This is a genomic window from Streptosporangium lutulentum (genome assembly GCF_030811455.1).
Lineage (GTDB): Bacteria > Actinomycetota > Actinomycetes > Streptosporangiales > Streptosporangiaceae > Streptosporangium > Streptosporangium lutulentum.
On sequence record NZ_JAUSQU010000001.1, the window covers coordinates 4983436 to 5040353 of the forward strand.

Here is a 56918-nt window from a genome sequence, read left to right on the forward strand (position 1 = left end):
CGGGTAACCAGAAGGTCAAGATCGCCATTGAAAACCCGAGGACAGGTCGAGGTTGACGATATGTCATCAACCCCGGTTGATTCCTTCCAGCTTGCACATAGTGGCTGCTCTCCGGGGAACGCAGAGTGAAAAGTGACGCAGTCGCGCAACCTGGAGGAGCCGTGAAGATCTCAGTTCCCCGCGAGGTCAAGAATCGTGAATACCGTGTGGCCCTGACCCCCGCCGGAGCCCACGAGTTCGTCAGGCACGGTCACCAGGTCTTCATCGAGAAGAACGCCGGCGCGGGATCCTCGATCCCCGACGCCGACTTCCTCAGCGTGGGCGCGATCATCCTCGACTCCGCGGACGACGTGTGGGCCGAGGGCGACCTGGTCCTGAAGGTGAAGGAACCGGTCGCCGAGGAGTACCACCGGATGCGCAAGGGGCAGGTGTTGTTCACCTACCTGCACCTGGCCGCGTCGGAGGCGTGCACCCGTGCCATGCTCGAATCCGGCGTCACCGGCATCGCCTACGAGACCGTGCAGAACCCGAACGGATTCCTGCCGCTGCTGGCCCCGATGTCGGAGGTGGCGGGACGACTCGCCCCGCAGGTGGGGGCGTACCACCTGATGCGCCAGGGCGGCGGGCGAGGCGTGCTGATGGGCGGGGTGTCGGGCGTGCACGCGGCCAACGTGGTCGTGATCGGCGCCGGGGTCTCCGGCATGAACGCCGCGGCCATCGCGCTGGGCATGCAGGCGGAGGTGCTGCTGCTGGACCGGAACATCGACAGGCTCCGCCAGGCGGACCTGATCTACCAGGGTCACTGCATGACGGTCGCCTCGAACGCCTACGAGGTCGAGCGCGCGGTCCTGGCCGCGGACCTGGTCATCGGCGCCGTCCTGGTACCGGGCGCGAAGGCTCCCCGGCTGGTCGGCAACGAGCTGGTCGCGCGGATGAAGCCCGGTTCGGTCCTGGTGGACATCTCCATCGACCAGGGCGGCTGCTTCGAGGACTCCCGTCCCACCACCCATGACAACCCGATCTACCAGGTGCACGACTCGGTGTTCTACTGCGTGGCCAACATGCCGGGCGCGGTCCCGCACACCTCGACGTACGCGCTGACCAACGTGACCGTGCCCTATGCCCTCGCGATCGCCGACCTGGGCTGGCGGGACGCCCTGCGGAGCGATCCCACGCTGGCCCTCGGGCTGAACACCCACGAAGGACATCTGACCAACCTGCCCGTGGCCGAGGCCCACAGGCAGGAGTGGGTGTCCCCGGGGCGGGTTCTCGGCACGACCGAAACCTGAGGCCGTACCCGGCACATAGTGATCCAATCCGTGAAATAGCTCACACCGCTCAAGATCTTGACTCTCCGCTTTTCATGTGTAAAAAATATAGTCATCTTGAATTTCACCCCTGCACAAATTTGCGCTTCGTGGCTTGGTCCGAGTCGCCGCGGCAGTGAAATCCGACCCATTCATCACCCACAAACGCACGATCGGGGAAGGCCGTCCAAGGCACCGTCGGGCGCACGGCGCGCACGTAATCGACGGAGCGGAGAACACGGCACATCGGCGACCGGTCCATCCTGGGCCACGGCATTGTCGCCGCGTGAGGCCGGCCGCGTTCTCGGACGGCGAGGCGGCCTGTGTCCCGCGGGACACAGGCCGGCCGCGGAGGCCCGCCACCGACCACCGGCATAGGCGAAGGCCCGACGGAGTGGATGACCCCAGGTCATACCACCCGTGAAGTAGCGCGGCCCGTAGTCCGCATCGACCCACGCCATCATCACGGCGGCCCGCCGGCCCGGCGACCACCCCGTACGCCCGGCCGCCGAAAGCCATTCCCGAATTACGGGGAAAAAACCCATGAAAGAATTCCCCGTAAAACAGATTGGTAAACGAACAAAATCGAATCGCAATTCGAATCACATAAGGCATTGCTTCAATTAGCTTTCTCTCATATCGTGTGAAACGCGTCGCCCCGGACGTTCATTCCGGCCGTACGTGAATCCCTCGCATGCGGAAACGGCGATCCGAATGAGGAAAGGGAACGAAATGCTCAGCAAACTGGAAACGCTCGGCGACCGGTTACTGAACCGGTTCGTGCCCAACACGACGGCGGCGGCGAGCTGCCCGTGTGGCGCCTATCCCTACACCGGCCCGTGCTGGTACTACCCCGCCTGCGCCGGAGGCCTGCACAAAGACTGTTACTGCACGGACAGCGCGCGTTACATCTCCTGCAGTACCTGCCACTAACACCCACTGAGGCCCACCGACATGGCATACGTCGTACTGGCTTGCCAGGTGCTTGTGGCAGTCGTCTTCGCGGCAGCGGTAATCAGCAAATGGTCTGGTAAGGCGTTTGCCGAGTTCACGGCCTCGACCGGCCGGCTGCTGCCGCCCCGCCTCGCGGGGTGGCGGCAGCCGGCCGCCCGGGGGGTGTTCGCCGCCGAGCTGGCCGCCGTGGTCCTGCTGGCCGTTCCCACCACCGCCGTCATCGGGTTCGCCCTCTCAGCCGTGCTGCTGACCGGGTTCGCGGCCGGGATCGCCGGAGCACTGCGCCGGGGTGAACGCACCCCGTGCCGCTGCTTCGGGGCCGCGGGCACACGACTCGGACCGGCGCACCTGGTGCGCAACCTGGTGCTGGCCGTCATCGCGGCCGTCGGGCTGGCGGTGTCGCTGTCGGCGCCGGCCGCGCCGGTGCAGCCGGCGCCCGCCGCGGTCCTGGTCGTCGCCTCCCTCGCGGGCGCCGCTCTCGTGATCCGAATGGACGATCTCATCACCCTGTTCGCTCCCCCCTCCGTATCGTCGAAATAGAACGGAAGTAGCCAACATGCTCGTTGTCACGGCCACTCTCCTGTGTGTCGCCATGACCGCCCTGAACCTGGTCCTCAGCCTCGGCGTGGTCCGCCGGCTGCGGGACCACAACGACCGCCTCACCGCTCTGGAAAAGGCCGAGTCAAGACCCGACCCCATGATCGGTCCGGGAACCCGCCCCGCCGCTTTCGCCGCCACCACGGTGGACGCCGAGCCGATCACCGAAGCGGGCCTCGCCGGTGGCGGGCTGGTGGGATTCTTCTCCCCCACCTGCGGTTCGTGCGAGGAGTGGCTGCCGCAGTTCGCCGCGGCGGCCGGCGCGCTGCCGGGCGGCCCGCGTCAGGCGCTGGCCGTGGTCGTGGCGGAGACGGAGACGGAGGCGGCCGACATGGTGTCGAGGCTCCGCGACGTCGCCATGGTCGTGGTCGAGAAGGACGGCGGGCCGCTGTCCACCGCGTTCAAGATCTCCGGTTACCCCGCCATGTGCCGCCTGAACGACGACGGATCCGTGGCCACCTTCAAACCCGCGGACGTGGTCACCGTGCCGGTGGTGGCGTGAGTGAAACCCCGGCGACGATCCGGCTCACCCCTCGGACGGCTCTGAGCCACGCCCGCACGGCCGCCCGGCTGACGCTGAAGGCGGCACCGTGGAGCCTGGCGCTGCTCGCGGTGCTGGCGGTCGCCGCCGGACTGGCGCCGGTGGCGACCGCGTGGCTCAGCAGATTGGTGCTGGACGGCCTGGTCGACGGTATGGGCGGTCCGGCACTGGTCTGGCTGGCCGTCACGCTGGCCCTCGTCGGGATCGCCACGGTGATCCTGCCCAGGCTGTCCCAGTACGCCGAGGCGGAGCTCGGGCGGCGGGTGAGAGTGATCGCGGTGGACCGGCTCTACACCGCGATGAATCAGCGGTTGCGGGGGCTCACCACGCTGGAGGACCCGCGCTTCCACGACCGGATCCGGCTGGCGCAGCAGGGCGGCAGTGTCGCGCCGGGTGACCTGGTGAACAGCGCGACCGGGATCGGCAGGGGTGCGCTGACCCTGACCGGTTTCCTGGTCACCCTGTTGCTGGTCAATCCCTGGCTGGTGCTGGCCGTGGCGGTCGCCTCGATCCCGACCGTGCGCGCGGAGATCCTCATGGGCCGGCGCCGGATGCAGGCGATGTGGCGGATCGGCCACGCCGAGCGGCGCCAGTATTTCTACGCGAACCTGCTCAGCTCCCCGCGGGAGGCCAAGGAGATCCGTCTCTTCGGCCTGGGGACCTTCTTCCGGGACCGGATGCTGGGCGAGCTGAGGTCCGCCAACGCCGCCAACCACTCCCTGGACCGGCGGGAACTGGGAACGCAGATCCTGCTCGGTGTCCTGGGGGCCGTGGTCGCCGGAGGCGGACTGGTCTGGGCGATCCAGGCCGCCCGGTCCGGGCGGTTGACCGTGGGGGACGTGACGGTGTTCGTGGCCGCGATCGCCGGGGTCCAGGGCGCCATCTCCGGAATCGTGGGACAGCTGGGAAGCGCCCACCAGGCGCTGCTCATGCTGGACCACTACCACGTGGCGACCACGGTGGAACCCGACCTGCCGGTTCCGGCGGCACCCGCCCCGGTGCCGGCGCTGACGGACAAGATCGAGCTCCGGGACGTCTGGTTCCGGTACGGTCCGGATCTGCCATGGGTGCTCCGCGGGGTGAATCTCACCATCCCCGCCGGCCGGGCCACCGCGCTGGTCGGGCTCAACGGGACCGGGAAGAGCACGCTCGTGAAGCTGCTCTGCCGGCTCTACGACCCCACCCGCGGTCAGATCCGCTGGGACGGGGTCGATCTGAAGGAGACCGATCCCGCCGAGCTGCGGGAGCGGATCGGCACGGTGTTCCAGGACTACGTGGAGTACGAGCTGTCCGCGGCGGAGAACATCGGCCTGGGTGACCTGGCCCGCATCCAGGACCGGGACCGGATCGAGGCCGCCGCCCGCCAGGCCGGGGTTCACCAGGCGCTGGCCTCACTGCCGAAGGGTTACGACACCATGCTGACGCGGATGTTCCTGGAGGGCGTCGACGACCCGGAGTCCGGGGTGCTCCTCTCCGGCGGGCAGGGGCAGCGGCTGGCTCTGGCCCGGGCGCTGCTACGGGACGAGCGGGATCTCCTCATCCTCGACGAACCCAGCTCCGGCCTGGACGCCGAGGCCGAGGCCGAGATCCACACCCGGCTGCGGGAGCACCGCGCCAGCCGCACCAGTCTGCTGATCTCCCACCGCCTGAACACGATTCGCGACGCGGACCGGATCGCGGTTCTTTCCGACGGGGAGATCGCCGAGTACGGAGACCACGACCAGTTGATCACCGAGAACGGCGTCTACGCCCGGCTCTTCGCCCTGCAGGCCCGCGGCTACGCCGAAACGACGCCCCGATGATCTGGCTGCCACTGGCCGCGACGGCGGTGGCCGCGGCGTGGCTGGAGTGGCTGCGACGGCGGCACCTGGTGGTCGCCGTACGAGGTCCCAGCATGGCCCCCACCTACCACCACGGCGACCGGGTGCTGGTGCGACGTCGTTCGGGACGCCGGCTGCGGACCGGCCAGGTGGCCGTGGTCGACCTGCCCGAGCGGTTACGGCCCATGCCGGACGGCGTCAGCCTGGAGGAGTCCCTGCGCAACCGGCGGGTCATCAAACGCGTCGCGGCGGTCCCCGGTGACCGGGTGCCCTTCCCCATCGAGGGACCTGGGCCGGTGGTGCCCTCCGGCTGTCTGGTGCTTCTCGGAGACAACCCCGACGGCAGCGGAGACTCCCGGCAGTACGGTTACGTCCCCGTCGACGCCGTGGTGGGCGTGGTGGTCCGCCCCTTGCGGACGCGGTCGTGAGGTCCTTCGAAACAGGGCGGCGCCGACATCGCCCGCACCGGCGCCGCTCCTGTCGTCTTCCAGATCAGCTCAGGGGGTCGCCTGTTCCGCCGGTGCACGCCGCGCCGACCTCAGGGGCGTCGGGACCGTTCTTGAACTTGGAGATGAACCTCGCCAGTCGAGGATCTCCCGCATCCGTGATGCCCGTGAGTTGCTTACTCCACGAACTGATGACAATCGGCGACGGAATCCCCTGATAGGGACTGAGGAGAACGTAGTCCTGCTGCTTGCGGACGAGTTCGCGAAGCTGCTCGACCTGAGCCTGGGGCAGATCCGGGCGGTAGGTGATCCACACGGTTCCGTGCTCCAGCGAGTGGACCGCCTTCTCGTTGGCGACCGGCTGGTCGTAGATTCCGCAGTTCTGCCAATCCGGCGGCGGGGCGTGCGGTCCCCCGACCGGCGGGACCTCCTTGTAGGTGACCGGATCGGTGGTGTGTTCGCTTCCGAGGTATTGGAAGGACTTCACCGCATCCAATGAGCTGGCCGACCGCTCGTTGACGATGTAGAACCCGACCAGTCCGACGAGCAGCACGATGACGGCACCTCCGGAGCCCCACATCAGGAACGCGGTCCGGCGTTCCTTACGTTTCTGCTCCGCACGCATGCGGTCAAGATGATCTCGCCGCGCCTGTGTCTTTTCCTTCGTCATCGCCCCTCCAGTCGACGCCCAATTTTCGGATCACACTATGCCCTGGCGGTGTATATAGAGAATAAACGGATCGCAATGCAGCATGCAGCAGTGATTCACGACAGGGGTACCCTGGGTGGGCAATGGAAGATTCTACCGAAGGTCAACTGAAGCCCAAGCGCCGCGTGCTGCTCGGCCTGCTGCTCGGCTGTCTGGTCGTGGCGGCCGTCCTACTGCTGATCGTCGGCAGGAGCACGGACCCGACCGACGCTTCGGCCGAAGCGGGTTTCGCTCGCGACATGGCCGTCCACCATGCCCAAGCCGTCGAGATGTCCTTCATCGCCAGGGATGGAAGTAAGGACGAGACACTCCGGGGGCTGACCTACGACATCATCATCACGCAGACCGCCCAGCGCGGAATCTTCATGGGATGGCTTCAACAGTGGGGGCTGAACCAGGCCAGTGAGCGGCCGACGATGGCGTGGATGGCCGGTCACGGCCATGGCGGCACGGCGGTGGCCTCCACGACGATGCCCGGCATGGCCAGCATGGACGAGCTCAAAAAGCTCCGCGAGGCCACCGGCGAGGATCAGGAGATCCTCTTTCTGCAGCTCATGATCCGCCATCACGAGGGCGGCGTGCAGATGGCCCAGGCCCTGCTGAAATTGTCGAACCGTAACGATGTGACCACGGCGGCGAGACACATCGTCCAAAGTCAGACCGGTGAGATCAAACTGATGACCGACATGCTGAGGCAGCGTGGCGCCCAACCGCTGCCTTCCATCCTTAAGTAGCGTCGGCGCGTCCCTGTGCGGCCGGTTTCCGGCCAGGGCAGCATGGAGCCAACCTGGCCGGAGGAAAAAATGGTGAACGACGAGCCGGAGAACCGCCTGGAGGTGAGCATCTCCGCCGAGGTCGAATCAGGGCAATACGCCAACTTCGCCTCCGTATGGCACACCCAGGATGGCTTCGTCCTGGACTTCGCGGTGATCACCAGACCACCCCAGCTGGCCAACGACCCCTCTTCCGGCCAGCACTTCGTCAGCGTGCCCACCCGGATCGTCAGCCGGATCCGCATCCCTCCGAGCCAGGTGTTCGAGCTGATGAAGGCCCTCGAACAGCAGCTCACCGCCTACGAGCACGAAACCGGCCACAAGGCCTGACCTGCCCCGGCCTCGGAGCATGGTGACGTCCCGCCCGACGGGCGGGACGTCACCGGCCCGGACCGTGTCTCACGCCGACGCGTTCATCTCCTCCGCCAGCGCGGCGGCGAAGGCGTCCACGTCGGCCTCGGTGGTGTCGAACGCGGTCATCCAGCGGACCTCGCCGGTGGCCTCGTTCCAGACGTAGAAGCGGAAGCGCTTCTGCAGGCGCTCGGTCACATCGCGGGGCAGGATCGCGAAGACCGCGTTGGCCTGCACCGGGCGCGGAACCTCCACGCCGGGGATGTCCCTGACGGCGGCGGCGAGCCGCTGGGCCATGGCGTTGGCGTTACGGGCGTTGCGCAACCACAGGTCTCCCGCCAGCAGCGCCTCGAACTGAACCGAGACGAACCGCATCTTGGAGGCGAGTTGCATGGCGCTCTTGCGCAGGTAGCGCAGGCCGTGGACGGCGCCGGGGTTCAGCACCACGACGGCCTCGCCGAACATCAGCCCGGCCTTGGTGCCGCCGAAGGACAGCACGTCCACCCCCACGTCGGTCGTGAACGCGCGCAGTGGCACGTCCAGGGCGGCGGCGGCGTTGGTGGCGCGGGAACCGTCGAGGTGGACGACCATGCCGAGCTCGTGGGCGTGGTCGCAGACCGCCTTGATCTCGGCGGGCGTGTAGAGCGTGCCCAGCTCGGTGGTCTGGGTGATCGAGACGACCTTGGGCTGGGCCCGGTGCTCGTCGCCGAACCCCCACGCCTGCCTGTCGATCAGCTCGGGGGTGAGCTTGCCGTCCGGGGTGGCCACCGGCAGCAGCTTGAGGCCCGCGGACCGCTCGGGCGCACCGCCCTCGTCGGTGTGGATGTGCGCCGAGTCCGCGCAGACCACCGCCTCCCAATGGGAGGTCATCGCGCGGAGCGCGACCACGTTGGCGCCGGTTCCGTTGAACATCGGCCAGGCCACGGCCTCCGGCCCGAAGTGCGCGCGGAAGGTCTCCTGCAGCGCCTCGGTGTAGACGTCGTCGCCGTAGGCGATCTGATGCCCCTCGTTGGCGAGTGCCAGGGCCTGGAGGATCTCCGGGTGGACCCCTGCGTAGTTGTCACTGGCGAAGCCCTTCACCAGCGGGTCGTGCCTGCGAATCGCGTCCGTCACTTCTTCCCCTCAGCGAGGCGGTCCGGCGGTGCGTGGACGGCCGGCCGCCGTTGTGCCTGTCTCCCCACTCGCGAACGAGGTCCGATCGGGCGCTCACTCGCGTGCGAGGTCCGACCCGGTACTCACATCCGGGTGAGATCCAACCTGTTCACTCCCGGGTGAGATCCACCCGGGTGCCGTTGGCGTCGGTGTCCCAGAGGCCGGCGATCGCCTCGGCGAGACGGTCGACGTCGGTGAAGCCGGGGAACTTCTTCTCCGGACTCGCCGCGCGCATGCCCTCGTCCACCAGCGCCTTGACGACCAGGATATTCGCGGTGGAGGCCGTGCCCTCCAGCGCGTCGGCGAAGGCCAGGGTCCAGGCCTCGGAGGCCGCCTTGGCCGCGCCGTACGCCGCGCCGCCCTGGGTGGGGCGCTCGGCCGCCTTCGCCGAGACGATGGCGAACCGGCCGCGCTCGCTGGCTTTGAGCAGCGGCTCGAAGGCCAGCGTGACGTGCTGGAGGGTACGGATCAGCAGGTCGTGAAGGGTGTCCCAGTCTTCCAGACCGGTCTCGGCGAAGGTCTTGGACCCGCGCCAGCCGCCGACCAGGTGCACGATCCCGTCCACCCGGCCGTGCTCGGCCTCGACGGCCGCCGCGAGGACCTTCACCGCGTCGAAGTCGAGCAGGTCGACCTGCCTGTGATCATGCTTTCCCGGCTGCTCCGCGGGCGTCCCGGGGCCGGCGGACCTGCTCACCCCGACGACCGTGTGCCCCTCGCCCGTGAATCGGCGGACGACGGCCTGGCCCGCGGGTCCGGACGCGCCGGTAACAAGGATGATCATGCTCGGATGCCCTTCGTGGAGTCGATGACATCGCCGAGCTTACGGCGCAGGGCCTCGTAGAACATGCTCAGGGGGAACTCGTCGGGCAGCACCGCGTCCACCACCGCCTTGGTGCTGGTGCTCGCCTCGGTCGCCCGGGGGTCCGGGGCCGGCAGCGCGTCCACGCCGCGGGCCCAGACGGAGGCGGGGTGCGGCTCCACGTAGGCCGCGACGAGCTGGTGCGCGGCCAGCCAGTGGGCGAGCTTGGCGCGGTCGATGCCGTCGCGGTAGAGCTTCTCGATCTCGCCGCGCAGGTCGGCGACGCCGTCGGCGAGCCGGTCCCAGTCGACGCTCAGCCGGTTGTCGGTCCACCTGACGACCCCGTTGCGGTGCAGGTAGGAGAAGAGCAGCTGGCCGCCGAGCCCGTCGTAGTTGCGGACCCGGGCCCCGGTGATCGGGAAACGGAACAGCCTGTCGAACAGGATCGCGAGCTGGACGTAGCGGGCGTGCGGCACGCCCTCCCCCTCCAGCTTCACGGCCTCGCCGAACGCGGTCAGGTCGCAGCGGAGCTCCTCCAGGGAGTACAGCCAGTACGGCATGCGCTGCTTGATCATGAACGGGTCGAACGGCAGGTCGCCGTGGCTGTGCGTACGGTCGTGGACCAGGTCCCAGAGCACGAAGGTGTCCTGGGCCAGGTCCTGCGACTCGATCAGCCGGGCCGCGTCCGGCGGCAGCGCCAGCTTGAGCGTGGCCGCGGCGGCCCTGCTCACCGCGCGGAACCGGGCGGCCTCGCGGTCCGCGAAGATGCCGCCCCAGGTGAAGCGGGGCGGGGTCTCGCGGACGGCGACGGTCTCGGGGAAGAGCACCGCGGAGTTGGTGTCGTACCCGGAGGTGAAGTCCTCGAAGGCGATCGGCACGAACAGCGGGTTGTCGTAACGGGTGCGCTCCAGCTCGGCCAGCCACTCGGGCCAGATCGTACGGATCCAGACGGCCTCGATGTAGCGGAAGGTGGTGCCGTTCTGCGTGTACATCGGGAAGACGACCAGGTGCTCCAGGCCGTCCACCCGCTGGGCGTCGGGGTGGAAGGCGTTGAGCGAGTCCAGGAAGTCGGGCACGCCGAGGCCCTGCCCGACCCACTTGCGGAAGTCGGCGACGACGGCGGTCAGGTAGACCTCGTCGTGGGGGAAGCGGGGCGCGAGCCGCGCGACGTGGTCGACGATCTCGGAGATCAGCTCCACCGCCCGGTCGCGATCGCCCTCGATGGAGCCGTCCTTGGCCTGTAGCGGCTTGATCGCCTCCACGGCCTCCTTGAGCCCCTTGAAGGCGGCCTCGGCCTCCGACTCCCTGGTCGCCGCCGGGGCGGGGACTCGCGCGACCCAGGTGACGAGGTTGCCCCAGAGCGCGGCGTGGTCGTAGTCGCCGATCGAGTCGTCGCCGAACAGGTCGGAGTCGGCGACCACCACGACGCGGCCCCTGCCGTGCCGTACGGCCACGGCGAGGGGTTCGCCGGCGGGGTCGGCGGTGGACGACGTCCGGAACAGCACCGTCGCGTGTTCGGGGGCGGTGAGCACGCCGGCCCGGTAGAAGCAGGCGCGGCGGGCCCCCGCGAGGAGGTCCTGGCCGGCCGCGTCGCCGTCGCCGGCCGTGTCGGCGGGGATGCCGAGAACCCAGGAGGCCACGCCGTTGTGGGCGCTCCTGGGATCCCGGACGAGGGTGTGCTCGACCCCGACGCCGAACCGGGCGAGCAGCTCGGTGAGGTTGCTGCCGTACTTCTCCTGCTCGTACTCGGCCAGCACGACCAGGCCGCCGCCGCCCGCGACGTACTCCTCGATCGCGTCGAGCTCCTCGACGGGCAGGACGGGGCTGCCCAGGCCGGTGGTGCGCTCCCAGCGCTCGGCGGACGGATGAGCGATCACGAAGACGTCCTGCGCGCTCAGCAGGGCCGGGGTGATCGAGCCCTCCGTGTGCGCGGCGACGGTGTGCCCGAGATCGTGCAAAAGTTCCGCGGCGCGGGCGTAGCTGCTGTCGTCGGGGTGTCCCGGATTCATCGTCTCGGCCATGTCCCGCCGGATGGTCCATGACTCGCTGTGTGCCTCGTCGAACAGCACCCGCGGGAAAGCTCGCACGATAAATCCTCCCTCATATGAGACGTAATGACGGAAAATATACACAATACGAACGAATATTGACACATCCCTTATGGTCCGGCCGGTGGGGCCGGGCAGGGGAAGGCGCTCGGACGCGCGGCGCTCACGGCCTCGCGGCGCCCGGACCGATCACCGAGGTAGGCGTCCCCGGACTCCGGGGAAATCGGCCAGCGCCCCGCGCGGGACCCGCCGGTACGGGATCCGCCCGCGCGGGTCCTGCCCGCGCGGGATCCGCCCGCGCGAGAGACGCTCGCGCGGGATCCGTCCGCGTGAGAGGCGTCCGTGTGAGGTTCACACCTCGGCGGGGTCCGCGCTCCGTGCGGGTTCCAGAATCGACCGGTACAGCTCCGGACGGCGGTCGGCGTGCACGTCGTTGTGCGCGCCGACGCGCTTGCTCCGGGCGTCGCCGAGCCGGCACTCGGCGATCACCAGTCCCTCGTCGTAGGCGGGCCGGGGTCCGGCGAGGAGGAACCCGTCGGGGTCGGCGACGACCGAGCCGCCGACCCAGGCCACGCCGCGCTCGGGTCCGGCCCGATCGCAGGCGGCGACGAACATGCGGTTCACCGAGGCGCTCGCCTGCACCCGCGTCACCTCGGCGGGTCGCTCCCCCGCGGGACGCGGGGACAGCGGCCAGTTCGTGGGAACGCAGAGCAGGTCGGCGCCGCGGAGCCCCACCGTGCGGACCCACTCCGGGAACTTCAGGTCGTAGCAGACCAGAAGGCCGATCCGGCCGACCGCCGTGTCGACGACCGGTGGAAGCTCGTCGCCGGGGGTGAAGACGGTCTTCTCCAGGTCCCACAGATGCGTCTTGCGGTACACGGCGCGCACGCCGCCCGCGTCGACGAGGACGGCGGAGTTTCGTATGAGCCCGTCCTCGTCACGCTCGCACAGCCCGCCCACCAGGATGAGGCCGTGCCGTCGCGCGGAGGCGATCCAGCCTTCCACGGTGGGGCCGTCCAGCGGCTCGGCGAGCCCGGCCGCCTCGGCCCGATCGCGGAACACGTATCCACTGTTGGTCAGTTCGGGGAGGATCACGACCCGGGCTCCGGCCGCCGCCGCGCGTTCGACGGCCCGCCGGGCGACGGCACGGTTGCCGTCCGGATCTCCCACCGCGAGGGCGAGCTGGCAGCAGGCGACAGAGGTCAAGGACATCTGGCTCATGCCGCCGACGCCGCGAACGACTCATGGCCGGTCGGAGACTCACGACGCTCCGGCTCACGGTCGCTCGCGGTGATCGCCACCCTCCCGGCCTCCGGGCCGGCCCCCCGGGTGAGCGCGAAGCGCGGCGGGCCGGACACCGGCGGGCCCACCGTGAAGGAGACGCCGGCGCCGTCCGGCGCATCGGCCACCGGGCATGGACGGAAAGGGGTCATAGCGGACATGCCCACAAGGTAGGCGGTCGGCCCGCGCCGTGACCAGAGCCCGTGGACGCCGCGCGGGTTGAAGATCACGATGATGGCGTGGCGCTCGCGGAGGTGGGCGTCCCGCCGTACGCGTTGACGGTCACGACACCGATCAAGAAGACACGCCCACGCCACCCGAGCGTTTCCGCGCGTCCGCGGTCCCGGTGGACCGGGTCACCTCGTCCGCCTCCGCGGCGGGTCTCAGGGCCTGTTCGAACCGGTCGCGGTCGGCGCTCTGCCGCTCCATCGCCGCCCAGAACCCCGCCCGCGAGACGATGCCGTCGCGGCCGGTGTCAGCCTGCCGGATCAGCGACTCCCACAAGGTGTTGTAGACGTCGACCAGGTGACGGATCGCGGTCGACTCCGACGCGCACTCGGGCTGCTCGAAGGCCTGCCGGCCCGGCGCGCGCGGGTCCGGGCGCGCGATCCCGCCGTCACGGCCGGCGTCCCACGCGTCGAACCAGAGGTCATGCTTGCGGTTGAGTGCGTTCATGGCCGCGTCTCCATTCATTACTCCAGGTAGCTGCATCGTAACTATATGTTCACGAGCGTGTACAGCCGGTGCCGCCCCCACCCCGCGAGCCACCTCGATCCACGGGTCGCGACGGGGTCGGGCGGGCGGCCGAGGACCCTCCGGAACCAATCTCATCGAAGTGTATTGTCACGCAAAGTAATCGTCATATAACTTGCCGTGAAGACACTCGACCGGCCCCACCCAAGGAGATCCCCATGTCCCCCACCATCCGGCACGCCGCCCTGGCCGCGGCGGCGGTCGCCGCGACCTTCGCTCTCACGCCCACCGCTCACGCCACCGCGTCCCCTTCCCGATACACCTGCGCGAACGGCCCGTTCGAAAGCGAGAACGAAGGCGACGCCATCGGAACCGATTGCGGCGTCGACGACACAGGCGCCCCGAACCAGATCCATTTCTCCACGTATGGAAGCACCTACGTCTGCGAAGCGGTCGAGCCCCAGCCCCCCGCCGAAGACGGGTCGATCGCGGTGATCGGCTCGGGCTGCGAGGAGGAGTGACACCCCCGGGCGCGGAATCCGCGGACCCGAAGGCACGAGGCCGACGGGCGAAGCCGTTCCACGCCACTCCCTCCAGGCCCCCCGGAGGACCGCTGACTTCACTTAATGTGTCCAATCAACTACGAAGGGTACGGCAGTGAGGAAAGGCGCGAATCGCAACGCCTGACGTTCTCCGGGGGGAAGAATGCCTGTACGGGGTGTCCGGTCCGCTGCCGTCCCGGCAGCGGCCTTGCTGGCGGTGACACTGCTCGGCGGTTGCGGCGACACGCCGTCCACCGTGAATCCCGAAGCCGTGGTGACCGCGAACTCGGCGCCCGCCGCCGCCCTGCCGGATCCCGGCGTCCCACCCGCCGCGAACGCCCCACCGGCGATGGAAACCGACCAGGAGTACGACGCGGAGTGTCCGGCCACGAGTAACGCCAGGCCGTTCGCCAAGACCCGCTTCGCGTTGCACGCGGGCCTCGCCCTGGGCGCCTTCTACCGCTACATCTACCGGCCGCTGCGAAGCGGCGGTTTCGAACGCGGAGCGGAGAGACGCAAGCGGACCTTTCTGAAGGCGGCCGTGGCCGGCGCCTTCACCCTTCACGAACTGAAAGTCGCCAGGCGCTTCGCCATGGCCAACCCGACATTGTGCAAGGGGACCAAGGCGGTCAGCGACGGTTTCACCGGCCTGCTCACCAAACTGAAGAACGGCACCGCCACACAGGCCGACCTCGACGCCGGCATGAACTCCTTCAACGCCCTGCGGGAGAGCGCCTCGAAGAACGGCTACGACTTCAAGGAGCGGAACGTCACCGTCCCCGGCGCCGCCTGAGCGGGGCCCCCGGCACCGGTCCGGCGGGCCGTCCGGATCATTCGGCGCCCCCGCGACAGGCCCGCGGCCTGCGGCGATCATGGGATCGCCGCAGTCGGCCCCGGGTCATTCCGTCTGGTGAAAGTGTCGGGCTCCTCATTTTTCCACCGCCTCGGGCGACGGAAGCCAAGGCCTCATATTTTTCCGGACAAAACACCATATATATGTTTATTTAAATATTTTTGCGACATAACTAATTAAATGGGATAAAGCTACTGTCGTTGCCCTGACCTGCAGTGTCAGGAGGTGCAGTGAACGACTATCCACCTCAGCCGAGCAGGCGTGACGTTCTTCGTGGCGCCCTGGCCACCGGCGCCTCCCTGTCCCTGGCGGGGGGCCTGAGTTCCTGCGGCTCCCGCGGTGACGTGGCACGAGTCGCCGGCGGTGACGAGTGGCGGCAGTTCAAGGGCGCCACCCTGAACTTCATCTCGGAGAACACCGCTCCCACCGCGGCCATCGCCGCGAACCTCCGCCCGTTCACCGATCTGACGGGTATCAACGTCAACATCGTGACGCTGGAGCTGACCGCGCTGGTCCAGCGGGTCGCCCTGGACCTGGCCTCGGGCCGGGCCCAGTACCAGGTGATCTACGCCGATCCCTACCAGGTGCTCGCGCCGTACCAGCGAGGACTGGTGGACCTGCGTTCGCTGCAGGCCGATCCGAACCTGCCGGACCTGCCCGTCGGCCTCGGAGACTTCATCCCCACCCAGCTTGACGCCGCCGGCCGGTTCGTCGAGTCCGCGCCCGTCTACGCCCTGCCGTACGACGCGCCGACGATGATCTGGCAGTACCGGCAGGACCTGTTCGACAAGTATCGCGACCGCATGGCGGACGACCTCGGCTTCGACCCGCGCCCCGGCGGCGACCGGACGTGGGAGGAGTACTTCGGGATCGCCCGGTGGTTCAACAAGAACGCGACGTCGGAGGTCGCGTACGGCACCGGGCATCAGGGCCGCCAGCACGACTCCCTGATGAACGACTTCAGCAACGTGCTCTGGTCCTACGGGGGCGACTACTTCGACAACGGCCGGGAAGTCGGGCGCATGGGGTCGCGGAACCCCGGCCCGTGCCGGATCGACTCCGGCGCCGCGATCGCGGGCGCGGAGTTCTACAACCGGCTGCTCGGCATCGCCGACCCCGCCTCGAAGACGTGGGACTGGGACGGCCTGGGCGCCGCGTTCCGCGCGGGCCGGCTGGCGATGTGCCCGAACTGGCACGAGTACGCGGCCAGCAACGAGGAGGTGCTACCCGGCAAGGTCGGCTACTCGCCGCTGCCCAGGGGCCCGGGCGGGACCGCCAACATGTACGGGGGCACGGGGGTCGCGATCAGCGGGAACACGCTCCCCAACGAGCGCGGCGCGGCCTGGCTGTTCATCGTGTGGGCCACCTCTCCCGAGACCCAGCTCGCCAACCTCAGGAGCAAGGCCGGCGGGGGCACTCCCACCCGCACCTCCGTGTACGAACTGCCGGAGGTGCGCGCGGCCGAGAAGCGGCCCACGTCGATGCCCAACATGCTCACGGCCGCGGCGGTACGGCAGGCCTGGCAGCCCGGCAAGATCGGACTCCGGCCCAAGATCCCGATGTGGAACGAGTGCAACACCGCGATCTTCACGCAGCTGTCCCGGATGCTCACCGGGTCGACGTCGCCCGAGGAGGCGATGCGTTCCATCACCTCGCGGGTGGACCAGATCGTGGAACGGGGGTGGGTGGCCTGATGGCACACGTCGCGGACTCCTCACCGGCGCTCAGCCGATCCGCCCCGACGCGGAGCACCGCTCCCAAGGAGCCGCGCGTCGGCTTCGAGGGCAGGATGATGACCCCCGGCCTGATCCTGCTGGCCGCGCTGTCGATCCTGCCCTTCCTCGCCCTGATCGCGATGAGCTTCTCCCGCGTCCGGCTGCTGGGCGGGGTCCGTCTCGAACTGGTGGCCCTCACCAACTGGATTCGCTTCCTCACCGACGCCGACATGTGGATGTCGTGGCTTCGCACGATCATCTACTTCGTGCTCACCGTCGGGCTGGAGATGGCGCTGGGGGTGGGCATCGCGCTGTGCCTGTACCGGGTGCTGCGCGGCCGTAACGTCCTGCTCAGCCTGCTGCTGCTGCCGATGTTCGCCGCGCCCGTGATCGTCGGCCTGCTGGGCCGCTACCTCACCGACTCCACCTTCGGGCTCTACGCGTGGGTGCTGCGCTCCCTCGGCTACACCGGCGACATCCTCGGCAGCCCCGCCACCGCCTTCGCCGCCGTCGTGCTGATGGACGTGTGGGAGTGGACCCCGCTGATCGCCCTGATCACCCTGGCCGGGCTGTCCAGCGTGCCCCAGTCGGTGAGGGAGGCCGCCGCCGTCGACGGGGCCCCGGCCTGGATGACGCTGCGGTACATCATCTTCCCCGCGATCGCCAACGTGCTGCTGGTCGCGCTGCTCATCCGCTCGATGGACGCCATCCGCTACTTCGACATCATCTGGGTCACCACCAACGGCGGCCCGGCGGACGCGACCAAGATCGTCCCCATCCGGCTGTACGAGACCGCGTTCCGCTTCTTCGACCTCGGCTACGCCGCCGCCATCGGCCTGGCGATGCTGGCCTTCTCGATCTTCATCGCCCGCACCTTCGTCCGGCTGCTGGACACCAGGGGGTTGACCCGATGAGCACCTTCACGACGTCGCGGTCATCCGTACCCCGGCGGGCCGCAGGGGAAGGGGGGCCGACCCGATGAGCACCTCGATGACGCCGCGGTCGTCCGTACCCCAGCAGACCCGCCCCGATCAGGCCGTACGGGGAAACGGGCACGGGGTCGTCGCCGCCCCGCCGGGAGTGCCGCAGTCCCCGCTTGAGGCGAGCAGCCGGCGCTCACGGTGGGTGGTGGCGCTCCTCCTCGCCGCGGCCCTGCTCTGGACGCTGGTTCCCCTGATCTGGATGCTGCTGTCGTCGTTCAAGAACCGCGCCGACGTGACCTCGGCCACGCCGCAGGTCCTGTTCGCCCCGACCCTGGACAACTACCGCAACCTGTTCACCGGCTCGAACAACCTCGGGCCCTACATCTGGCACAGCGTGCTCGCCGCCGGGATCTCCGCGCTGCTCGCGGTCTGCCTGGGCGCGCTCGCCGGCTACGGCCTGGCGCGGACCCAGATGCGCGGGAAGAAGCACCTGGCCTTCTGGATCATCTCGACCCGCATGGCGCCCATCGCGGCCGTCGTGGTCCCGCTGTTCCTCATCTTCCGCGGGATCGGCCTGATCGACTCGATCCCCGGCCTGGTGCTGGCCTACCTGACCTTCAACCTGCCCTTCGCCATCTGGTTGATGAGCGCGTTCTTCGCCGAGGTGCCGGCCTCCCTGGAGGAGTCCGCGCTCGTCGCCGGCTGCACCCGCTGGCAGGCCTTCCGTACGGTCATCCTCCCGCTGACCAAGTCGGGGCTGGTCACCACCTTCGTGCTGTGCCTCGTCTTCGCCTGGAACGACTACGCGTTCGCCGTGGTCTTCTCCGGGCCGAACTCCCAGACACTGCCCATCGCCGCCTCCCAGCTGGTCACCCAGACGGGCATCGACTGGGGTCAGCTCACCGCCATCGGCACGATCGTGGTCGTGCCGATGATGCTCGCGGGGCTCGCCGTGCGCCGCTGGCTGGTCACCGGGCTCACCCTCGGCGCCGTCACCGGAGAGTAGGAGCGAAAGGCCATGACCTCCCACAGCGTTCATCCCCGGTCCCGCCACCGGAAAGGAGGGGAGCCGAAGACCACGCGCGAGCCCACCATGCGCGCGGCCGTACTGCAGGGAGCGGGAAAGATCACGCTGGAGGAACGGCCCCGGCCCACGCCCGGCCCCCGGGACGTGCTCGTGCGGGTCTCCTCTGTCGGGACGTGCGGCTCCGACGTGCACTACTACGAGCACGGGCGGATCGGTGACTTCGTGGTGGAGTCTCCGCTGGTGCTCGGCCACGAGCCCTCCGGGACCGTGGTCGCCGCCGGGCCCGGGGCCGGCCGTCACCGCCCGGGGCAACGTGTCTCGCTGGAGCCGGGAGTGCCCGACTTCACCTGCCCGCAGTGCCGGGCCGGCCGCTACAACCTCTGCCCGCGGATGCGTTTTTTCGGCACCCCTCCGATCGACGGGGCCTTCTGCGAGTACGTCGTCGTGCGCGAGGAGTTCGCCCATCCTGTACCGGACACGCTGTCCGATGACGCCGCCGCCCTGATCGAGCCGCTGTCGGTGGGCGTGTGGGCCTGCCGGAAGGCCCGGGTCGGGCCCGGCGCCCGCGTGCTCGTCACCGGCGCGGGCCCGGTCGGGCTGCTCTGCCTGCAGGCCGCGCGGGCCTTCGGCGCCGCCGAGGTCATGATCACGGATGTCAATCCCGTCCGGCTGGGGCTGGCCCGCGACCTGGGTGCGAGCGTGGCCCTCGACGTGCGCGAGAACCGTCTGGCCGACGCCGCGTTCGAGCCCGACGTGCTGCTCGAATGCTCGGGTCGTCCCGCCGCCGTCGGGGAGGCCGTCCGCTCGGTGGGGCGGGCCGGACGGGTCGTCCTCGTCGGCATGGGCGGGGACGAGATCCCGCTGCCGCTGACGCACGTGCAGACGCGTGAGCTTGAGGTGACGGGCACGTTCCGCTACGCGAACACCTGGCCGACGGCCATCGAGCTGGCCACCTCGGGACGCGTCCGGCTGGACGCCCTGGTCACCGGCCACTACGGCCTGGCCGGGGTCGAGCAGGCGCTGACGGCGGGCGCCCGCGATCCCGGCCTGGTCAAGGCAGTCGTACAACCGCAGGAGTGATGACATGGCCAGAGTTCTCTACGAGCAGGCGACCCGCGTCTATCCGGGGTCCACGCAGCCCGCGGTGGACGCCCTCGACCTCGATATCGCCGACGGCGAGTTCCTGGTCCTCGTCGGCCCGTCCGGCTGCGGGAAGTCCACCTCCCTGCGCATGCTCGCCGGGCTGGAGAGGGTCGACGGCGGGCGCATCGCCATCGGCGAGCGTGATGTCACCCACCTGCCGCCGCGCGACCGGGACATCGCGATGGTGTTCCAGAACTACGCGCTCTACCCGCACATGTCGGTGGCCGACAACATGGGCTTCGCCCTGCGAGTGATCAAGGTTCCCAAGCAGGAGCGCGACCGCCGGGTCCTTGAGGCCGCCCGCCTGCTGGACCTGGAGGAGTTCCTCGACCGCAAGCCCAAGGCGCTCTCCGGCGGCCAGCGGCAACGCGTGGCCATGGGCCGGGCGATCGTGCGCGAACCGAAGGTGTTCCTCATGGACGAGCCGCTGTCCAATCTGGACGCCAAGCTGCGCGTGCAGACCCGCACCCAGGTCGCCGCCCTGCAACGCCGGCTCGGGACGACGACCGTCTACGTGACCCACGACCAGGTCGAGGCCATGACGATGGGCGACCGGGTCGCCGTCCTCAAGGACGGGCTCCTGCAGCAGGTCGACACGCCGCTGCGCCTCTACCAGCGGCCGGCCAACGTCTTCGTGGCCGGGTTCATCGGCTCCCCGTCGATGAACCTGGGCGAGTACCGCGTCGAGGGCGAGGAGGCGATCCTCGCCGGCGGGACGCGGGTGCGGCTGACCCACGAGACGCTCAAGGCGCTCAAGGACGAGGGCGGCGACCGCGTCATCCTGGGTTTCCGGCCAGAGGCCGTCGAGGTGGTCGGCGACGCCGGCGAGGACCACACGACCTTCCCGGTCACCGTCACCGTCGTCGAGGAGCTCGGTTCGGACGCCTTCCTCTACGGCCAGTACGCCGACACGACCGATCCGGTGCTCCGCGAACAGACCGTCATCGCCCGGGTCGACCCCACGGCACCGCCGTCCAAGGGCTCCCGGGTCCTTCTGCGGATCATGCCGGGCAAGGAACAGCTCTTCTCGGCGAGCACCGGCCTGCGGCTACCTACCTGACGGCCGGAGGCGAAGGCCGGCCCGGCCTGGGGCGGTACTCACACCGTGAGGCCGCCGTCGACGGGCACGACCGCGCCGGTGACGTACGAGGCGCGGTCGCTCAGCAGCCAGGCGGCGGCTTCGGCGACCTCCTCCGGTTCGGCGACGCGGCGCAGCGGGGTGCTCGCGCTGAACTGCTCGACGATGTCGGGGTCCTCCTCGACGAACTGCTGGAACATCGCGGTCATGGTGGTGCCCGGGGCGATGGCGTTGACCCGGATGCCTTCGGGCCCGTACTCGACGGCGGCGGTCTCGGTGAGGCTGTTGACCGCCCGCTTGGAGGCGGAGTACGGTCCCAGCCTCGCGCTGGACCTGAGGCCGGCGGTACTGCTGTTGTTGACGATCGCGCCGCCCCCGGCTGTCGCGCGCATCGCCTTGATCTCCGCCACCATGGCCAGCCAGACGCCTTTGTAGTCGATCGAGGTGACCCGGTCGAAGTCGCTGCCGGGCACCTCGGCCAGGGGTACGGGGGCAGCGGACACTCCGGCGTTGTTGAAGGCGACGTCGAGGCGCCCGTGACGCTCCACCACCTTGTCGACCGCGTTCTGGATGCCCTTCTCGTCGGCCATGTCGGCCACCACGTAGTCCGCGGTGCCGCCGGCCGTCCGGATCTCGTCGACCACGGCGCTCAGCTCGGACTCGGTACGCGAGGCCAGCACGACCGCGGCGCCCTCCCGGGCGAACAGCCGCGCGGCGGCGGCGCCGATGCCTCGCCCCGCACCGGTGACCAGCGCCACCTTGTCTTCGAGGAGTCCGTGAGCGGCGTTCGTACCGCTGCTTTCTGTCATCGATTTGTTCATATGTCCAGTTTGTGACAGATCGGCTACTCCGGCCCATCCTTGGCAGCACCTCTATGACCTGCGACAACGGTAGTTCAACGGAGGTAAACGCAGCCGAACCGGCGTACGGCCTCACCTGTCGCCGCGCGCGCCGCCCTGGCCGGACGAACCGTCCGCCCAGGGCCTCCTGATTTTTAGGTCCCGTTGACACTTCCCACGCCGCACATCATTATGAACACGCGTTCATGAACGCTTGTTCATAACAAGGACGATCCGACCGGATCGAGACCGGGGCCGACGAAGCCATTCGACGTCCCCGCAGAAGGAGAGCGATGCATTCCGTCGTCAACACCGAGCAGGCCGAGGCGTGGAACGGCTACGAGGGCAATCACTGGGCCGATCACCAGGACCGCTACGACGCCGTGAACAGCGGGTTCAACGATCACCTGCTCGCGGCGGCCGATCTCGGCGAGCAGGACAGGGTGCTCGACATCGGGTGCGGAAACGGGCAGGTGACACGGCTGGCCGCCCGGCGGGCGCGACTCGGGCACTCCACCGGGATCGACCTGTCGGGGCCCATGCTCCAGCGAGCCCGCGCCACCGCCGCCGACGAGGGGGTCTCCAACGTGACCTTCGCGCGGGGAGACGCCCAGATCCACCCCTTCCCCGCCGCGGGCTTCGACGTGGCCGTCAGCCGGTTCGGAATCATGTTCTTCGCCGACCCGGTCGCCGCGTTCGCCAACATCGGCCGCGCGCTGCGGCCGGGGGGCCGTCTCGCCCTGCTGTCCCTGCGCTCCATGGCCGAGAACGACCTGGGAACCGTCTTCGCGGCGATGGCCGAGCACCTGCCCTCGAATTCCCTGTGGCCCGACGCCGACGGGCCGGCCCCCTCGGGGCCGGAGTCGCTGGCCGACCCGGACCGCATCCACGAGGTGCTCACCGACGCCGGCTACGAGAAGGTGGCCTCGGCCCCCGTCGAGGCGGCCCAGGTGTGGGGCAGGGACGCCGCGGACGCGGCCCGGTTCCTCTACGCCTGGGGCCCCGTCCGCCACATGCTCGGCAAGGTCGACCAGACCTCCGCCGCCCGTGCCCGTGACGCGCTCACGGCGGCGCTGCGGCCCTACGAGGGGCACGACGCCGTACGGCTGCGCGGCGCGGCACGGCTCATCACCGCCACCCGCCCCTGACCACCCGCCCCTGACCACCCGCCAGGCGACCGACGCGGCCGCGACGCTCAGGGGCACGACGGGGGACACGGCTGGGGGGCACGACTGGGGGGCACGACGCCGTACGGCCGCGCGGCGTCGCGCGACTCGTCACCGCCGGACGACACGCCGGCCGCGACACTCATACGATGCGATGTGATGTCACCGAGAAAAGCAGCCGTCCTGCGTGACGGCGGTGGCGGTCAGAGCCTGCGCGAGCACCTGATCTCCGCCGCCGAGCGCCTCATCGCCCAGCGTGGAACCGCCGGGCTCACCGTGCGCGACATCGCCCGGGAGGCCCAGGTCGCCGACGGCGTGCTCTACAACCATTTCACGGGCAAGGAGGAACTCCTCGCGCTCGCCCTCCACGCTCACGTCCAGACCGTCGAACGCGAGTTGGGCGAGCTGCCCGGCAAGGCCGGCGTCGGCACCGTCGAGGCCAACCTGCACGCCTATCTCACCCACGGCGTGGCGCTGCACACCGCCATCCTGCCCGCCTTCGCGGGCCTGCTCTCCCGGCCCGAGGTCCTCGCCCTGTTCGCCGGCATGCCCAGTCCCGTCGGGGACGGGCTGGGACTGCGGGCGCACCTGGCCCGCTATCTGCGTGCCGAACAGGATCTCGGCCGCGTCGCCCGGGACATCGGCGCCGAAGCCGCCGCCACGATGATCGTCGGCGCCTGTCACGAGCTGATCCTGCCCCGCATGTTCTTCGGCTCCGCCGCGACCCCGGCCCAGGTCCCGCCCGGCTTCGTCGACGACCTGGTCGCCATCGTCACCAACGGCATCGCCCCGGCCAGGACCTCCTGAAAGGACCCTCCCCCGGACCCCCGTGAGGGGGACGGCGGATCCCCCCGGAGACGGACGACCCGCAGGGGTGCGGCGACCTACCGTTCTGTGCGACATGTTCCGCGCAGGCAAGGAAAATCCCATGTTCAAGGACTCCGCCGACTTCAGGCGCGTCGCCTCCGGCACGCTGCTGATCGTCGCCCCCCTGCTTCAGGCGATCGCCGCCGTCGTCGACCCGGGCACGTGGGGCGACGAACGCGAGGCGGTCAGCTACGGCGACAACCCCGTCCTGGCTCAGGTCCAGTCGGTGATGTACCACTGGTCCTACCTGCTGATGGCCCTGGCGGTTCTCGGCCTGCTGCACGTGATGCGGCGCCGTGCCGTGGTCTTCGGCCATGTCACCGGCACGCTGACCGTCCTTGGCTACGTCAACCTGTCGGGCCTGCTGATGATCGATCCGGTGGAGTGGTGGCTCGGGCAGCGCAACCCGCCGGAGAGGGCCCAGCAGATCCTCGACGAAATGCTGAACCTGCCCGGCGTGGTCTTCGGCTTCCAGCTCCCGTGGCTGTTCCTCGCCCTCTTCGGCCTGCCCATCCTGCTGGTCGGCGTGTGGCGGACCGGATTCGCGCACTGGTGGGTGCCCCTCGTCGCCGGCCTCGGCTACGGCACCTCACTCCTGATTCCGTACGGCCCGGTGATCGTCGTGACGTGGGGCGCGGGGGCCGTCGCGCTGAGCTCGCTCGGGGTCAGGATGCTCCAGATGAGCCGCCAGGAGTGGATCTCCTACTACCCGACGGCCGTCCCGGGGCGGACCACCCCCGACTCGTACGCGAACACCACCGCCTGAGCCCGATCCCGCAGGTGGAGCTTCATCAGCACCCTGGCCACGTGGGTCTTCACCGTGGCCTCGCCGACGAAGAGCCGGACCGCGATCTCGGCGTTGGTCAGCCCCCGGGCCAGGGAGTGCAGCACCTCCAGCTCGCGCGGGGTGAGGGCGGCCAGCTGCGGCGGGGGCACGGGGTCGTGGCGGCCGGCGAAGGAGGCGATGACCCGGGTGGTGACGGCGGGATCGAGCAGGGCGTCCCCACCCACGACGACGCGGATGGCGTCCACGAGCTGTTCGGGCGGCGAGACCTTGAGCAGGAAGCCGCTGGTCCCGGTGCGGAGCGCGGTGTAGAGGTTCTCGTCGGTGTCGAAGGTCGTCAGCATGACGACCTTCGGCGGGTCCGGCCGGTCGAGCAGCCGCTTCGCGGCGGTGAGGCCGTCCATGCGCGGCATCGAGATGTCCATCAGCACGAGGTCCGGCCGGGTGTCGCGGGCCACCTCGACGGCCTCGATCCCGTCGGACGCCTCCCCCACCACCTCCATGCCGGGCTCGCTCTCCACGATGAGCCTCAGCCCGGCACGGACCATCGCCTGGTCGTCGGCGATGACGATACGAATGCTCATTCCTTCTCCTTGGCCGGCGGCTCTGCGGCTCGTTCGCGGGTGCGCCCCGTCGTCGGCGGGGTCGTCGGGTCACCTGATCCGCTCATTCGCGAACACCTCCCGGGAGGTCGGCAGGGACGCGTGGACCCGGAACCCGCCCCCGGGACGCGGACCCGCCTCGAAGGTGCCGCCGAACAGCACGGCACGCTCACGCATGCCGACGAGACCGTTGCCCGTCGACAGGCCGGGCGGGCCGTCGCCGCCCCCGTCCAGGACCTCCACCTCCACGGAGCCGGGACGGTAGGAGACGGTGATCCGGATCTCGGACTCGCCCGCGTGCTTGACCGCGTTGGTGAGCGCCTCCTGCGTGATGCGGTAGACCGACAGATCGACCCCGGGGGCGAGCCGTACCGCCTCGCCCCTGATCTCAAGGACGATCCGCAGCCCCGAGGAGACGAGAGTGTTCACCAGGTCGGGCAGCAGATCCACGCCGGGCTGCGGGAGGGCCTCGTCAAGGGGCATGCGCAGCGCGCCGAGCATGACCCGCAGCTCCTCCACGGCCTCGCGCCCCATGCGCTCGATGCCGAGGAGCGCCTCGGCGTCCCCGCTTCGCGTACGGCGAAGCACCCCGGCCTGCATGACCATCATGCTGACGCTGTGGGCGACGACGTCGTGCAGCTCGCGGGCGATGCGGGCGCGCTCCTCGGCGACGGCCTCGGCGGCCCGCCGTTCTCTGTCACGTTCCAATCGTTCGGCGTGGGCGGACAGGCGGAGCAGGCGGGTGGCGTAAGCGCGCAGGGCGAGGCCGGTGAGATAGGCGGCGCCGAAGACGACGGTCAGGAAGATGACCTCGTCGAACGGGAGCAGGCGATGGTCGACGGCGCCCGAGTCGAAGACCAGGACTCCGGTGACGGCCCAGGCCAGGCCGGGTTTGAGGGGAAGTTCGGCTCCGACCGTGTGGAAGACGATCAGCAGGGAGGCCAACTGCCAGGTCTGGCAGAACTCGTACCCCTGCCGGTGCCAGACGTACTGGGCGAGGATCATCAGGATGAAGACGGCGACCGGTGCCCTCCGGCGAAACCACACGAGCGCTCCGGTGACGAGCGCCTGACCGATCCACCACAGTTCGGGCGTCTCTGCGGCGCCGTACTCGGTCGCGACGGTGAACGCCTCAAGCGTGCCGAGAGCGATGATCGCGCACCCGATCAGCACGTCGGATGTCGGTATTGCGCGAAGGCGTTGAAAGGGGGGAAACGGAACCGCCATGCTCGGAGACTAGAGCTTCATCTCCTTCATGCATACAGAACAAATCATTCAGGCGCACCGTTCACAGGCGGGGCCCGGGTCATTTTCCCCAATAGGGGACTTTCCACCCGATAATCACTCCCGAAAGGACCGGTTCGGAAGCTCACTATTCCTGGAAGGACACGCTTCCCACGAACCGGTTGGCCAGTGCGTTGTCACATCGGCCGGGCGCGCAGAAGTAGATCATCAGAGCGGGTTCGTCCGGTCGTTCCACGGCCCACCCCGTGAAATCGAGCTGCCCGCCGCGCTGCGGATCGGCGATCGACCCCTGCAGCCGTACGGCGGGATACCCGCCCACACGCACCTGGACCACTTCGGAGAAGACGCTGACCTTGCCCGGCAACGAGGACTGCAGGGTCTCCTGCAACTGCTGTGCCCCGCTGCGGGGGTCAAGGGTGTCCAGGGTCTGCGCGTAGAGGCCGGTGGCCTCTTCCGGCGTGTTCTTGATGGTCTCGTTCGCGGTCGCCCAGTCGGCGGTGACCGGCGTGGCGAAGAGCGTCCGGAACTCGTCCGCCTGCGGCGAGGACACCACGAACACGTCCGCCTGCGGCTGCAACGTCCAGTCGCCGGGATGCTCGAACGCGATCGGCACGGCGGCCGAGCCCGCGTAGGCCGTCCAGTCGTCGCCGCCGCCCCGCAGGACCGTCACGAGCACCGCGACCAGCGCGACGATCGTCACGATCGCCACTCCGGCGCCGATGAGGATGCCCTTGCCGCCGCCCGGCCTGGACTGTTTCCTTCTCTTCGTCTCGGCCGGGGCCGTCTGGGCGAACTGGTAGGGATGGGGATGGCTGGTCCCGCTGATCGCGTCGCGCAGTTCGGCGATGAACTGCGCGCAGGTGTCGAAGCGCTGCTCGGGCGATTTGGCCAGTGCCCGCATCATGACGCCGTCGACCTCCAGCGGGAGGTCGGGCCGGAGCGCGGTGAGCGGCGTGGGCGTCTCCGCCAGATGCGCCCAGAGCAGTGCGATCTCGTTGTCGCGCTGGAACGGCAGTTGCCCCGACAGTGCCTCATAGACCACGCACGCCAGTGCGTACTGGTCGCAGCGCCCGTCGATGTGCTCCTTGTTGATCTGCTCGGGCGCCATGTAGCGGGGCGTGCCGATGAACTGGTCGGTCTGGGTCAGCCCGGAGAGCGAGGTGCGGTGCTTGGTGATGCCGAAGTCGGTGAGGTAGGCGTGGTCGCCCTCGGTGTGAGCCGCGATCAGGATGTTGGCGGGCTTGACGTCACGGTGGATCAGATCGTGCGCGTGAGCGGTGTCCAGCGCCGCGGCCACCTGGGCGAAGATCCGGTTGACCTGACTCACCGTCATCGGCCCGCGGTCGTAGAAGATCTGGCGCAGGTCGGGGCCGTCCACGTAGCGCATCGCGATGTACAGCGTGCCGTCGTCGGCGCTGTCGGCCTCGTAGATCGGGATGATGTTCGGGTGGTCCATGCTCGCGACCGTCCGCGACTCCAGGACGAAACGCTGGCGGAATCGGTCGTCCTCCCCGAGAAGCGGATTGAGGATCTTCAATGCCACGCGGCGGTTGAGGCGGGGGTCCACCGCGAGGTAGACCACGGCCATACCGCCCTTGCCGATCAGATCCTCGATGTAGTAACCGGCGACCTCTTGCCCGATCAACGCTCTGTCGTTCACGGACATCACGTCTTGACGGACTTGCCGCAGTACCCGCAGAAGCTGTGAGCGGGGCTCAGCCCCATCCCGCAACCGGTGCAGTACTTCTGCTGCATGGACGTGTCGGTCGGTTTGGCACCCGGATCCTTCCTGGTGCCGGGATCCCTCGCGACCAGCACGGGCCGGCCCGGCTCGGTGGAGGCCCTGGGCAGAGCGGGGAAGGAACGGTTGACCACGATCGTGGGGTCCGCCTTCTCGTCGAACGCCGGCCGTGGCGGGACGGACGGCGGATTCGGCAGGGGGGGTCTGGTCTGCGCGGCCGGGCTCGGCGGGGAATCCGGCTCGGACGGCCTGCGGCGCCAGAGCAGCAGCGCGCCGACCACCACGGCCACCACCAGCAGGGCTCCGCCGGCGAGGATCGGCCAGAGCGGCGTCTCTCCCGTGTCGGCGGCGGCGTCGGCTTTCCTGGCTCCCGCGTCCTCGGCGGTGCCGCGCTTCTGCTGGGACGTCTTCAGGTGCACGGCGGCCACGGTGTGGCCCGGATAGAGATCCAGGACCCGCTGGAAGGCGGGGACGGCGTCGCCGAAGTAATGGGTGTGGAACCGGGTCAGCGCCTGCTCGAAGGCGGCGTCGATCGGGCCGCGTCTGGGGGCCACGTCGGCCTCGGCCAGCGCCTTGGTGACCTCCCTGATGCCGATCATCCTGGCGTCCTTGCCCCCGCCGACCAGCAGCCCGACGACCTCGCCCTTCTTGTCCTCGATGACCGGCCCGCCGAGCAACCCCTTGTCGACGAGGCCGCCCAGCTTCTCCGGCTCGTTGACCTTGCTCTCCGGGTCGTTGAACCGCCGCCCGCTCTCGCCGGCGCCTCCCGCCCGCAGGTGCGCGATGTCCACGGTCTCCGGAAGGTTCACGGCGGGCCGTCCGGTGAACCCGGCGACCGCCACCGGCGAGGCCTCCTTGACGGGCACCGCGGCGGCGAGCGGCGCCGTGGGCATGCCCGTACTGCCGTCGGCGCGCCCGACGGGCCTCAGCACGGCGGGGCTGTCGGGCTCGTCGCCCGTGCGGACGACCTCGGCCTTGAACCCCTCCTTGTCGGGAGGTGAGATGTTGGGGAAGATCCTGAGCTCGGTGGTGACGTCGAAGATGCAGGTGGCGGTGGGCTGCTTGGGCGGGTAGCACTCCTGCAGGTGGTGGTTGAGCTGGTCGTCCTTGAGGGTGTGCCGCTCGAAGTCGGCGGGAATCTTGACCTTGTGATGCGCGGCGAAGATCTTGTTGGCCGCGTACACCTCGAGGTCCCGGTCGTTCTTGACCACCCGGGTGAGAGTGACGACGGCGCCCTCGGGATTGACGACCGTGCCCGTGCCGGTGCCGATCGGCACCTCGTAAGAACGCTCCACGTGGAGCAGCTCGCCGATGTGGTCCAGCAGGGTGACCTTGATCTTCGCCGTGGCCTCGACCCTGACCACCGCGGGGGTCACCAGGTCGGTGATTCCGCTGGGATGCTCGTGGGCGAGCGCGGGGGTCACCGCGGCGACCGCCAGTGACAGACCTCCGGCCAACGCCAGGAACGAACCGAACCGCCGCATCGCCACTCCCTACAGGGGATAGGACAAGGGTCGCAAAGAGCAGTGAATAAGTGAACCGTCCGAGCACGGAGAATTGGGTTTCTTCCCGCCCCGTACTTGCGAAAGGTCATAGCTTGGGCAACTTCCCCCGGCTTTTACCATCGATGTTCACAGTCTTTCGCTTCATCCGCACCCCGCCGTGAGCAGATGCGTAAAGCCTATGCCCGGACGTCCGATACGGCGAGAACACGCCTCTCCCCGGCGACCTCTCCGGCGCACTCCCATCTCACGCGCCTCCCCAGCCTCTCCGGGAACCCTGAAGAGAATAGCCATATATCATGACAAAACAACGAATTTTTGTATAAAAGCGGAAAAGGCTTTGCCTCGCCTTGAACGGCTCGTGCTGCACGGGGAAAGGCCCGCGGGGCGTACGCCGTGGCCCCGAGTATCGCCCCACCGGGCGTTCCAGGCATCCGGGGCGGCCCGGACCACACCTTCCCGAGGCACCGGGCAGCTCTGATCGGCTACCGCCTCACGGTCCGGAAGGAGGTGTGGTCGTGCGAGAAGAAGACCGGTGCCGGTCAGCTCCGGGGCCGGAGAAGCACGGCGGGATCGAATTCGACCTCGAAAGGCGCGAACAGGGTCGCGACCTCTCCCGCCTCGTGCCTCTCGGCGGGCTTGTACTCCTCACCGGCGAGTTCGTGAACGTGGAGGGACGGCCCCTCGGAGAGCTCGATCCGCCAGTACGCGGGAATGCCCGCGGCGGCGTAGGCGGCCCGCTTGAGATGGCGGTCTCGCGCCTGGGTGCTCGGGCTGACCATCTCGACGGCGAGCAGGATGTCGTCCGGCGTGAACATCAGCTCCGTCCTCTCCGTGGTCTCCGCCGGCACCACCACGAGATCGGGGATGAAGAAGTCGCAGGGGCCCACCCGGAGATTGACCGTCGGCAGTGGCTCCAACTCCGGCGGAGCGGCGTCCTCAAGGATGCGAACAAGGCGCAGGATCGCGTACTGATGCATGGGGGTGGGCGGGGGACTCACCAGCAGGCTTCCATCGAATAGCTCGTAACGGTTTCCGTCGTCGGGAAACGTGAGCAGGTCGTCGACGGTGAACGGCGGCGCTCCTTGGAGAACCGTCCGCCTGGTCGCCGGCTCCTTCGTCGCCGTTACGGTCACCTGCTCAGTATCGGGAGTCTCGCTCTCGCTCACATGCTACTTCCCATGATTCCTTTACTCTATGTAGCCGGGAAATCACGATTCTCCCAGTCGTGGGCGCCCTGGAGAACGGCGGTGTGGACCGCGCGGGCGACGCGGGCGCCCCAGGTGGAGCGGGGGCCGCCGAAGAGCTCCTCGGGGCCGTGATCGCGTACGGCGACGCAGACGGCGTCGGAGGCCGTGCCCGTGCAGGCGAAACCGGCCTCCGCCAGCGCCTGGGACTTGGCCTCGGTCACCGTCATAACCGCGTTGACCAGGGCCGCGTCACTCATGGCGACCGGCACGACGACGATGATGTTGATCGTGCCCGGGAGATACAGGGGCGCGAGCTCGGGGTCGGGGACGCCCTCGGGAGCGGCGGCCCAGGTGGGAACCCGCAGGCCGACGGTCGCCGCCGCCTCCACTCCCCCGTCGGACGCCCGGGTGAACCGCTCGACCGAGGCCGCGGTGAGCATGCCGACGCCGGGCCCGGCGGGAGCCATCGCGAGCAGGTGGTCCACCGGGTCCATCCGGGAGTAGCCGGCGACCACCTGGGCGTTCAGCGCCCACTCCGCCGGGCCGATGCCGCCGCCGACCATCGCCGAGGAGATGGCCCGCCGGCCGGGGCCGAACTCCCACAGCAGCGACCCCAGCCGGGCCCCGTCCTCCTCGCGGTAGGTGATCTTCAAGGGCGCTCCAGATGAACCTCGGGCCTGCCGCCGGGGCCGGTCGCGACACGGACGCGCGCGTCGAAGTGCTGACCGATCAGTTCCCCGGTCAGCACCTCGGCCGGGGTTCCGGAGGCCGCGACCCGGCCGTTCGAGAGCAGCGTCATCGAGTCGGCGTACTGACCGGCCAGGCTCAGGTCGTGCAGGGTCGTGACGACGGTCAGGCCGTCGGCCAGCCGGAGCCGGTCCACGAGTTCCAGCACCTGCTGCTGATGACCCAGGTCCAGGGCGGTCGTGGGCTCGTCGAGCAGGAGAACGGGGGCCTGCTGGACCAGCGCCCTGGCGAGCACGACGCGCTGCCGCTCGCCGCCCGACAGGTGGCCGAGCGTGCGCGAGGTGAAGGGTGACAGGCCGAGCCGGTCCAGCACCGAGGCCGTCACCTCACGGTCGTGGCGGCTCTCGCGGCCCAGATAGGGGATGTACGGCGTGCGGCCCAGCAGGGCGTAGTCGAACACGGTCATGTCGACCGGCAACGAGGGAGACTGCGGGGCGTAGGCGAGCAGCCGGGCCCGGTCCCTGGGCTTGAGCCGCCGGACCGGCGTGTCGTCGATGAGCACCTCGCCCGAGCAGGGCACTACCCCGGCAATGGCTTTGAGCAGCGTGGACTTGCCCGCGCCGTTGGCCCCGATGACGGCCAGCCAGTCACCGTCGCGGACGTCGAGCTCGATGCCGGACAGCACGCTCCGCTTCTCCAGCACGACCTCCAGGTTCCGTACCCTGACCCGGCTCGCGACCTCCGCGCCTCCCGGCTCGGAGCCGGTGGTCGCGAGCTCGCCGTGCCCGCCGGCGCGCCCGGTCACGCCTCCACCCGTCCGATCGCTCACGGCCCCGCTCACGCTCTCGTCCGCTCGGTCGCTCACGGCCCCGCTCACGCTCTCGTCCGTTCGATCACGCGCGGCCCCGCTCACGTCTCCACCCGCTTCGTCACGCGCAGCACGGCCACGAAGAACGGCGCGCCGACGAAGGCGGTGACCACGCCGATGGGCAGTTCGGCCGGGGCGAGCACGGTCCTGGCGATCAGGTCGGCGAGGACCAGGAAGGCCGCACCGCCGATCAGCGAGAGCGGGAGCACGACCCGGTAGGACCCTCCCGCCAGACGGCGGACCACGTGCGGCACCACGATGCCGACGAAGCCGATCAGCCCGCTGACCGCGACGGCCGCCGCGGTGGCGAGGGAGGCGGCGAACAGCACGACGAGCCGGACGCGGGTGGCGTCGAGACCGAGGCTGACCGCCTCGTCGTCGCCGACCGAGAGCACATCGAGCAGCCTGCCGTGGAGCATCATGATCGCCACCGAGACGACCGCGTACGGCGCGACCAGCGCGATCTGGGTCCAGCCTCCGCCGACGTCACCGAGGATCCAGGCATAGACGCGCTGGAGCTCCTCCACCTTGAGCTGCTGCAGGAACGTCTGGATGGCGGTGAGGAAGGACGAGACCGCCACGCCCGCGAGGACCAGGGTCGCGGTGCCGCCGCCCCGGCCCGCCACGTTGCCCAGCGCGTAGGCGAGCAGGACGCCGCCGACGGCCCCGGCGAAGGCCGCGGCCGGGACGAGGAGTGCCTGGTTGTCGCCCTTCATGAACACGATCGCCACCGTCGTCGTGAGACCGGCGCCCGCGGCGGCTCCCAGCAGGTAGGGGTCGGCCAGCGGGTTGCGGAAGACCCCCTGGTACCCGGCGCCCGCGATGGCCAGCAGCCCGCCGACGATCGCGGCGAGCAGGACCCGGGGCAACCTCAGCTCGAACAGCAGCCCCTGCTCGACAGGGGTCAGTCCCGAGTCGACCGAGACGAACGGCAGCCAGTCGAGCAGTTGCAGCACCACCCGCCCCGGCCCGATGTCCGCCGCGCCGGCCAGCAGACCCGCGAGCATGACCGCCAGCAGGACGCCCACGGCCACCGGCCACACCGCCGGGCCCAGCCGGGGCGCCCTCCGCCCCTGGGCAGCGGTGGAGGCGGGGCGAGAAAGATCCCTCAATTAGCCGGCCACGGCCTTCCGTACGGCGTCGCCGACCTGCTTGGCGAGGTCCACGACGCGCGGGCCCCAGCGGGAGGCGACGGCGTCGTCGAGGGCGATGACCTGGTCGTTCTTGACGGCGGAGAGCTTGGACCAGCCGGGGCGCTTGGCGATGGTGTCCCTGGACTGGGCACAACACTTGGTGTCGGCCAGGAAGACCAGATCCGGGTCGGCCTGGGCGACGAACTCGGCGGAGAGCTTGGGGTAGCCGCCGGCCGCGTCAGGCGCCTTGTCGGCGATGTTGGTCAGGCCGAACAGCCCGTAGATCTGGCCGATGAAGGTGCCGGACGTGGCCGCGTAGGGCGTGACGTCCAGCTCGTGGTAGTAGGTGAGCTTGTTGTCCTTCGGCGCGGCGGCCGCGAGCTCCTCCATCTGCTTCCTCATGCCGGCCACGACCTCGTCCGCCTTGGCCTTGTTGCCGGTGGCCGCGCCGAGGTCGGCGATCTGGTCGTAGGCCTCGTCGAGCTTGGTGGCCGCGGGCTCCAGCAGCACCGGAACGCCGACCTTCTTCAGCTCGGAGACCACGTCGTCGAGGTCGTTGGCGAGCACGATGAGATCGGGTTTCCTGGCGAGGATCGCCTCCACGTTCGGCTTGAAGCCGGACAGGTCGCTCTTCGGCGCCTCGGCGGGGTAGTCCGACTGGTCGTCCACCGCGACGACCTGGGGTCCGGCGCCGATGGCGAACAGGCTCTCGGTGGCGGTGGGCGACAGTGACACGATCCGCCCGGGCTTCTGGGTGAGGACGACGGAGCCGTTGCCCGCCTCGACCGTGACGGGGAATCCCGCCGCCGTGGCGGGTGCCGCGGTCGCGGGGGCCGCGCTCGGGGAGGCGGTGGTGGAGCTCTGACCGCATCCTGCCAGGGCTAGCACGCCGAGCAGCGCGCCTGCGAAGGCGGTACGTACGGGCCTCACGTGAGGTCCTTTCGGTTACCGGAAGAAAGAGACCCGCAAAAAGGACGGATCACCCTTTTCCGCGAGGGTTGACGGCGTCGGCGCAGCGGAGGCGACCTGGCTCGATCCGGGGGGATCATGACAGTTGCGGGACAGCGCCGGACTCACACCGGACTTCGCTACGCGCTGCGCGTCGGATAGACGCTATCAATTCACCCGAACACTCCAGCATCAAGGGCTTCCGGCCGGCCCCTCCGCCCAAGGGGCCGGCCGGAATCGCGCAAGACTCCGCGCGATGGCGATCGGTTTGCCTCCGTCTCGCGCATGCGGATCAACCCGCGCCTCCACCTCACGCGCGCAGATCAATCCTCCCCCGTCTCACACATACGGCTCAATCCGCCTCCGCCTCGCGCGTGCAATACGCGCCGAGGCCGCCTTCGAGCACGTCGAAGGCGTGCTCCGCGTTCGCGACGGCGTCCGGATAAACGGCATCGGCGGACTCTCCGTCCAGGAGACGCCGCACGTTTTCCGCCACGAGCACGTTTCGGACACTCAGGATCTGTGCGGCCGCGACGCGGGCGGTGATGTCCGCCGCCTGCGTCTGCCCGGCGAACTCCCGCGCCAGGAAATCCTCGCTGCGGGCGAAGAAGGCGTAGACGCGCTGCGTCAAGGAGGGAGTGACGCGGACGAGCCGCTGGACGTTGAGCACCGCCGGGTTGTCGTTGAGGCCGGTCGCCGCGTCACGAGCGGCCAGCGCGGCGAGGAAATGACGGCGGAGGGCCGTGATCGCCGACTCTCCGACCGCCCGATCTCTGACGATCCGGGCCGACTCGTCCACGTGCTCCTCCATCGGAGCTGTGACCAGGTCTTCCTTGGTCGGGAAGTAATTGAAGACGGTCTTCTTGGAGACATCGATGGCCGCCGCGATCTCCGCCACGGAGACGTTGTCGAAGCCTCGCTCCACGAACAGGTCGATCGCGGTTTGCCACAGAGAGTGGCGGGTCTGAAGCTTCTTGCGCTCGCGCAGACGGAGTTCCTCGGTCATACACACAAATATACCAGGTGAAAAAATCGTCTCAGGGGAAATGTTGTCTTGGTGTAAGATTCTTCCTATAGTCGTGACCGTGACGAACACCCAGGAGACCTCCATGACCGAGAGCACCGAAACGGCGGTCCTCCCGCCCCGGTCCGAGCTCACCGCCACACGCCTCAGCCGGCCCTGGCTGACCTGGACCGTTTTCGCCGTCACAGCGATGACCACGCTCGCAGGTCTGCTCTCTCCCGCGGCGAGAGCTGCGGTGAGCAGAACTCCGGGTTTCTTCGACGGCCAGTGGTGGCGGTTGATCAGTCCCATATTGATCAACCCGGAGGGCTGGTATCAGATCGTCTTCAACGCCGCCGCGCTGCTCGTCCTCGGCACGGTCGCCGAGCGGGTCTACGGCCGGATTCGCTGGACCGCCCTGTATCTGACGGGAGCGCTCGCGGGGGAGATCTTCAGCTACGCGACGGGCAACTACAGCGCGGGATCATCCGTCGCCATCGCGGGTCTGCTCGGCGGGCTCACCGCCTGGGTGATCCTCGGTCACTCCCGACTGCCCGCCGGGCCTCGCGTAGGAGCTGCCACGCTGTTGGCCGGGGCGGCGTTCCTCGTGGTGATCGGTGACGAACACGGCGCGCCGATCCTCGTCGGATTCGCGCTGGGCTCGCTCATGCTCCGGCACGCACGCCGTACGGGAAGCCCGATCCCCACCGCGAAGCAGGTCGACCCCCACTCCTAGTCAGGCGCCATCGCCTACTTGAGCTGCTCCTCCGCGGCGGCGATGATCTCCTGGAGGTGCAGGCCGTGCGCGGCGTCGAGGGGATGCCCGCCGCCGCGCCGTACGGTCATCGCGAACTCGGCGAGCATGAGGGAGAAGACGTCGTCGCCGAGTTGGGTGTCGTTGATGGACTCCCGGCCCAGGCGGCCGTAGATTCCCACGTTGGAGGGCGGTAGCTCGCCGGGCACGCTCAGGCACAGCGAGGCCTCGCTGACCGCGCCGGTCTCGTGCTCCAGCAGCAGGCCGACCCAGCCCAGCGGGTTGCCGTGGGCACGGACCCCGGTGACCCTGCCGAGTGAGGCCTCCAGAAGGTCGATCATGTGCGGACCGACGTCGAGGATCGCCCCGCGCTCCAGCCGCCACGGGGTGGCGAAGGCTCCGCCGAGCATGGCTCCGGTGATGTTGGCCGCGTGCCCGCCGAAAGGCTCGATGGCCGAGACCCTCGCCAGGAACGCGCGGGTCGCCGCGGAGTAACGCCAGGTGAGGACCATCTGGGAGGCCACGCCCGCCTCGGCGACGGCTTCGGCCAGCCGCCGGGCGCCGTCCAGGTCGGCCGCGAGCGGTTTCTCCAGCAGCAGGGCCTTGCCCGCCTTGGCGGCGAGCACGCCGAGTTCGGCCTGCACGGCGGGCGGCACCGAGAAGGCGACCGCCTCGCAGTTGTCGAACAGTTCCTCGATCCGCTCGAAGACCGGGGCCCCGAACCTCATCGCCGCCTCGGGCCGCCGTGCCCACACCCCGGCCAGACGCGTGTCCGGTCCGGCCGCCAGCCTCGGTGCGTGCACCATCTCAGCCCACGGCCCCGCGCCCACCAGACCCACAGATATCGTCACGGGTTCAGTTTCTCACGCTCCCGTGCTCCGATCGTGTGCCCGGGGGGCGGTCCCGTGCCGCCGAGCAGCGGGCCGCGTACGATCTCGCGGGCCGTTGACGGATCGGTACCCGCCGTACCGGCATGATGGCCTCACCATGAATCAGATGATTTTGCTGCGACACGGCGAGACCGAGTGGAGCAGGAACGGCCGCCACACCGGTCGCACCGACCTGCCGCTCACCGACAGGGGCGAGGATCAGGCGCGGGCGCTCGCCCCACTGGTCGAGGGCCGGGCCTTCGACCTGGTCCTGGTCAGTCCGGCTCTGCGAGCCCGGAGGACGGCCGAGCTCGCCGGACTGAAGGCGTACGAGACGGATCCCGACCTGTGGGAGTGGGACTACGGCGGTTACGAGGGCATCACCACCGACACGATCCGCGAGACCCGTCCCGGCTGGTACCTCTGGCGTGACGGGGTCGTCCCCGGCGACGCCGATCATCCCGGCGAGAGCGCGGAGAAGGTCGGCGCCCGCGCCGACCGGGTGATCGCCCGCGCCAGGGCCGCCGAGGGCGACGTCGTCCTGGTCGCCCACGGACACTTCCTGCGGGTGCTGTGCGCCCGATGGCTCGAACTGCCCCCCGAGGACGGCCGGCTCTTCCGCCTGGACACCGGCACCTACTCCCGGCTGGGCTTCGAACACGCCGAACCGGTCGTCCTCACCTGGAACGCCCCCGTCTGAACCTGAGCACGTTGTTCGTCCACGTCGATCGGCGGTTCACCCGCCGCGCGGAGACCGCCTCCTCGCCGGAGCCGGCGACCGGTCGTCGACCGGCCGGGGAGGCGCGTGCCGTACGGCGCGGTCCGGCTCGGTACAGCGCGGGATCCGGCTCGGTACAGTGCGGGGTCCGGCTCAGACGGCCGGGGCCGCAGGCTGCGGACCGCGGCCGGTAAGCCATTCGATGACTTCGCGATGGCCGTGACGCGCGTCCTCGAAGTGGCCCCAGCGCCAGTAACGAGGCTGGTCACGCACTCCGGTGACCCATGTCCGATAGGACACCGGAGTGATCGTGCCGTCCTTGGCGGCCGCCGAGGCCACGCCGTAGGTACGGATGACGACGCGGCCGCCCGGGGCGAGCAGTACGTCATCGGCCACCGGGTACAAAGTCATTTGATCGAGCACGGTTCGAGCCCCCAATCGCTGTGGCCTCAAACACTTCCCCACCGCCCGACTCCCCCGGTTACGCCACCGGCGCGCCACGGTTAACCCGATGCGCCGGAGGTAAAAACGGTGTTACACCGTCAGCCCGTCGAACTCCCCGTCCTTCACCCCGAGTACGAGGGCACGAATCTCGTCACGCGTGTAGATCAAGGCTGGCCCCTCCGGAAAACGGGAGTTACGGACCGCGATACTGCCGTCCGGCAGCTCGGCTAGCTCGACACAGTTGCCCTGAGAGTTGCTGTACCGGCTCTTGCGCCAGCTGGCCCCCGTAAGGTCAGTGGCAGGCATGCCGTTGTAGGTCTGCTCCATTTACATCTCTCTGAGAAGGTCGCCGAGGATCTCGGCGGTGCCCCCAGGCGTGGTGCTTTCCACGCACAACTGCTCCATGGCCGTGAGGTATGGATCGATGTCCTCACGTTTGTCCAGGTAGAGGGCACCCCAGAGCTGCTCGACATAGACGATGTCCGATAGATCGGACTCGAGAAATCGCAAGATGCTGAACGCACCACCCTCGGCCGCGTGCATGCCGGACCGAAAGGGCATCACCTGAAGGGTGATGTTGGGCAGCGTGGACACTTCCAGCAGGTGCTGAATCTGCTCACGCATGATCTCCCTACCTCCGATGGGACGCTTCAGGGCCGCCTCGTCGATGACCGCCCACAGCCGCGGGCCGTCCTTCTTCGTCAGGCGATCCTGCCGTTGCATACGCATATGCACACGACGCTCGATCTCCGCCTCGGGCACGTCCGGGTGGCCCAGCCGGATCACGGTGCGCGCGTAGGCGGACGTCTGCAACAGGCCGGGAATGAACTGCACCTCATAGGTGCGGATCACGCTCGTCGCCTCCTCCAGCCCCACGTAGGTGGTGAACCAGTTCGGCAACAGGTCACCGTACTTGTGCCACCAGCCGGGGGTGTTCGCCTCGCGGACCATCTCCAGCAGGCCGCGCCGTTCCGCGTCGTCGAGCACGCCGTACAGGGTGAGCAGGTCTTCCACGTCTCGCGTCTTGAAACCGACACGGCCGAGCTCCATCCGGCTGATCTTGGACTCGGAGGCGCGGATGTGGAATCCGGCCACCTCACGAGTGAGATCCTTCTCCTCACGCAGGCGGCGCAGACTCGCGCCGAGCATGATGCGCCGAACGGTGGAACCGGTACCGGGCGGATCCATGGACACGTGGTGCTCCTCGCTCGCTTTCCTGATCGACAGTCTGTCACTTTGCGGCACAAGGTTAGCGAGCCGCGAACAAGATCCCCTTTCATTACGAATTGTCGAACTAGTCGGTAACCGTAGCGGTTGCACAGACCTTATGCACGTGCATTCGCCCTTGCACCTGCACGGGAGTTTGCACCATGATTGCGGCTGTGCAGTCCGCCCAAACCGCGCCCCCTCGATCGTCAACCTCATGGACAGCGCTCGACTGGTGGCCCCCAGTCGGGTGGTGGCCTGAGGCGGCGCGTGACCTTGTCTCCGGGTCCTCCGCCACGGCAAGCGCCACGTTCGTGCTCCCGCCACACGCCGAGTCCGTCCACTCCGCCCGCAGCTTCGCGACGGGCACGCTCACCGGCTGGAAGCTCGACGAGCTGAGCGACAACATGGAGCTGGTCGTCTCCGAGCTGGCCACCAACGCCTTCAGGCACGGCCTGCGACTGGCCGAGTCGCGTGCCAGAGAGCCGATCAGGCTCTCCCTGATCCGCAGGAACGGTCTGGTCGCCTGCACGCTCAACGACCCCGGGGCCGGTTTCCCCGCGCTGCGCGACCCGGCGCCCCTCGACATCGGCGGACTCGGACTGCACATCGTCGAGTCGCTGAGCCTCCGCTGGGGCTGGGCACCGCTGGCGCCGTACGGCAAGATCGTATGGGCGGTCCTGCGACCCGACCTTCCCGAGGAGTAGGGCCCTCGACAACGTCCGGTCTCGACCTCCGCAACCGAACCTTTCCCGAACGGCGCCGCCTCTTCCCCTCATCTGGCGCCGATCGGTCCCGGGACCCGCCACCCCTCCCCGGCGGTCCCGGGACCGATCAGAAGCGGGCCGGCGATGTGGTAACGCATTGCATTCTGCGCGGTGCATGCCGTCGGAGATGCCCTCTGCATTACCGTGGATGCTTACGGCTCACGGAGAGTCCCCGCGCGAGATTCCTGAAAGAGCTACGAGATGGACGATCACCTGCTCGGATGGTTGAAAACCCTCGACGAAGAACGGCTCGCCCGAGTTCTGGCCAACCGGCTGGACGCCCTCGCCCCACCGTGGCCGCGCCGTCTGGACACCCTGGCGCAGCGGCTGGGCAACGGTTTCGCGGTGATGGAGGTCATGCGCGGGCTGCCGCTGCCGTCCCTGGAGGTGGCGCAGGCGTCACTGGCCCTCGGCGACCGGGTCTCCCCCCGGGAGGTCGCCCGGTTCATGGGCGTGCCGGAGGCCGAGGTGACGCCGTGGCTCGACCAGCTGTTCGACCACGCCCTCGCCTGGCCGGACGACGAAGGACGGATCCGCGTGGCCGGCGGGGTCGCCCGCTGGTGGACGGCCCCCTGCGGGCTCGGCGAGCCGCTCACCCACTACCTGAACTCCTGGACCGTCAGCGCCGACGCCCTGCGCGGGCTCGCCCGGACGCTCGGCCTGCCGAACGGCCCCAAACGCCGCACGATCGCCAGGGTCGCCGAGATCCTCTCCGACCCCGAGCAGGTGACCGCCCTGGTGGAGCGGGCCCCTGAGGGCACGAGGCGGCTCCTGGAGGAGTTCGCCTGGGACGGCCCGGTCCGCACCGTCGACGGCGGCAGGTTCGTCGTTCCCGGCGCCCCCGAGAAGTGGGCCGCCGACCACGGGCTGATCTTCCGCCCGAGCTGGAACGTGGCCGAGATGCCCCGGGAGGTGTCCCTCGCGCTGCGCGGCCCCGACTACCACCCGCCCTTCACCCCCGGCCCGCCCGACCTCGGCACGATCCCGGTGGATCCCGAGGCCGTGGACCACCTGATGACGCTGGCCGCCCCGCACGTGGTCGAGCGCTGCGCCGCGATGCTGGAGAACACCGCCAAGGTCCCGCTGCCTCTGCTCAAGGCGGGAGGGGTGGGCGTGCGCGAGGTCCGGCGGGTGGCCAAGGACACCGGCTGCGACGAGGACGAGACCCGGCTGCTGCTGGAGATCTGCGCGGTGGCCCGGCTGCTGGCCTGGGACGACTCGGCCGGCGGCCTGGTGCCCACCGAGAAGTTCGACCGCTGGCGGCTGGACGACGCGTCCGCCAGGCTCCGGGTGCTGCTGTCGGCGTGGTGGCGCATGGAACGCTCGTCGCTCCGCAGGACCGACGGCAAGTACGGCACCGTCCTGGGCGACGACCCGGCGGGAGCGGCGGTCGCCCGGGCGAGGCGGGCCGTGCTCGCCGTACTGGCCCGGCTGCCCGCCAACACGGCCTGCACCGACCGGGCGGGCCTGGCCGGCGCCGCGCACTGGCACGCCCCCCTGCTCGACCAGTCGCTGCTGGCCGAGTGCGCCCCCGCCGTGCTCGAGGAGGCCCGGATGCTCGGGCTGGTCGCCCTCGACACGATCACCGACCTCGGCCGCGCGCTGGCCGGCCTGGACGCCGCCGCCGGCGACGAGACCGACGACTCCACCCCGCTCGTGGAGAACGACCCCGCGCTGATGGAGTGCTCGATCCGGGCGCTGGCCAGCGTACGGCGGAGCGCGCTGTTCGGCGCCGACCTCACCGCCGTGGTGACCGGGCCGCCCGCCGGCGAACTCGCCGAGCTGCTGGACCGGGCCGCCGAGCGCGAATCCCGCGGCGCGGCCTCGGTGTGGCGGTTCACCCCGGCGAGCGTGCGCCGCGCCATGGACGCCGGGCACACCGCCGACAGCCTGCTGGCGGACCTCGCCGAGGTGGGCGCGGTGCCGCAGCCGCTCGACTATCTGGTGCGCGACGTGGCCAGACGGCACGGCGAGGTCACCGTGACCACGGTCGCCTGCATCGTGCAGGCCTCCGACCCGGTGCTGCTGTCCGAGATCGCCGGGCACCGGCGGCTGGCCAGGCTGGGCCTGCGGCTGCTGGCGCCGACCGTGCTGGCCAGCGCGATGCCCGCCGACAAGACCCTCGCCGCGCTCAGGGAGAACGGCTACGCCCCGGTGCCGATCGCGGACACCGGGGAGATCACCATCCGCCGCGCCCGGATCGAGGAGCCCCAGAACGGGCGGCTGATCCTGCTACCGGGAGGCCGGGTGGCCGAACTGGAGCAGCCGCCGCACCTGATGGTCGAGCCGCCGCCGGACCCGCGAGAGCACGCCAGCCGCCTGCTCACCTCCGAGCACGACGCCACCCAGCAGAACGGCAGGACCTGGGCGGTCATCGGCCGTATGGCCTCCCGGCTGCCGACCGCCCAGCAGTCCCTGCTCGGCTTCGTGGTCGACCGCGGCGTGCGGGCCGCGATCACGCTGGCCGACGGCCTGACCGCCACCATCAGCCACGGCGAGCTGCGCAGCGGCGTGCTCGACGCGTGGTGCGAGGAGGCCGGAGACTACCTGGAGTTCCCGCTGGCCGACATCGTCGAGGTCCGCGGCACCTACGCCTGACGTCTCAGCGGAGGCTCTCGCTGCTCGACGGGGAAACCTCCGGGGAGCCGGCGCCCTGACGGGCACGATGCCAGCTCACCGCCGCGAGGACCCCCATCAGGCTGCCAGCCACTCCCGCGAGCACGAGTGTCAGGGAGACGCCGACGTGGTCGGCGAGCACCCCTCCGAGGATCATGCCCGCTCCCTGCACCGCCACGAGTACCGATGACGCCAGACCCAGCACCTGACCTCGCCGCTCGCGTGGCGCGATCCTGACGAACTCGGCGTTGGCGGTCACCTGGTAGGCGCTCAGCACACCCACGAGGGTCCACAGGATCAGCGACGGGACAAAGCCCGGGAACAGCGCGGAGAAGACGAGGGGGACGCTGGAGGCGATGGCGAGCGGTCCCATCGACCGCAGCCTCAGGTCGGGGGGAACGAACCGGGTGATCAGGAAGACCCCCACCACATTGCCCACCGGCATGACGGCCATGAGCAGTCCGACCTCCGCGGTGCCCAACCCCAGCTCCGCGGCGTACGGCGCGGCCAGGACCTCGGGAACCACGTAGAACCCGGCGAGCAGTGCGAGCGCGAGCAGGCTCCGCAGCCGAGGGCTGCCCAGGATGAGCCGAGCCCCTCCGTCCGGATCCCTGAACCGGGGCCACCACCTGTCCCCGGGTTCCGTGAGACGCGCGGCAGGACTGTGGGGCAGGCCCCATCTGATGATCAGCGCCATCAGCGCGAAGGCGACGGCGTTGAGGAACAGGGTGCCGCTCGTCCCGATGGCGCCCACCAGCACGCCCCCGGCGGCGAACGCGACAAGGCTGACGATCTGACCCGTGAGGACGATGGCGGCCAGACCCGTCGAGTAGGCCTCGCCGGTCAGCATGTCCGGAAGCAGCGCCATCTGCGCCGCCTTGGCGGGCGACTCGATCATCTGGACGACGAACACCAGAACGCAGAGGATCCACAGCGGTATCCCCGGAATCGCGATCAGCGCGACGAGACCCGCGCGCGAGAGGGCGCACACGACCAGCAGTTCACGACGTGGATACCGATCGGCCAGCCCTCCCAGAAACGACCCCCCGATGATGGCCGGCAGCAGGGTCAGCGCGTAGACCAGGGCCGTGACGGCGGGTGACCCCGTCCGCTGATAGGCGAGCACGGCCAAGGCGACCCGCGCGAGCTGGGTCCCACCTCGCGACAACACCACGGCGAACCACAGCGCCCGGAATTCGGCCACACGGAAAACCTCGCCATACGTCCCCGGACGAGTTTCGCCGGCCATTCGTTTCCTTCCGAATTCACAGGGGTCGGTGGCGCACGCCAAGCGCACGCCACCGACCCTTTGAACGACTGTCACTCCTCGCCGGATTTTGTCGACTCCCGTAGGCGACAAAACGTATCCACGACAAGGAGGTTGATGTCATGAGCGACTAATCTCCGGTCGAGATCCAGGGGATTATGCGTGAACACCCTTCTCGACCTGATGGCGCGAGCCGCGCCTCCGGCGGAACACCGGAACCTAGTACCATTCGATCGATCGATGGTTACGCATGGAAGACCTCCCTCCTCGACTCGAGGGAACACCGAAATCTAGCCCCACTCGAATCCCCCGCGAACGCGCATGAGACACCTCCTTCCCCACGTCGACCGAACGAACGTCTCCGCGAGCCAACGCGGCTAGTCCCAGGTCCAACCTCGGCGAACGCTCATAAGGCACCCCCTCTCCCACTTCGATCGCATGAACGTCTCCGCGAAACACCGCGGCCTAAGTCCAGTCGAATCCTCGGCGAACGCGCATGGAAAACCCCCTCTCCCACTCCGACCACACGGATACCCACCGCGAAACACCACGGCCTAAGCCCAGTCGAATCCTCGGCCAACGCGCATGAGAAACCCCCTCTCCCACTCCGACCACACGGATACCCACCGCGAAACACCACGGCCTAAGCCCAGTCGTACCCTCGGCCAACGCGCATGAGAAACCCCCTCTCCCACTCCGACCACATGGACACCCACCGCGAAACGCCGCGGCCTAATTCCAGCCGTAACTTGAGCAGTTGGGTATGAGACACCTCCCCGTCACACCGAGGACGCGAACCGCATCCCGTAAAACGCCCCGTGCTCAGCCCCGATCCCAAGCCGAGAAGTCGTTCATGAGAGACCCCATCTCAATCCGACGACACGAACATACCTCTGGTGGAATATCGTGGTCTAGACCCATAGGAAATTTCAATGGTCACGCCCAGGGCACCTTCCCATTCGGCTCTACGACGCGAAATCCATCTCCGGCGGAATCCAATGTTCGCCCGGTCCGCGCCTAACTTTCCGCGTCAAAATCTATGACAGGCGGCAAGGCGCGCCGGGGCCTCCGGGGTCGCGCGCCTCTCTTACCCGAGGCCGCGCGTCAAGCACGAGGTGAGAACGGTCAACGGCATTCGGCGACCGGTCCGGGCCGCCGAGGTGAGCCGAACACGTCCGTAATTCAAACGCCCACCGTCATCGACGTTCGCGCATCGTGGAGCGGCGGTTTCCCGCGCGCTCCGCGAACGCGAACACGGCCCCACGATCGATTCGATCGTGGGGCCGTACGCCTTGCCCGGGTGTTCAGACTCTCGCCCCGCAGCGGCGCAGGGTGAGCAGGGCGAGCACCCTGGTCACGTCCCGGAGCTCGCGCAGGTCGACCTGCTCGCGCGGAGCGTGGGCGAAACGCACGTCACCCGGGCCGTAGTGCAGGGCCGGGATGCCGCCGGCCGCGTAGAGACGCAGATCGCTCCCGTACGGCGCGGCGGCCTCGGCCGGGTGGGAGCCGGTGACCTCGGCCACCGCCGTGGCCACCTCGCCCAGCAGCGCGTGTCCCGCGGGCAGCCGCCCGCTCGCGAACTGGCCGCCGGGCCAGGTGACGACCGGGGGATGCTCGCGCAGCCAGGGATGACCGAGTTCGGCGATCACGGTCTCCAGAGCCAGTCGGGCCTGCGCCGGATCCTCGTCCAGGCGCACGCCGAGCCGTCCCTCCGCGACGAGAAGGTCCGGCACGCTGCTGGCCCAGTCGCCCGCGCGGACCGTACCGATCTCGATCGGGTAGGGCATCGGGTTGCCGTCGAAGACCGGGTCCGGGTCGCGGTTGCGGTCGGCCTCCAGCCGCCTGATCGCCTCGAAGACCGGCCAGAAGACCTCCAGGGCGTTGACCCCCTCGTAGCGGGTGGCGCCGTGGGCCGCCCGCCCGGCGACCTCGATCCGGAACGTCAGCGCGCCCGCCGTCGCGGCGATGATCGCCCCGCTGGTCGGCTCGGCGATCACCGCGGCCTCGCCCCGGTGACCGCGGGCCAGGGTGGCGAACGCGCCCAGGCCGCCGTCCTCCTCCCCCACCACGCAGTGCACGGCCAGCGGTCGCGCCAGCCGTACCCCCGCCTTGGAGAGAGCGGCGACGACGGCGAGGTTCGCCGCGAGACCGGCCTTCATGTCGCAGGCACCCCTGCCGTGCAGGACGTCTCCGCTGATCCGGGCGGCGAAGGGGTCCGTCTCCCACTTGGCGAGGTCTCCGGTCGGCACCACGTCCGCGTGCCCCTGCAGAACGAGCGCGGGCTCTCCCTCGCCCTCCGTGACACCGACCACGCCGTACCCCTCGGTGCGCGGGGACTCGGTGCCGGGAAAACCGGGAGCCGCCCGGAGCGCGTCGAGGTCGAGCTTCCAGACGTCCACGTCCAGACCCGCCTCGACGAGCAGCCGGGCGCAGCGGTGCTGCAGGTCCGACTCGGCGTCGGTGCCGGTCACGCTCGGCACCCGCACCAGGTCGGCCAGCAGCCGCACCGTCCCCGCCTCGTCGAGGGCGTCCAGCACCCTCGCTTCGATCGCCTCGTTCTGCGGCATTCCTCTAGCCTTCCAGGGCCACTCGGCGGGCCAGGCCCAGGGGAAGGCCGCCGGAACCGGCCAGGTTGTCGTGGAACGTGCGCAGATCGCCGCGGCCCATGGCCATGTAGTCGTCGCGGATGCGGTCGATCTCCAGCGCGCCGGTCAGGTAGGAGGGGGCCTGGGTGGGCCAGGCGCAGTAACGGTTGACCTCGCCCTTGGCGGTGCCGGGGGTGAGCGAGGACTTGGTCGTCATGAAGTGCTCGGCCTCCTCGACGGTCATCTCACCGCAGTGCAGCGAGACGTCCACGATGATGCGGGCCGCCCGGAAGAGGCGGAACTCCAGGTGGGCGAGCTCCTGGGCGGGGGTGGTGAAGTAGCCCTGCTCCCGCATGACCTTCTCCACGTAGAGGGCCCAGCCCTCGGAGAAGTACGGCGTGCGGAACAGCTGGCGGGCCCGGCGCGGGTTGCCCGCCATCCAGGACAGGTGCCAGTGGTGGCCGGGATAGGCCTCGTGAACGGCGATGGAGGGCATCTGCGCCCTGGCGTTGGTGCGCAGCCGCTGGCGGACCTGCTCCTCGGTGAAGGAGTCGGGGGTGAACGGCACGAAGAAGTGCCCGACCCTGGAGGCGGACAGGGGCGGCGGCTGCATGTAGGAGGCGACGGCGAGGATGGGCCGCTGGAACTCCGGCGACGGCACCACCCGGCACTCCTCGCCCTCGGCGAACGTCACCAGGCCGCGCTCGCGCACGAACTCCCGGGCCCGCTCGGTCTCGGCCTCGTACTCGGCCCGCATGTCCTCCAGGGTCGCGGCGTGGTCGTCCTGGAGCTCGGTGATGGCCGCGTGCCAGTCGTCGGAGCCGCCGGTCAGCCGCACGGCGACCTCGCGCATCCGCGCGTCCAGCTCGTCGTAGGCGGCCTGGCCGCGCTTGAGCAGCTCGTCGGCGCCGTAGCCGAGCATCTCCCGCTCGCGCAGCAGGGTGGAGTAGAGCTCCTCCCCCATCCGCCAGGTGCCGGTGGCCTCGAAGCCGTCGAGGAACTCCACCAGCTCGTCGAAGGCCGCCGCCGCGGGCTCGGCCGCCGCCGCCAGCCGGGCGCGCAGGGCCTCGTCGGCGACCTGGCCGGGAATGGTCTCGGTGAGGAAACGCCGGGCCGTCCGCGCCTGGCCGAGCCCTCGCTCGATCAGCAGCGGGGCCGCCAGGGCGGGGTCGAGGTTCGTACGGCAGGCCGCGAGGACGTCCGGCACCTCGGCCAGCCGTGCGACGGCCGCCTCGACGCGTTCGGCCTCGGAGGACAGCTGGTGGATGAACGGGCCGAACATCGAGGAGAAGATCGTCCCCACGTAGACGGACGGGTCGCGCCGCCAGGCGGGCCAGACCTCGTAGGCGAGTCCACCGCGCAGCGCGGACATGACGAGCTCACGGTCGATCTCGTCTTCAAAGGACTCGGGGTCACCCTGCCCATCGCCTCCCACGGCCTGAAGCCGCTCCAGCCAGTGCCGTGACTCCCGCTCCCTGGCGAGGATGCCCGCCTCGGTGAAGTCACCGAGGGTCCTGTCATAGCCTTCCGCGCCGGCGAGGGTCGCGTGGACGGGGTTCGCCTTCAGGTACCAGTCGAGAAAGTCGTTCACAAGCTCAGCAGACGTCATAGCGGCCGATCCTACTCGGCACGCCACATCAGATGTTGATCATCAAATTTCGTGACGTCACCGACGAAACCGGATTCCGGCGGGTGATCTCACCCGCCCCGGCCCCGGAACCGGCGCTCTCCACGGCCTTGCGGAAGCCGGGCGACCGGTTACGGGGACGTCCGGCCACGGGGATCAGCCGGTGCGGCTCCCCCGTTCCCATAAACTTCATTCTGTGGGTGACCCGAAGTTCGAGATCCAGATGCTCCACGACCGTGTCATGGTGAAAGCCGAGCAGGAGTCGGAGGAGCGACGCAGCACGGCGGGCATCGTCATCCCGGCGACGGTGAAAATGGCCAACAGGCTCGTCTGGGGCGAGGTCTGCGGCGCGGGCCAGAACGCCCGTTCGGTCAAGGTCGGCGACAAGGTCCTGTTCAATCCCGAGGAGCAGTACGAGGTCGAGGTCCACGGCCAGCTCTACCTGATCATGCGCGAGCGCGACCTGCACGCCATCGCCACCCCGCAGACCGACAACGGCACCGGCCTGTACCTGTGACGGGCCGGCTCACCCGCTGACGCCCGCGGGCCGCCTCTCGCGAGTGCCCGGCGCCTCGCCGTCGAACGGGAGGCGGAGCCGCCGTCGGCCCTTCCACCGGCCCGCAGGTCCGGCGGTCATCTGCGGGTGTAGCTGAGATAGATCCTGTTGTTCCAGTCGGCGGTGGAGATGTCGGCCAGCGCCCGCACGACCTTGCCCTTGAGGTCGACCAGCACGGCCCTGTACGCGCTCCCGTTGGGGACGACCGCGATGACGTGCTTCTCGTCCCACCAGCCCCAGAGGGTCTTGGGCCGGAGGTTCGGCACCTTGGCGGCGAGCTTGCCGGAGGTCCGGTCCCAGACGCACACGTGCTCTGTGTAGGTGGAGGGGCACCACGTCATCAACCCGCGGCCGGAGGGCGAGAAGGCGTCCTCGCCTCCCGCGGGCCGGCCCGTCTTCGCCAGCGTGCGCCGGACCTGGCCGCTCTGGCGGTAGAAGCGGGTCCCGCCCCGGTATTCGGCGATCACGTCGGTGTCGTCGGAGCTCCACCGGAACCTCGCGGCCTTGTCCACCCCCGCCACGATCACCGTTCGGGCGGTCTTCGCCGCCACGTCGACGACCACGAACCCGGCGGTCTCCCAGGCCGTGCCGTTCTTCCTCTCGACGGTCATGACGGCTTTCTTCGCGTCGCGCGTCCAATGGACGTACTGCGCGACGAGCGGCTTCTTGACGGTCCGGATCCTGGTGCCCCTGCCCGTCGCCGGATCGACCAGGGCGACCGAGTCGTAGCCGTCTCTGTAGGAGGTGGGGACCGCGAGGGCCATGGCCCCCTTGGGCGCGACCGTGATCTCCTTGTAGGAGGCCTGCTTCGTGAATCCCTTGCTTCCGCGCACATAGGCCGACGTGCCGAACGTGTAGGAGGTCACCCTGACCGGGTCGGCCGGATTCTCCCGCGCGGTCACCCGGGTGCCGGGCAGCACGACGTCCGCGGACGCGGCGTACGCGACCGGAGTGGTCGTCACGACCATGGAGGCCGCGACGACCGAACAACACAGCAGTCGACGAATCCCAGGAGACACAGGCACGGCGGAATACTAAGCCGGAAATCCCCCCAAGATCGTGATCTAGAACAAATCAGTTGGAAAAGGGTAGACTCTGCCCGGCCGATCTATCCGGCCGTAACCTCAACGACCTCTCGTCCGAAACCGATCGCGCCCTTCCGGGCGGCTCGAAACCGCTCGCGCGTTTCTGGACGGAACGCGGAGACAACGGCCGCCCGGACGGCATCACACGGCACGATCACGCCACTTGAGGCGGAAGTCCATGAGGAAAAATTAAATGCTGATTTCCAGAGAAAAGTCATTTGCCACGGACGAGCTCTTCGAGCTCTACAGCTCCGTCGGCTGGAGCGGCTACACCCGTGACATGGCAAAGCTCCACCGCAGCCTGAGCAATTCGCACCTGGTCGTCACCGCCCGCGACGACTCCGGCAGGCTCATCGGTCTGGCCCGGACGATTTCCGACGACGAGACCATCTGCTATCTCCAGGATCTGCTGGTGCACAGCGAATTCCAGGGCCGGGGAATCGGCCGTGCGCTTCTCGACCATTTGACGGACCGCTATTCGCACTGCACGTTCTTCCTCTTGTCCACCGACCACGAGTCGACACCGGACGGGGAGAAATCACACGCCTTTTACAGAAAGATGGGCCTGATCCCCCATCACGAGCAAGGAATGGCGGCGTTCGGACTGAAGATCATGTGATGGCGACGCCGAGGCCCGGGACGTTCCGCCGGCGTCGGTTCGGCGGACAGGTCGTCCCGGGCCTCGGCGAGGACCGACCTCGCCCGCCGTCTCCGGCTACCGCCGGTCACCGTTCGCGGTTGTCCCGCCCGCCGTCCGCCCGTCGTGCCGGATCAGGGTCCGCCGCCCAACGGCCCTCCGCATCTGCCGCATTCGACGGCCATCGTGACGCGGTGCCGCCGGTGCTCGTAGAAGCGGTGGCCGAGGGTCGCCGTGACGAGCACCCCGCCGAGCAGCACGAGCATCATCGGCCCGTATTTCTCATGTCCGATCAGGCCCATGACGAGATGGGCCATACCCGCGGCGACGATGATCGCGCCGACGTTGAGCAGTTCCTTGTTGAGCGTCCACCCCGAGGCGGATCGTTCCCGTTCCGTCTCACTCATGCCCCCAGACTCACTACCATCAGTTACAGGCCATGACGGATCGCGTCACCACGATGTAAAAGACGGAGCATCTTCCGGCGGCGGAATCGGTGTTAAGCCCAGGTGACGGGGGTCGCCCCTCGCGGGCCGCCATGAGGGCGCGCGATGGGCGAGACCGGCCCCGCCGAGCCGTTCAGGCCGGCGAGGTGAGGTCACGTGCCGCGACCGGTCCGGCTAGCCCCCGAGCCTGCGGAACGCGCGCGCCGACAGCGGCAGGAAGATCGCGATCAGCAGGAGCGGCCAGACCACCGCCATGAGCGTCGCGTTCTGCGCGATCCAGGACGCGCCTCCCCAGCCGGGATTTCCGAAGAGCTCACGGGCGGCCGTGGCCGTCGTCGAGAGCGGGTTCCACTGGGCGATCGCGCCGAGCCAGCCGGGCATGGTGGCCGGGTCGACGAACACGCTGGACAGGAAGCCGACAGGCCAGACCAGGATCTGCACGGACGTCACCACCTCGGTCCCGCCGGCGATGAGCCCGATGAAGATGCCGACCCAGAGCAGGGCGAACCGCAGCAGCAGGAGCAACCCGACGGCGGCCGTCGCTGCGGGGAGTCCCCCCTCCCAGCGCCAGCCCAGCAGCAGCCCGGTGCCGATCATGACGGCCAGCCCGACGATCGAGTTGAGCATGTCCGCGACGCACCGGCCCAGGACGACCGCGGAGGCGCTCACCGGCATCGAGCGGAATCGATCGGTCACTCCCCTGGCCGCGTCGGTGGTGACCGCCGTCATCGTGCTCTCCAGGCCGAAGAGCATGGTCATGGCGAACATGCCCGGCATCAGGAACTCGAAGTAACCGCCGCCACCGGGGACGCCGATGGCGCCGCCGAAGAGGCCGCCGAACATCAGCACGATCATGACGGGGAAGACCCATCCGACGATGACCGGGCCGGGTCGCAGGACCCAGTGGTTCAGGTCCCGGAGGGTGATGGTCCAGGCGTCCGCCAGGGCCCACCCGAACCGGGACAGCGGGGATTCGGCGGCCGGAGCGAAGGCCGCACTCGCCGGGGTCGTCGTGCTCATGCCCGCACCTCCGTGTTCAGGCCGGACCCGGCGGTCGCGGGCCGGTTCGCGACCGGGTCTCCATCGCCCGGCGGCGGGCCCGTCCGGTCGCCCGGCGCCGCCTGGTCGCCGGTCAGGTGGAGAAACACCTCGTCGAGCGTGGGGCGGCGCAAGGTGATGTCGACCGGCTCGATCCCGGCGTCCCCGAGCGCGGTGGCCATCGCGACCAGTGCCCTGGTGCGCTCGTCCACCGGGACGCTGACGCGGCGGGCCTCGGCGTCGGTGTGCACCTCTCCGGACGCGATCCTCACGGCGACGGCCTCCGTCGCGGCCACGTCCGCCGCGTCGGCGAGCACGATGTCGAGCCAGTCGCCGCCGATGGCGGACTTCAGCTCCTCGGGGGTGCCTTCGGTGACGACCCGGCCCGCCGCGAGCATCGAGATCCGATCGGCCAGCCGGTCCGCCTCCTCCAGATACTGGGTGGTGAGAAGCACGGTCGTGCCGGACCCGACCAGGTCGCGGATCGCCGTCCAGACCTCCCGCCGGCCGGACGGGTCCAGCCCGGTCGTCGGCTCGTCCACGAACAGCACCGGCGGGGTGACGATCATGCTCGCCGCGAGATCGAGCCGTCTGCGCATGCCACCGGAGTACTTGCCGACCGGCTTGCCGCCGGTGTCCGCCAGGGAGAAGCGCTCCAGCAGCTCGTCGGCACGCCTTTTCGCCTCCGCCGAGGAGAAGTGACTCAGCCTGGCGAACATCACGAGGTTCTGCCGCCCGGTGAGGATCTCGTCGACCGCCGCGTACTGGCCGACCAGCCCGATGCGCTCGCGCACCTGCCGCGGCTGTGCCTGGACGTCGAACCCCGCGACGCTCGCCCTGCCCGAGTCCAGGCGCAGGAGTGTGGACAGGATCCGGATGGCGGTGGTCTTGCCGGCGCCATTGGGCCCCAGCAGTCCGCAGACCGTACCGGCCGGTACCTGTAGATCGAACCCGTTGAGACCGGCCCCCTCCGAGGCCCCCGCATAGCTTTTGCGCACGTCCTGCGCGGCGATCGCGAACTCGACTGCCTTCACATCCACCCTTTTCCCGTCCGGCCAGGCCGGAAGATCTGCCGACATCGACTCACCCTTGAAGCGTAGACCGTACCGTACACCGTACGGCTCAGTTACGGTGGACCTGACGCCGAAGGATTTGGAGTTGTTCCCGTGGGTGGAAAGAAAGCCTCTGACGCCGATCCGGCCCGGAGCCTGGTACTGCTGTGGAGCTCGCACAGCAAGCCGGGGCGGTCCGGGCTGACGGTCCGGTCGATCGTCCTCGCGGCCATCGAGCTCGCCGACGCCGAAGGGGTCGAAGCGGTCTCCATGCGCCAGGTCGCCGACCGGCTCGAGGTCGGGACCATGTCCCTCTACACCCATGTCCCAGGCAAGGCCGAGCTGACCGACCTCATGATCGACACTGCTTTCGGGGAGCTCTACCCCGATGTGGACGCCCCGTCCGGGCAGCCCGGCGGCTGGCGGGGCGCCCTGGAGTTCATCGCCACCCGCAACTGGGACCTCTACCAGAGGCACCCCTGGATGCTGCACCTCGTCAGCGGACGCCCGGTGCTGGGCCCGAACGCCTCGCTCAAATACGAGGCCGAGCTGCGCCCGCTGGACGGCATCGGCCTGTCCGACGTCGAGATGGACTCCGTTCTGGCCCTGATCCTGACCCACGTCGAAGGCACCGCCAGGCTTCAGGCCACCATGGCGCGGACCCAGCGGGACACCGGAATGACCGATGCCGAATGGTGGGTCTCCACCGCCCCGCTGCTCGACAAGGTCATGGACGGGTCCCGGTTCCCCGTCGCCTCACGCGTCGGCCAATCGGCGGGCGAGGCGCATCAGGCGGTCTCCGACCCGGCCCACGCCCTCGACTTCGGCCTGGCCCGGATCCTGGACGGCGTCACCGCCCTGATCGCGGGCAGGGAGCGGACGTAGTCACCGCGCGAGCGTCAAGGCGGCGACCCTGGTCACCGCGCGAGCGTCAAGGCGGCGACCCTGGTCACCGCGAGGGCGTCAAGGCGGCGGCCGTGGTCACCGCAAGGGTCTCAGCGGGCGAGAAGCTTCTGGGCCTCGACGATCAGATCGATGTGGAAGGTGAGCTTCACGCCGTAGTACACGATGGCGGCGGCGGCCGCCGCGGCGACGAGGACGACCAGGATCTTGACCGTCCAGCCCCGTCGGCCGAGCCAGGCCGTCCAGCCCGCCAGGGTTCGCTTGCCGAACTCCAGGAGCCGGTTGGCCCAGTGGAACTCCGTCGCCAGGACCGCCAGACCGGCGAAGACGACGAGCCAGCCGGGGCCGGGGAAGGGCACCATGATGAGACCCGCGGCGACCAGCACGGCGCCGACGGTACCGATGGCGACCTTCAGGGTGAGCCGTCCCGCGGGGGTGGACCTGATCCTGTCGAGCCGGCGGCCCAGGCCGGACCGCCCCGAGGCGTCGTCCTTCAGGACGTCGGCGTCACCGGTTACGGATGATCTCGGGGATCCGTCCCGAGGGTCTCCCCGCCGCTTCGCCGCCTCATCCCCCAAGGTGCCGGCATCGTCGGCAACAGACGGCCCCTGGGGTCCGTCCTGAGAGTTTTCCGCTCCACCTGAGATCGCCACGCAACTCCCCCGGGCCGTTCGTTTGGTTCCAGAATAGGCCCGAACGACCTTCCTTTGCCCACTCCGGGGTACGAGTCGCGCATGTGCGACTTCCGGGGCAAGCGGCGACAAAAAGGGCTCTGACCTGCGAAAACGCGACTCCTTTCTCCGGGCTCGCCGGCGGGGGCTCATCCCGTGGTGGCGGGCTTCTCCGGGGTGAACGCCGTGGGCCGGGCCCCACCGGCCGGACGCGCCGATCCGCGGTGGCGGGCCTCCTGAAAACCCGTGGTGACGGGCCCGATGAAAAAGGACGGCCCGCCACCACTCCGGCTCGGCCCGTGGTGGCGTGCGCTCGTCAGGGCACGCCACCACCCGGGCTCAGCCGATGGTGCAGGTGACGGTGGAGGGCACTCCGTTCGTCCCGGTCCAGCTCGCGCCGAAGCCGAACGCCGTGGAGGCGCCGCCCGCCAGGTTGCCGTTCCAGCTCGCGTTCCTCACGGTGACGTCGGCACCGGTCTGGGTGTGCGCGCCGCTCCAGAGCTGAGTGATCGTCTGGCCGTTCGGGAACGACCACCTGACGGTCCAGGCGCCGATCGCCGCGGTGCCGGAGTTCCTCACCGTCACCTCGCCCTGGAAGCCTCCCTGCCAGGAGTTGGTCACCCTGTAGGCCGCGGTGCATCCGCCGCCCACGGGTCCCTGAGCGGTCCTGAAGGTGACGGGGCTGGAGGCGGTGGAGCTGTTGCCCGCGGCATCACGGGCGATCACATAGAACGAGTACGAGGTGTCCGCGCTCAACCCGGTCACGCCGAACGACGCCGAGGGCGGCGAGCCCACCTTCACATCCGTCGCACCCGCCTCCCGGTACACGTCGTAACCGCTCACCCCGACGGCGTCCGTCGACGCCGCCCACGTCAACGTGGCGCCCGAGGAAGTGATCGCCGAAGCGGCCGGGGTCCCCGGCCTCGACGGAGGCACGGTGTCGGCCGGCGGGACGACCCCGCCGTTGTCGGCGTAGAGGATGCCCCGGCCGTTGGTGCCGAGGTAGACCCGGCCGTAGACCCGGGGGTCGCCGGTGATGGCCTCGCCCGCGTTGCCGTACTGGTGCTGGTCGTCGTTGATCCTGAGCCAGGTGGCGCCCGTGTCGTCGGAGCGGAACACCCCGGTCACCCCGCCGATCGTGGCGAGCGCGTACAGCGCCTGGTAGCTCCTGCCGGGCGCGGCCTTGCCGAAGCCGATGTTGACCGCGCCCGTGACGCCGGACAGCTTGGTGAACGAGGCGCCGCCGTTGGTGGAATGCCAGACGCCGGACGTGCCCGTCTCACCGCCCGCCAGCCAGATGTCGCCCTCGCGGCCGGGGACGGCCTTGAACTTGACGTTGCCCGCGGCGGGCAGCCCGGTCGCGGCGGTGGCCGTGAACGAGGCGCCGCCGTTGGTGCTGGCGTAGAACCGTCCTTCGCTGAAGCCGTAGAACCTGCTGGAGTTCACCCGGTCGGACTCCACCACGGCCCCGGTCGGCAGACCGGTGGAGGCCGTCCAGCTGTTGCCGTAACCGACCGAGTAGTGCACGCCCACACCCTTGGGCGCCCAGACGAACCTGGATCCGTCCGCCGCCGCCGCGACCGTGCCGCCCTCGTTGATCCCGCCCGGCTCACCGCCCTGGAACCAGTTGGCGCCGCCGTCGGTGGAGAAGGCGACGTGGCTGTCGTTCGGCCGCTCGGAGTCGGCGAAGTTGCCGGAGCGGACCATGACGGCCGGGTTGGTCTCCGCGTAGTCGAGGCTGGTCGTCGAGGTGAAGTACGGGGAGGTGAACATCATCGGCGGGACGGCGTCGAGATTGGTGTGGCGGAAGCCGCCGATGTCGCCCAGGCCGCTGACCAGCGGAGCCCCGGAGGGCGGGCTGATCAGGTCGAGGACCGCGGTCTCCTCAAGCCCCCTCACCATCGGCTTGATGGCGATCTGGCCGCCGGTGTCCCACTTCAGCAGGTCCTCGGTGCCGTAGAGCGTGGCGCCCGTGCCGTACATCATGCGGTTGGAGTCGAACGGGTCGATCTCCATCGACTCGGTCATCCAGCCGAGCTTGGGCGACACCTCGGGCGGTTGCGGGTTCGCCCCGAGGGTCAGCCACGGCGAGGAGGAGACGTCCATCGTGTAGCGGAAGCTGCGGTTCGGGTACGACGTGAAGTCCCAGATCCGGGTCCAGGTCGCCCCGCTGTCGGTGGAACGGAAGAAGATCACGTCCGGCCACCAGGAGATCTGGGTGGCGACCATCAGCGTGCCGGGACGCTGCCGGTCGACCGTGAGACCGCTGTAGCCGAAGTAGTCGTCGGCCGAGCTTGAGGGGACCGGGCTGATCTGGGTCCACGCGCCGGTGACGGTGTTGAGCTTCCAC

The 56918-nt window shown here is 69.5% G+C and carries 56 protein-coding genes (1 of these 56 running past the window's edge); 25 read left to right on the forward strand and 31 right to left on the reverse strand.

Annotation, left to right across the window (positions count from 1 at the left end):
* Positions 1-161 precede the first annotated feature (161 nt).
* The 6 genes from ald to J2853_RS22275 all read left to right on the forward strand — a co-directional run bounded on the left by ald (position 162) and on the right by J2853_RS22275 (position 5647).
* Positions 162-1289, forward strand: a complete 1128-nt coding sequence (ald, locus tag J2853_RS22250; protein WP_307560929.1) for an alanine dehydrogenase — start codon at positions 162-164, stop codon at positions 1287-1289.
* 750 nt (positions 1290-2039) lie between these two features.
* A complete protein-coding gene (locus J2853_RS22255) occupies positions 2040-2240 on the forward strand; it encodes a hypothetical protein (protein ID WP_307560931.1) in 201 nt (66 codons plus the stop codon).
* A gap of 21 nt (positions 2241-2261) precedes the next feature.
* Positions 2262-2801 carry a MauE/DoxX family redox-associated membrane protein gene (locus J2853_RS22260; RefSeq protein WP_307560932.1) on the forward strand — a complete coding sequence of 180 codons (540 nt, stop codon included), beginning with the start codon at positions 2262-2264 and terminating at the stop codon, positions 2799-2801.
* 16 nt (positions 2802-2817) lie between these two features.
* Positions 2818-3360, forward strand: coding sequence for a hypothetical protein (locus tag J2853_RS22265; RefSeq protein ID WP_307560934.1), 543 nt, complete (start codon positions 2818-2820; stop codon positions 3358-3360).
* A complete protein-coding gene (locus tag J2853_RS22270) occupies positions 3357-5201 on the forward strand; it encodes an ABC transporter ATP-binding protein (protein WP_307560936.1) in 1845 nt (614 codons plus the stop codon). The genes J2853_RS22265 and J2853_RS22270 overlap by 4 nt, the downstream gene beginning before the upstream one ends.
* On the forward strand, positions 5198-5647 hold the full coding sequence (locus J2853_RS22275) for a S26 family signal peptidase (protein ID WP_307560938.1): 450 nt from the start codon (positions 5198-5200) through the stop codon (positions 5645-5647). The genes J2853_RS22270 and J2853_RS22275 overlap by 4 nt, the downstream gene beginning before the upstream one ends.
* 64 nt (positions 5648-5711) lie before the next feature.
* On the opposite strand, the gene J2853_RS22280 is transcribed toward J2853_RS22275, so the two are convergent.
* Positions 5712-6335 carry a thioredoxin-like domain-containing protein gene (locus J2853_RS22280; protein WP_503167741.1) on the reverse strand — a complete coding sequence of 208 codons (624 nt, stop codon included), beginning with the start codon at positions 6333-6335 and terminating at the stop codon, positions 5712-5714.
* Between the two features lie 122 nt (positions 6336-6457).
* Here J2853_RS22280 and J2853_RS22285 point away from each other — a divergent pair, with 122 nt between their 5' ends.
* On the forward strand, positions 6458-7108 hold the full coding sequence (locus J2853_RS22285) for a DUF305 domain-containing protein (protein WP_307560942.1): 651 nt from the start codon (positions 6458-6460) through the stop codon (positions 7106-7108).
* Between the two features lie 69 nt (positions 7109-7177).
* The gene (locus J2853_RS22290; RefSeq protein ID WP_179281821.1) at positions 7178-7477 is read left to right on the forward strand and encodes a DUF3467 domain-containing protein; all 300 of its coding nucleotides are present in this window, start codon (positions 7178-7180) and stop codon (positions 7475-7477) included.
* A gap of 69 nt (positions 7478-7546) precedes the next feature.
* Here J2853_RS22290 and J2853_RS22295 read toward each other — a convergent pair whose 3' ends face one another.
* The 6 genes from J2853_RS22295 to J2853_RS22320 all read right to left on the reverse strand — a co-directional run bounded on the left by J2853_RS22295 (position 7547) and on the right by J2853_RS22320 (position 13453).
* Complete coding sequence (locus J2853_RS22295) at positions 7547-8611, reverse strand: threonine aldolase family protein (RefSeq protein ID WP_307560946.1); 1065 nt, start codon at positions 8609-8611, stop codon at positions 7547-7549.
* Positions 8612-8759: 148 nt separating this feature from the next.
* Positions 8760-9431, reverse strand: coding sequence for an SDR family NAD(P)-dependent oxidoreductase (locus J2853_RS22300; protein ID WP_307560947.1), 672 nt, complete (start codon positions 9429-9431; stop codon positions 8760-8762).
* A complete protein-coding gene (locus J2853_RS22305; protein ID WP_307560950.1) occupies positions 9428-11536 on the reverse strand; it encodes a DUF6421 family protein in 2109 nt (702 codons plus the stop codon). Before J2853_RS22305 ends, J2853_RS22300 begins: the two co-directional genes overlap by 4 nt.
* 312 nt (positions 11537-11848) lie before the next feature.
* The gene (locus J2853_RS22310; protein WP_307560951.1) at positions 11849-12709 is read right to left on the reverse strand and encodes a nitrilase-related carbon-nitrogen hydrolase; all 861 of its coding nucleotides are present in this window, start codon (positions 12707-12709) and stop codon (positions 11849-11851) included.
* 5 nt (positions 12710-12714) lie between these two features.
* Entirely contained in the window at positions 12715-12939 is a 225-nt protein-coding gene (locus J2853_RS22315; protein WP_307560953.1) for a hypothetical protein, read from the reverse strand.
* Between the two features lie 133 nt (positions 12940-13072).
* Positions 13073-13453, reverse strand: a complete 381-nt coding sequence (locus J2853_RS22320) for an EF-hand domain-containing protein (RefSeq protein WP_307560955.1) — start codon at positions 13451-13453, stop codon at positions 13073-13075.
* Positions 13454-13689: 236 nt separating this feature from the next.
* Here J2853_RS22320 and J2853_RS22325 point away from each other — a divergent pair, with 236 nt between their 5' ends.
* From J2853_RS22325 to J2853_RS22355, 7 genes are all read left to right on the forward strand, one after another.
* Positions 13690-13992: a hypothetical protein gene (locus J2853_RS22325; protein ID WP_307560957.1), complete on the forward strand. Its 303-nt coding sequence runs from the start codon at positions 13690-13692 to the stop codon at positions 13990-13992.
* A gap of 238 nt (positions 13993-14230) precedes the next feature.
* Positions 14231-14806 carry a hypothetical protein gene (locus J2853_RS22330; RefSeq protein ID WP_307568769.1) on the forward strand — a complete coding sequence of 192 codons (576 nt, stop codon included), beginning with the start codon at positions 14231-14233 and terminating at the stop codon, positions 14804-14806.
* 290 nt (positions 14807-15096) lie between these two features.
* Positions 15097-16560 carry an extracellular solute-binding protein gene (locus J2853_RS22335; protein ID WP_307560959.1) on the forward strand — a complete coding sequence of 488 codons (1464 nt, stop codon included), beginning with the start codon at positions 15097-15099 and terminating at the stop codon, positions 16558-16560.
* Positions 16560-17495, forward strand: coding sequence for a carbohydrate ABC transporter permease (locus tag J2853_RS22340; RefSeq protein ID WP_307560961.1), 936 nt, complete (start codon positions 16560-16562; stop codon positions 17493-17495). The genes J2853_RS22335 and J2853_RS22340 overlap by 1 nt, the downstream gene beginning before the upstream one ends.
* 64 nt (positions 17496-17559) lie before the next feature.
* The gene (locus J2853_RS22345) at positions 17560-18510 is read left to right on the forward strand and encodes a carbohydrate ABC transporter permease (protein WP_307560963.1); all 951 of its coding nucleotides are present in this window, start codon (positions 17560-17562) and stop codon (positions 18508-18510) included.
* A 12-nt stretch (positions 18511-18522) separates the two neighbouring features.
* The gene (locus J2853_RS22350) at positions 18523-19611 is read left to right on the forward strand and encodes an NAD(P)-dependent alcohol dehydrogenase (RefSeq protein WP_307560965.1); all 1089 of its coding nucleotides are present in this window, start codon (positions 18523-18525) and stop codon (positions 19609-19611) included.
* Between the two features lie 4 nt (positions 19612-19615).
* A complete protein-coding gene (locus tag J2853_RS22355) occupies positions 19616-20734 on the forward strand; it encodes an ABC transporter ATP-binding protein (protein ID WP_307560967.1) in 1119 nt (372 codons plus the stop codon).
* Positions 20735-20772: 38 nt separating this feature from the next.
* On the opposite strand, the gene J2853_RS22360 is transcribed toward J2853_RS22355, so the two are convergent.
* Positions 20773-21561: an SDR family NAD(P)-dependent oxidoreductase gene (locus tag J2853_RS22360; RefSeq protein ID WP_307560969.1), complete on the reverse strand. Its 789-nt coding sequence runs from the start codon at positions 21559-21561 to the stop codon at positions 20773-20775.
* A gap of 323 nt (positions 21562-21884) precedes the next feature.
* Between J2853_RS22360 and J2853_RS22365 the strand changes: the two genes are divergently transcribed.
* The 3 genes from J2853_RS22365 to J2853_RS22375 all read left to right on the forward strand — a co-directional run bounded on the left by J2853_RS22365 (position 21885) and on the right by J2853_RS22375 (position 24390).
* Positions 21885-22739 (forward strand): class I SAM-dependent methyltransferase, encoded by an 855-nt coding sequence (locus J2853_RS22365; RefSeq protein ID WP_307560971.1) that lies wholly within the window; start codon positions 21885-21887, stop codon positions 22737-22739.
* A 177-nt stretch (positions 22740-22916) separates the two neighbouring features.
* Positions 22917-23564: a TetR/AcrR family transcriptional regulator gene (locus J2853_RS22370; protein WP_307560973.1), complete on the forward strand. Its 648-nt coding sequence runs from the start codon at positions 22917-22919 to the stop codon at positions 23562-23564.
* 121 nt (positions 23565-23685) lie between these two features.
* Positions 23686-24390 (forward strand): hypothetical protein, encoded by a 705-nt coding sequence (locus J2853_RS22375; RefSeq protein WP_307560975.1) that lies wholly within the window; start codon positions 23686-23688, stop codon positions 24388-24390.
* Here the strand turns inward: J2853_RS22375 and J2853_RS22380 are convergent.
* From J2853_RS22380 to J2853_RS22425, 10 genes are all read right to left on the reverse strand, one after another.
* Positions 24330-24992: a response regulator gene (locus J2853_RS22380; protein ID WP_307560977.1), complete on the reverse strand. Its 663-nt coding sequence runs from the start codon at positions 24990-24992 to the stop codon at positions 24330-24332. The genes J2853_RS22375 and J2853_RS22380 overlap by 61 nt on opposite strands.
* A gap of 69 nt (positions 24993-25061) precedes the next feature.
* Positions 25062-26183 (reverse strand): sensor histidine kinase, encoded by a 1122-nt coding sequence (locus J2853_RS22385; protein ID WP_307560978.1) that lies wholly within the window; start codon positions 26181-26183, stop codon positions 25062-25064.
* 199 nt (positions 26184-26382) lie between these two features.
* A complete protein-coding gene (locus J2853_RS22390; protein WP_307560980.1) occupies positions 26383-27921 on the reverse strand; it encodes a serine/threonine-protein kinase in 1539 nt (512 codons plus the stop codon).
* Entirely contained in the window at positions 27921-29480 is a 1560-nt protein-coding gene (locus J2853_RS22395) for a S1C family serine protease (protein WP_307560982.1), read from the reverse strand. The genes J2853_RS22390 and J2853_RS22395 overlap by 1 nt, the downstream gene beginning before the upstream one ends.
* Positions 29481-30040: 560 nt before the next feature.
* Positions 30041-30634, reverse strand: a complete 594-nt coding sequence (locus J2853_RS22400; protein WP_307560984.1) for a Uma2 family endonuclease — start codon at positions 30632-30634, stop codon at positions 30041-30043.
* Positions 30635-30693: 59 nt separating this feature from the next.
* Positions 30694-31341 carry an adenosylcobinamide amidohydrolase gene (locus J2853_RS22405; RefSeq protein WP_307560986.1) on the reverse strand — a complete coding sequence of 216 codons (648 nt, stop codon included), beginning with the start codon at positions 31339-31341 and terminating at the stop codon, positions 30694-30696.
* Positions 31338-32240, reverse strand: a complete 903-nt coding sequence (locus J2853_RS22410) for an ABC transporter ATP-binding protein (RefSeq protein ID WP_307560988.1) — start codon at positions 32238-32240, stop codon at positions 31338-31340. Before J2853_RS22410 ends, J2853_RS22405 begins: the two co-directional genes overlap by 4 nt.
* 44 nt (positions 32241-32284) lie before the next feature.
* Positions 32285-33250, reverse strand: a complete 966-nt coding sequence (locus tag J2853_RS22415) for a FecCD family ABC transporter permease (RefSeq protein WP_307568771.1) — start codon at positions 33248-33250, stop codon at positions 32285-32287.
* Between the two features lie 105 nt (positions 33251-33355).
* Complete coding sequence (locus J2853_RS22420) at positions 33356-34306, reverse strand: ABC transporter substrate-binding protein (RefSeq protein WP_307560990.1); 951 nt, start codon at positions 34304-34306, stop codon at positions 33356-33358.
* A 370-nt stretch (positions 34307-34676) separates the two neighbouring features.
* Positions 34677-35330: a TetR/AcrR family transcriptional regulator gene (locus J2853_RS22425; RefSeq protein WP_307560992.1), complete on the reverse strand. Its 654-nt coding sequence runs from the start codon at positions 35328-35330 to the stop codon at positions 34677-34679.
* 79 nt (positions 35331-35409) lie between these two features.
* Here J2853_RS22425 and J2853_RS22430 point away from each other — a divergent pair, with 79 nt between their 5' ends.
* Positions 35410-36063 (forward strand): rhomboid family intramembrane serine protease, encoded by a 654-nt coding sequence (locus J2853_RS22430; protein ID WP_307560993.1) that lies wholly within the window; start codon positions 35410-35412, stop codon positions 36061-36063.
* 14 nt (positions 36064-36077) lie between these two features.
* On the opposite strand, the gene J2853_RS22435 is transcribed toward J2853_RS22430, so the two are convergent.
* A complete protein-coding gene (locus J2853_RS22435; protein WP_307560995.1) occupies positions 36078-36932 on the reverse strand; it encodes a Gfo/Idh/MocA family protein in 855 nt (284 codons plus the stop codon).
* A gap of 136 nt (positions 36933-37068) precedes the next feature.
* Between J2853_RS22435 and J2853_RS22440 the strand changes: the two genes are divergently transcribed.
* Positions 37069-37650 carry a histidine phosphatase family protein gene (locus tag J2853_RS22440; RefSeq protein WP_307560996.1) on the forward strand — a complete coding sequence of 194 codons (582 nt, stop codon included), beginning with the start codon at positions 37069-37071 and terminating at the stop codon, positions 37648-37650.
* A gap of 171 nt (positions 37651-37821) precedes the next feature.
* Here the strand turns inward: J2853_RS22440 and J2853_RS22445 are convergent, their stop codons facing one another.
* The 3 genes from J2853_RS22445 to J2853_RS22455 all read right to left on the reverse strand — a co-directional run bounded on the left by J2853_RS22445 (position 37822) and on the right by J2853_RS22455 (position 39300).
* On the reverse strand, positions 37822-38064 hold the full coding sequence (locus tag J2853_RS22445; protein WP_307560997.1) for a hypothetical protein: 243 nt from the start codon (positions 38062-38064) through the stop codon (positions 37822-37824).
* A 138-nt stretch (positions 38065-38202) separates the two neighbouring features.
* Positions 38203-38439 carry a DUF397 domain-containing protein gene (locus J2853_RS22450; protein WP_307560999.1) on the reverse strand — a complete coding sequence of 79 codons (237 nt, stop codon included), beginning with the start codon at positions 38437-38439 and terminating at the stop codon, positions 38203-38205.
* Positions 38440-39300, reverse strand: a complete 861-nt coding sequence (locus tag J2853_RS22455) for a Sco1979 family transcriptional regulator (RefSeq protein WP_307568772.1) — start codon at positions 39298-39300, stop codon at positions 38440-38442.
* Between the two features lie 332 nt (positions 39301-39632).
* On the opposite strand from J2853_RS22455, the gene J2853_RS22460 reads away from it, so the two are divergent.
* Positions 39633-40025, forward strand: a complete 393-nt coding sequence (locus tag J2853_RS22460; protein WP_307561001.1) for an ATP-binding protein — start codon at positions 39633-39635, stop codon at positions 40023-40025.
* 261 nt (positions 40026-40286) lie between these two features.
* Positions 40287-42683 carry a helicase-associated domain-containing protein gene (locus tag J2853_RS22465; protein WP_307561002.1) on the forward strand — a complete coding sequence of 799 codons (2397 nt, stop codon included), beginning with the start codon at positions 40287-40289 and terminating at the stop codon, positions 42681-42683.
* A gap of 4 nt (positions 42684-42687) precedes the next feature.
* Here J2853_RS22465 and J2853_RS22470 read toward each other — a convergent pair whose 3' ends face one another.
* The 3 genes from J2853_RS22470 to J2853_RS22480 form a co-directional block, all read right to left on the reverse strand.
* Positions 42688-43905 carry an MFS transporter gene (locus tag J2853_RS22470; RefSeq protein ID WP_307561004.1) on the reverse strand — a complete coding sequence of 406 codons (1218 nt, stop codon included), beginning with the start codon at positions 43903-43905 and terminating at the stop codon, positions 42688-42690.
* A gap of 1367 nt (positions 43906-45272) precedes the next feature.
* The gene (locus J2853_RS22475; protein WP_307561006.1) at positions 45273-46535 is read right to left on the reverse strand and encodes an ArgE/DapE family deacylase; all 1263 of its coding nucleotides are present in this window, start codon (positions 46533-46535) and stop codon (positions 45273-45275) included.
* A 4-nt stretch (positions 46536-46539) separates the two neighbouring features.
* Positions 46540-48162: a DUF885 domain-containing protein gene (locus J2853_RS22480; RefSeq protein ID WP_307561008.1), complete on the reverse strand. Its 1623-nt coding sequence runs from the start codon at positions 48160-48162 to the stop codon at positions 46540-46542.
* A 214-nt stretch (positions 48163-48376) separates the two neighbouring features.
* On the opposite strand from J2853_RS22480, the gene J2853_RS22485 reads away from it, so the two are divergent.
* A complete protein-coding gene (locus J2853_RS22485; protein ID WP_307561010.1) occupies positions 48377-48697 on the forward strand; it encodes a GroES family chaperonin in 321 nt (106 codons plus the stop codon).
* 116 nt (positions 48698-48813) lie between these two features.
* Here J2853_RS22485 and J2853_RS22490 read toward each other — a convergent pair whose 3' ends face one another.
* Positions 48814-49761 (reverse strand): hypothetical protein, encoded by a 948-nt coding sequence (locus tag J2853_RS22490; RefSeq protein ID WP_307561012.1) that lies wholly within the window; start codon positions 49759-49761, stop codon positions 48814-48816.
* A gap of 253 nt (positions 49762-50014) precedes the next feature.
* Between J2853_RS22490 and J2853_RS22495 the strand changes: the two genes are divergently transcribed.
* Positions 50015-50440 (forward strand): GNAT family N-acetyltransferase, encoded by a 426-nt coding sequence (locus tag J2853_RS22495; protein WP_307561014.1) that lies wholly within the window; start codon positions 50015-50017, stop codon positions 50438-50440.
* Between the two features lie 152 nt (positions 50441-50592).
* On the opposite strand, the gene J2853_RS22500 is transcribed toward J2853_RS22495, so the two are convergent.
* The 3 genes from J2853_RS22500 to J2853_RS22510 all read right to left on the reverse strand — a co-directional run bounded on the left by J2853_RS22500 (position 50593) and on the right by J2853_RS22510 (position 53021).
* Positions 50593-50865 carry a hypothetical protein gene (locus J2853_RS22500; RefSeq protein WP_307561016.1) on the reverse strand — a complete coding sequence of 91 codons (273 nt, stop codon included), beginning with the start codon at positions 50863-50865 and terminating at the stop codon, positions 50593-50595.
* Between the two features lie 213 nt (positions 50866-51078).
* On the reverse strand, positions 51079-51924 hold the full coding sequence (locus J2853_RS22505; RefSeq protein WP_307561018.1) for an ABC transporter permease: 846 nt from the start codon (positions 51922-51924) through the stop codon (positions 51079-51081).
* Positions 51921-53021, reverse strand: coding sequence for an ATP-binding cassette domain-containing protein (locus J2853_RS22510; protein WP_307561020.1), 1101 nt, complete (start codon positions 53019-53021; stop codon positions 51921-51923). The genes J2853_RS22505 and J2853_RS22510 overlap by 4 nt, the downstream gene beginning before the upstream one ends.
* An 87-nt stretch (positions 53022-53108) precedes the next feature.
* On the opposite strand from J2853_RS22510, the gene J2853_RS22515 reads away from it, so the two are divergent.
* Complete coding sequence (locus tag J2853_RS22515) at positions 53109-53879, forward strand: TetR/AcrR family transcriptional regulator (protein WP_307561022.1); 771 nt, start codon at positions 53109-53111, stop codon at positions 53877-53879.
* 110 nt (positions 53880-53989) lie between these two features.
* Here J2853_RS22515 and J2853_RS22520 read toward each other — a convergent pair whose 3' ends face one another.
* Together J2853_RS22520 and J2853_RS22525 are read right to left on the reverse strand one after the other, a co-directional pair.
* A complete protein-coding gene (locus tag J2853_RS22520; protein ID WP_307561024.1) occupies positions 53990-54475 on the reverse strand; it encodes a TIGR02611 family protein in 486 nt (161 codons plus the stop codon).
* Positions 54476-54907: 432 nt separating this feature from the next.
* Positions 54908-56918: the 3' portion of a cellulose binding domain-containing protein gene (locus J2853_RS22525; protein ID WP_307561026.1), read on the reverse strand. 917 nt of this gene lie beyond the right edge of the window; 2011 of the gene's 2928 nt are visible here — the last part of the coding sequence; its start codon lies beyond the right edge, outside the window; it ends in the stop codon at positions 54908-54910.

What these genes read in the sequence shown, in the direction of transcription:
- J2853_RS22310 (WP_307560951.1), bottom strand. Translation starts at nt 12,709, where the DNA reads ATGTCCTTGACCTCTGTCGCCTGCTGCCAGCTCGCCCTCGCGGTGGGA.
- J2853_RS22505 (WP_307561018.1), bottom strand. Translation starts at nt 51,924, where the DNA reads ATGAGCACGACGACCCCGGCGAGTGCGGCCTTCGCTCCGGCCGCCGAA.
- J2853_RS22315 (WP_307560953.1), bottom strand. Translation starts at nt 12,939, where the DNA reads ATGTCCGCTATGACCCCTTTCCGTCCATGCCCGGTGGCCGATGCGCCG.
- J2853_RS22275 (WP_307560938.1), top strand. Translation starts at nt 5,198, where the DNA reads ATGATCTGGCTGCCACTGGCCGCGACGGCGGTGGCCGCGGCGTGGCTG.
- J2853_RS22500 (WP_307561016.1), bottom strand. Translation starts at nt 50,865, where the DNA reads ATGAGTGAGACGGAACGGGAACGATCCGCCTCGGGGTGGACGCTCAAC.
- J2853_RS22260 (WP_307560932.1), top strand. Translation starts at nt 2,262, where the DNA reads ATGGCATACGTCGTACTGGCTTGCCAGGTGCTTGTGGCAGTCGTCTTC.
- J2853_RS22480 (WP_307561008.1), bottom strand. Translation starts at nt 48,162, where the DNA reads ATGACGTCTGCTGAGCTTGTGAACGACTTTCTCGACTGGTACCTGAAG.
- J2853_RS22440 (WP_307560996.1), top strand. Translation starts at nt 37,069, where the DNA reads ATGAATCAGATGATTTTGCTGCGACACGGCGAGACCGAGTGGAGCAGG.
- J2853_RS22265 (WP_307560934.1), top strand. Translation starts at nt 2,818, where the DNA reads ATGCTCGTTGTCACGGCCACTCTCCTGTGTGTCGCCATGACCGCCCTG.
- J2853_RS22325 (WP_307560957.1), top strand. Translation starts at nt 13,690, where the DNA reads ATGTCCCCCACCATCCGGCACGCCGCCCTGGCCGCGGCGGCGGTCGCC.
- J2853_RS22390 (WP_307560980.1), bottom strand. Translation starts at nt 27,921, where the DNA reads ATGTCCGTGAACGACAGAGCGTTGATCGGGCAAGAGGTCGCCGGTTAC.
- J2853_RS22495 (WP_307561014.1), top strand. Translation starts at nt 50,015, where the DNA reads ATGCTGATTTCCAGAGAAAAGTCATTTGCCACGGACGAGCTCTTCGAG.
- J2853_RS22255 (WP_307560931.1), top strand. Translation starts at nt 2,040, where the DNA reads ATGCTCAGCAAACTGGAAACGCTCGGCGACCGGTTACTGAACCGGTTC.
- J2853_RS22360 (WP_307560969.1), bottom strand. Translation starts at nt 21,561, where the DNA reads ATGACAGAAAGCAGCGGTACGAACGCCGCTCACGGACTCCTCGAAGAC.
- J2853_RS22285 (WP_307560942.1), top strand. Translation starts at nt 6,458, where the DNA reads ATGGAAGATTCTACCGAAGGTCAACTGAAGCCCAAGCGCCGCGTGCTG.
- J2853_RS22290 (WP_179281821.1), top strand. Translation starts at nt 7,178, where the DNA reads ATGGTGAACGACGAGCCGGAGAACCGCCTGGAGGTGAGCATCTCCGCC.
- J2853_RS22355 (WP_307560967.1), top strand. Translation starts at nt 19,616, where the DNA reads ATGGCCAGAGTTCTCTACGAGCAGGCGACCCGCGTCTATCCGGGGTCC.
- J2853_RS22450 (WP_307560999.1), bottom strand. Translation starts at nt 38,439, where the DNA reads ATGGAGCAGACCTACAACGGCATGCCTGCCACTGACCTTACGGGGGCC.
- J2853_RS22350 (WP_307560965.1), top strand. Translation starts at nt 18,523, where the DNA reads ATGACCTCCCACAGCGTTCATCCCCGGTCCCGCCACCGGAAAGGAGGG.
- J2853_RS22510 (WP_307561020.1), bottom strand. Translation starts at nt 53,021, where the DNA reads ATGTCGGCAGATCTTCCGGCCTGGCCGGACGGGAAAAGGGTGGATGTG.
- J2853_RS22425 (WP_307560992.1), bottom strand. Translation starts at nt 35,330, where the DNA reads ATGACCGAGGAACTCCGTCTGCGCGAGCGCAAGAAGCTTCAGACCCGC.
- J2853_RS22455 (WP_307568772.1), bottom strand. Translation starts at nt 39,300, where the DNA reads ATGGATCCGCCCGGTACCGGTTCCACCGTTCGGCGCATCATGCTCGGC.
- J2853_RS22345 (WP_307560963.1), top strand. Translation starts at nt 17,560, where the DNA reads ATGAGCACCTCGATGACGCCGCGGTCGTCCGTACCCCAGCAGACCCGC.
- J2853_RS22375 (WP_307560975.1), top strand. Translation starts at nt 23,686, where the DNA reads ATGTTCAAGGACTCCGCCGACTTCAGGCGCGTCGCCTCCGGCACGCTG.
- J2853_RS22380 (WP_307560977.1), bottom strand. Translation starts at nt 24,992, where the DNA reads ATGAGCATTCGTATCGTCATCGCCGACGACCAGGCGATGGTCCGTGCC.
- J2853_RS22320 (WP_307560955.1), bottom strand. Translation starts at nt 13,453, where the DNA reads ATGAACGCACTCAACCGCAAGCATGACCTCTGGTTCGACGCGTGGGAC.
- J2853_RS22395 (WP_307560982.1), bottom strand. Translation starts at nt 29,480, where the DNA reads ATGCGGCGGTTCGGTTCGTTCCTGGCGTTGGCCGGAGGTCTGTCACTG.
- J2853_RS22300 (WP_307560947.1), bottom strand. Translation starts at nt 9,431, where the DNA reads ATGATCATCCTTGTTACCGGCGCGTCCGGACCCGCGGGCCAGGCCGTC.
- J2853_RS22365 (WP_307560971.1), top strand. Translation starts at nt 21,885, where the DNA reads ATGCATTCCGTCGTCAACACCGAGCAGGCCGAGGCGTGGAACGGCTAC.
- J2853_RS22280 (WP_503167741.1), bottom strand. Translation starts at nt 6,335, where the DNA reads ATGACGAAGGAAAAGACACAGGCGCGGCGAGATCATCTTGACCGCATG.
- J2853_RS22415 (WP_307568771.1), bottom strand. Translation starts at nt 33,250, where the DNA reads ATGCTCGCGGGTCTGCTGGCCGGCGCGGCGGACATCGGGCCGGGGCGG.
- J2853_RS22340 (WP_307560961.1), top strand. Translation starts at nt 16,560, where the DNA reads ATGGCACACGTCGCGGACTCCTCACCGGCGCTCAGCCGATCCGCCCCG.
- J2853_RS22370 (WP_307560973.1), top strand. Translation starts at nt 22,917, where the DNA reads ATGTCACCGAGAAAAGCAGCCGTCCTGCGTGACGGCGGTGGCGGTCAG.
- J2853_RS22465 (WP_307561002.1), top strand. Translation starts at nt 40,287, where the DNA reads ATGGACGATCACCTGCTCGGATGGTTGAAAACCCTCGACGAAGAACGG.
- J2853_RS22475 (WP_307561006.1), bottom strand. Translation starts at nt 46,535, where the DNA reads ATGCCGCAGAACGAGGCGATCGAAGCGAGGGTGCTGGACGCCCTCGAC.